Below are 57,671 nucleotides of genomic sequence, written 5' to 3'. Positions count from 1 at the left end.
TGGGCTTCAGCGCTCTGGAAACCTGGGGAGGAGCCACCATTGATTCCGGGCTGAGATTCCTGGGTGAATTTCCCTTCGACCGATTGGATGCTCTGAAAAAAGCAGCCCCCAAAACGCCGCATATGATGCTGTTGCGCGGCCAGAACATAGTCGGCTACACCAACTATGCCGACGACGTCGTCGAAGCCTTCATCAAAATGAGTGCCAAACACGGCATGAATATCTTCCGTATTTTCGACTGCGTGAACGACCCGCGCAACATGGAAACCTCCATCCGCACCGCCAAGGCTTGCGGCTGCCAGGCACACGGCACAATCTGCTACACAACATCCCCGGTCCATACGACGGAAAGCTTCGTCAAAATGGGGTGCGAACTTGCAGAAATGGGAGCCGACGCAATTGTCCTGAAAGACATGGCAGGGCTAGTCCCCCCCCACGTCACGGCGGAAATCGTCTCCTCCCTGAAGAAGAACATCTCCATCCCCGTCTGGTTCCATACGCACGATACGGCCGGATTGGGAGCTTCCTCTATCCTCAGTGCCATCGACGCCGGGCTGGATGCTGCCGACGTTTCCATCTCTCCGTTCGCTAACGGAACCGGTCAGCCGGACTGCCTCCGCATGCTTGCCTTGCTGGAAGGCAATCCCAGGAAACCCGAATTCGATCTGGAAAAACTCCACGAAATCCAGGAACTCCTCAAACCCATCTACGCCAGCCTGTCCAAGTACACCTCGCACAAAAACGAAATCGTCGATTCCGATACCCTGCGTTACCAAGTACCCGGAGGCATGCTCTCCAACTTCCGTACCCAGTTGAAGGAACAAGGCATGAGCGACAAATTCGACGAAGTTTTTGCCGAAATTCCCGTTGTTCGCAAGGCTCTCGGCTGGATTCCCTTGGTGACACCTACTTCCCAAATCGTCGGTGTTCAGGCCATGCTCAACGTCAAATTCGGACGTTGGAAAAACATCACGCCGCAAGCAGCCGATATTTCTCTCGGCTACTATGGCAGAACAACGGCTCCCGTCGATCCGGAAGTCCAGAAACTCTGCGCCGAAAAAATGGGCAAGGATCCGATCACCTGCCGACCTGCCGACTTGATCAAGCCCGGCATGGAAGACCTCCGCAAAAAACTCGCTGAAAAAGGCATGCCTACCACGGACGAGTACTGCGTCATCTACGCTATGTTCCCACAGCAGCTTGAAGAATACCACAAGAATCCCGGTCCCAAACCGGAACCTGCCGCCGCTCCGGCCCCCGCGGCGACAACGGGAGCAGCTACTCTAAACCTCAACCTCCAAGGAAGGACTTATTCCGTCCAGATTGAAGAACTGTAAGCAATTACAGATTCTTCTCCCCCCCCTGCGTTTGCACGGCACATATGCTCAAGCACATCCGCCACATCATCCTGATTGCAGCTCTATTGCTCGCCTTTGCGGGTAATGTGGCCAGGCTTGGCGTATGTCCGTGCAGCGAGGGTTTCCTGGGTTTATTTGTTGGCGACTGCCCCTGCAATACATGCAGTGCCGTCAGTCCGGAATGCCATGGATGCCAGCATGCATCCCCCTGCCTCTCCTCTATTCATGGAGCAGTCGATGCAGCAAACACCAAGGGGCACCATGCCATCGGAGAAACTCCCTGCCCCAACAAGATGCTTGAAGGATCAGGCCCTCTCCTTCAAGTGTCAGAAATTTCCATTCCTAAATTTCTTCTGACGCCCGTTATTGTGCCGGAATGGCAAAATTGGTCGTCCATTATCCTTTTTCCTTCGCAGGAATTCGTTTTTGAGATTCCTCTGCCGCCTCTTATTGAACAGGGAATTTCTCCCTATACAGGCTACAGTCGCCCTGTTTTGGCATAGGAATACGGGCATTTGCCCGGCAGAATAGCTTCTCCCGTTGATCAAAAGATCGGAGGAAGCTTTGTGCCGCATTGCAGAATCCCTCCGGGTGCAGGGTTTCCCCCACTGATCCGGAAAAGCCATGTCTCTTTTCGTTTTATTTCTTTCTTCTACAACTATCTTCATCATATCATGAACACAGCTCTATTATGCCTAGGCGCAGGAGCCATGACCCTGCTGGGATCATGCGTCTCCTACAAAGACTCCCCCATTGATCTGGTCCGGGAGGAACAAACCTGGAAGCAACAGTCGCTTGCCGTCCAGGGAACCAAACCGCTCAATCTTGGGAAAATTCAGAAAATCGGTCTCGTGTTGAATGCCGATCTCAATCAGGCAAGACTGAAACTGGCTCACAGCAGCAATGTCGCCCAACAATCCGGGTGGTGGAACGATCCCTCCATATCCTTTGACGCCAAACAATCGCTGGAGGACGTTTCCGTGATCAATCTGGATGCCGGATTGGCTTTCACCATTCCCGTCACCGGCATCCCCTCCTTGGAAAAGAAAACAGCCGAACAATACAAGGAATCCGATTACTGGGCCCTCCGTCAGGCAGAACTTACCTACCTCTCCACCATAGAGCAGGAATGGAAACAGCTCGGCATAGTTCGCAAGCGAAAAGAATTGATTGCACAACGAGTCCGCGAAATGAAGGATGAGGACGCCCGGTTTTCTCAACTTTACAAACTCGGGGAAATCGATGCGGCTACCCGGCAGCTTACCACGAAAAACTACAACACAGCCGTCAGAGACCTTCAAACGGCCGAACAGGATGAACTCGCCCAACGCATGTCCCTGATCAAGCAGGCGGGATTTCATCCTGCCGCCGCCTCAGTTTTCCGCCTGGATACTTCCTGCCCAATGAACGTTCCGAAAGCCGTAACCGTACCGAGTCCGGGAGAACTTGTCTCTTCCCCGCAAATCAAGAGCGGAATGGCGGCCTATGCAGCTGACGAAATCCAGCTCAAGACGGAAATCCGCAGGCAATTCCCCGAGCTGGAGTTAGGCCCGGCCTTCACTCGTGATGACGGAGAAAAAGAACTGGGTGGCAGCATCGGTTTCAACATTCCACTTTGGAACCACAATCGCAAGGCAATCGCCGAAGCGGAAGGCACGCGCAATTCCTCCCGCCAAGCTACCATCGCCCTCTGGAGGGAACTGTTGCAAAACTCCCGGGAACTCGCCCAGGAACAACAACTTGTCCGCAGCCATTGCCAGGATGAATTGAATCGTCTGAACCTCTTCTCCTCCAATCTGGTCAAACTGGAACAACTCTACAAGATCGGAGAAACAAGCCTGGCCGACCTCGCCGAAGCCCGTCAACAGGTCTATGAAAGCCGGATTTCTTTTCTCGACTCACTTTCCAAACTCACCCGTACACAGACATCCCTTCGTTATCTAATACCCCCGTCTTCCCTTGCCCGTTAACATCAACCTTTCCCATTTCAATCCATGAACATTTCAAGATTAATCTTCAATTCCTGCCTGGGGATGGCAAGCATCCTCAGCCTCTCCACCATGGTCCAGGCACAAAACAACCATCCAACCGAACCGCTTCCCGCCAAGGAACAACCGCACAAGCATATCGATGGAGAAGACCACGACCACGACCACGACCACGACCACGACCACGATCATGAAGCCGACTCTAAGGATGACGACCACGACCATGAGGCCAGCAAGGGATTAGCCGACATCGTCCCCGTTCACATAGATGCCAAAGCCATCCATGCCCTCGACATGAAAATTGAAAAAGTCGTTGCGCAGCCTCATGCAGCCACTAAAAGCTACTACGGACAATTGGAAATTCCTCCCTCCGCCGTACAAACATTTTCCCTGCCTTCATCCGGCCGTGTAATCCCACATGTCCAATCCGCACAAAAGGTAAAAAAAGGAGATGTCCTCTACACTCTGGAATCACCCGACATTGTTGACTTAGCCGGTAAAGTCCGCGATGCGGAAGCCTCACTGAAACGGGCGGAAGCGGAACTCCTCACCCTGAGCGCTCGCCGCGACCAGCTCGAAAAAATCGGTACCCGCAACAGCGAACTGGATACCAGCATCCGTTTCAAGGAAGCGGAAATCCCCGGACTTCGTTCCACTCTGGAAACCGCCCGCAACCAATTCCAGATCGCCACCTCCGGCGGTACCATGGAAGGAAACCTTCTCGTTGTCCGGGCCCCCATTGACGGAAGTGTCCAATCCGTCGATACCAATCACAACGCCTGGGAGGAACAAGGTGTCCCCATCCTCGTCATGACGGAACCCGGCAAACTGGAATTCAAAGCAACAGCATATGCTTCCGACTCTCTCCGCCACTCGGCGGCACACCTGGTCCTAACTTCTCCCGACGGCAAAAAATCCATCATCCTCAATGGCACTACACGTATATCCGCCCAGATCAATCCGGAGAATCAGACCCGCACGATCTACTTCGTACCGGATAAAGTACCGACGGAAGCTTATGCAGGACAAGTTGCCCGTCTGGAACTGAATGAACCGGCAGACGCCCGGGAAGGGTTCATATCTGTCCCCAACAGCGCCATTGTCAAAGTCGGAATCAACGATGTCGTTTTTCTCCGTGACAAGGACGATGACGATCTCTTCCTCATGGTAAAGGTAGAAACGCTTCCTTCCCGCCGCGGCATGACTCCCGTCAAAGGCATCAAGGAAGGCCAGCTGCTCGTCACCCAAGGAGGATATGAACTCAAGTACGTCCTTCCGGAAGGCAACGGTCCCAAAAAGGCGGCCGGCCACTTCCATGCGGACGGAAAGTTCCATGAAGGCGAACACTAAACGCACGCGCTCATGAATACTCTGGTTGCTTTTTGCCTTAACAACAGAATCACCGTCCTGATCCTGACGGCAGCCCTGGCTGCCATCTCCCTGTTCGTGGCCAAGAATATCCCTGTAGATGTCTTCCCCGAATTGAAAGTTCCCCGTGTCACCATCCAAACCGAAGCCGGCGGCCTTTCTGCCGAAGAAGTGGAACAATACGTCACGATCCCCATCGAATCCGCCATGAATGGCACCGCCGGAGTCAAGAGCGTCCGCTCGTCCTCCGGTGCCGGGCTCTCTTTCGTCTGGGTTGACTTTGACTGGAACATGGACATCTACCTCGCCCGGCAGATCATCGCCGAACGCCTGGCGGCCATCCGCTCATCACTCCCCGAAGGATGCGATCCGGAGATGGCCCCCATTGTTTCCGTCACAGGGGAAATCATGCTCATTGCCCTGTGGGGAGACAAAGACGTCTCCCAACTGGATCTACGCCAGATAGCCGAATACAAGCTCCGCAACCGCCTGCTGGCCATCCCGGGAGTAGGGCAGGTTACTGTCCTTGGCGGACGCCTGCCCGAATACCAGGTCGTGTACAAGCCGGATCGTCTGAAACAGGCAGGAGTCACCGTCAACGATCTCAAAGAAGCCGTTGCCCAATCCCAGTCATCCATCCCGGCCGGATATCTGGAAGATGTAGCCGGGCAGGAAGTCCCCATCCAGCAACAGACGCGCATTGCCGATCCGGAACAGATTCGACGCACGCTCATCCCTTCCCACCCATCGGGAGTTCTCAAAGTTGAAGACGTAGCCGATGTCACCATCGACGGTGCTCCACGCCGGGGCAATGCCGGCTTCATGGGGAAGGATGCCGTTGTCCTCTCCGTTCAAAAAGTCCCCGGAGCCAACACCCTAAAATTGACGGCAGCCCTCGACAAGGCAGTTCAGGAATTCTCTAAAAGCCAGCTTCCTCCGGGAATGCACATCACGGAAGAAGCCTACCGCCAGGCAGACTTCATCGATATGTCTCTGAAAAACGGAACGGAAACGCTTTTTTCCGTCGGTCTCGTCGTAGTCATCGTCATCCTGCTTACCTTGTTAAACATTAGGACAGCCTTGATTACGCTCATAACCATGCCGTTGTCCGTCCTCTTTGCCCTGCTCTTCTTCCCGGTGTGCGGCCTGGCCATCAACATCATGACCCTGGGCGGCCTGGCCGTAGCAGTCGGAGATGTTGTTGACAACGCCATCATCTTTGTGGAAATCGCCTGGCGTTACCTGGAACGCAATGCTGCTCTGCCCGAAACCGAACGCAAGAGCAGATTCGAAGTTGTCATGCAAGCCAAACAGGAAATCCTCGGCTCCATCAACTACTCCACGCTCATCATCCTGCTGGTGTTCGCTCCGGTATTGTTCCTCTCCGGCTTGGAAGGTCAGTTCTTCCAGCCTCTGGGCATCGCCTATCTTCTGGCTCTCATCGCCTCTCTCGTCGTAGCAATCACCCTCGTTCCCACCTTGTGCCTCATGTTCTTCAAACCCCGCAAGAACCGGAAGGAAGGATCCGGAAACGAGGACACCATCAGCGTCAAACTTATCAAGAGGATCTACCAGCCTGTTCTGGCCTTCTCCCTGAAACGCTCCAAAATCGTCTGTTCCATCATGGCGATCATCACTATACTGTCCCTGTGGCTGGCCAGTACGTTCGGTACCAGTTTCCTCCCCCCATTCAACGAAGACTGCTACACCGTCTTCGTCAACACCGTACCGGGCACCTCGCTGGCTGAAACGGAACGCATCTCGGGGAAAGTCATGGATGATATCAAAGAGATTCCCGGAGTCATTACCGTCACTCAGCGGACGGGCCGAGCCGAAAACGATGAGCACGCCGAACCCGTCAGCGCATCGGAACTTCTCGTCCGTGTCGATCTCGGCTTCGACCAGAAGGAACTCTACAAGAACATCAAAAAGACTATTGACGGCATCCCCGGCACCAGTGCCATGATCGGCTACCCGCTGGCACACCGCATTAGTGCCGCCTTGTCTGGCTCCAACTCGGACATCGCTATCAACATCTACGGACAAGACCTCCCCCAGATACGACAGGCAGCCAAAAAGGCCAAGGAAATCCTCGATTCATTGCCGGAAGTCGCCGATGCCCGCTCGAACCGCGAAGTCATGGTAGATACCGCCCGCATCGACTACAACCAGGAAGCCCTGTCACACTACGGTTTGACGGTTGCCGATGCCGCCGAACAAGTCTCCACGGCACTCAACGGTCAAAAAATCGGCGAAGTCATCAAAAACCAGGACCACTGGAACATCGTCATGCGTCTTGATCCATCCATCAAAACAACCATGGAGGATATCAAGAATCTGGAACTCCTCGCCCCCAACGGTAAGAGTGTCCGTCTACGCAACGTTGCCCAAGTATACCGGGAAGAAGTCACCAATCTCATTCTACGCGATAATACCATGCGGAAGGCCATGATCTCCTGCAACCCCGCCAAGGACTCCAACCTCGGAGACTTGGCCAAGGCTTGCCGGGCCAAGCTGGATCCCGCCATGAACGCCTTGGGCTGTACGGTCGATTATGACGGTACGATCAAGGCAAGGGAATCCGCCTCGGAGCGCCTTCTGATCCTCGGCATCGTCGTTATGGTGCTAATTGTCCTCCTGCTCTCCACCGCACTGGGCAGCGTCCGCCGCGCCATGTTGACACTGGTAAATGTTCCGTTGTGCCTCGTCGGCGGCATCATTGCTGTTTTCGTCGTTTCACCGGGAACAATCACCTCGGTCTTCCACGGCACCTACATTCCTCCGATCCTCTCGGTCGCATCCATCGTGGGCTTTGTGACGGTCATTGGTTTCGCCATTCGAAGCGGTCTGATCCTGTTGAACCGTTACCGTGACCTGGAGCATGCAGGATATACCATCGATCAAGCCATCTTCAAGGGATCCCTCGAACGTGTCGTTCCGATCATCATGACCTCCCTGACAACGATTCTTGCCTTGCTTCCTTTGATCTGGGCCATTGACAAACCCGGAGGCGAATTGCTCGGCCCCCTGGCCATCGTCCAGTTCGGCGGATTGACGACAGCCACCCTGCTCAACCTGATCATCATTCCGGCCACAGCCAAAATCTTCTCCCGCTGGATCCGGCAGCGCCGTGAAGACCTGGAAGAAAAATAACAAAATAGGATAGCGACGTTTGTCTATCTCTCCCCAACCGCCTCCGGTCCTTCTCCATGAAAACCGGAGGCGGTTTGTTCTTTGTTTTTACAAAACCGTTTTTCCTGTTATAGGATGGAGAAAAATAAAGAATTTCGTTCCATGGCCTTCCAAACAAACTCTCCTTCATGATTACCTCCGAAGACATCCAGGAACTTCAGGACAAAGGGTTAATCACCCCTGAACAGGCCCGGAACATTGCCCTAGCTTACGGTTTCGTTTCCGCACAACCGACAATTGATCAAGAAAAGGATACTGAGACAGAACAGGCAGATCCCATCCTTTCCTCCGACCTCCAAACCACCCGGAGAGACGATACACAGTCGCTCCTGAAAAAAACAACGGCAGAGTCCCCTTCCTCCCCTCAGGTTCCTCTCGCCAAGCCCGAATCCATGCCTCGGAAGCAGGTCAATTACCTGGCAATCCTTTTCGCCACGCTGGGAGGATTACTCACTCTGGGAGGCATCTCAACTCTTGCCGTCACGTATTGGTGGGATATCCCGGCATGGATCAAGCTCCTGGGAGCTATCCTCGTGATGTATGCTTTCTGGGGAGTGGGATTCTACTTCCGTGAATTCAGGAAAACGGCAGTTAAAACCGGGTATGCCTGCTGCATGGTCGGAGCCTGTATGTGGGGTGTCTGCAACAAATTGTTTGCTTATCTGTACCACGTATCCACTCTGCCATCCAATGGGGTTTTGACCTTCCTGATAGGCATTCTTCCCTTTCCCTGGATCATCCGTCTCCGAGGATTATTCCTACTGTTCGTCGCCTCATGTTTTCTGTGGGCAGGGCTCATTATTTACGAAAACCCCGGGACACCGTCGACCTATTTCCTCATTCCGGGGATGTCCATAGCCTATTCCGGACTGGGCTATCTGTTCAAGCAACCACGCCTGGCCGGAGGAGCCTACCGGCTTTACGCCCCCCTGGCAAATATCTGCGGTACGTGGTTTTTCGCAGCAGGCTATCCACTAAGCGTATTTTATGTCCCGGCATGGACACCGTGGAGCATTGCCTGCATGCTGGTTCCCTGCATTCTGTTCATCCGGGCATCCATACGCAAAAACATATCGACCCAGGCAGCATCCCTATTGTCGCTGCTGATATTCCTCATCCTGTCTTTCAAGAATAATCTTCCGGAACAATCCGGAGTTCCCATCCTCCTGCATTTGCTGTTCTTGAGCCTGCCGCTCGCCATGGGCCTTTTCATCAAACTCCTGCAAACGGCACAAGACAAGGACTTGCGAAGAATCACGAACGCAGGCATCTGGCTGGGCGTGGTCACAGCCATGGCAATAGCTTCCTTCCAGTACCAATGGCACCATGATCCCGGCGCCTTATTCATCTCCACAGGAATCAGACTTCCATCGTTCCACCTGGAACATGCCATCACCTTCCCCCAAATACTCCAATATCTCATCCTGTGGATATTCCCGGCCATCATCCTGAAAATAGGAAGCAAACAAAAATCCTTCCCCAACTATGCCCTGGCTCTTTCCTTCATATTTATCTTGCTGACTCTGCTGGCTCCTTCACTGGAATCGGGAGTCATGCCGACTGGTAGTTTCGGAATTCTGGCACTGTTGCTTTTCGTCTGTCTTGTCATAGGATGGAGGCACAAATTTCCACTTTCAATCCAGTCCATCGCTCTTACGGCCTACATTCTGAGCTCCCGGGCGCTGGAAGGATCCGCACTGTCCCTCCAGCACATGCTGCTCCTGATCCTGCCCGCGTTCTCCATGGGGGTTGCAAGCCTATGGCATACGGACGAACTGACCATTGGCAAACGCCTTCTCATCCAAAGGATCCAGAGCATCGCACTAGCCTTGATTTCCCTGGATTGCCTCCTTCTCACCAATAGCAGAAGCTCATGCATCATCGAATCATTCCACCCGCTGTGCCTCCTGTTCGCGGCAATCCCCCTCCTCCCCTTTATTGTCAAACCCATCTATGAAGCGAATAAGAATCCCCGGGGAAACCAGGCAAGCATCTCCGCATGGCTGGGAGAATGGAGTTTCTCCCTCGTTTTCGCGGCGCTTTACCTCTGCCTCCTCTTCGTCGAACAAACAGCATCCCCGATTCTCATCCTCGTTTGCTGGGCCATAATGGCTGTACGGTACCGCCTCCTCGACAACTCAAGGCATGCGAGCCTCCTACCGCCCTCCGTATTTTTCAAGGGACACATGATACGCCCCCTCACCAGCAAACAGGAGATCGGCTGGCCGCTGGCCATGATGGGAATCACATCGTCAGGCATTATCTTTTCCGGAATCAAGGGGAATCCGGCGGCAGCAATCTTTCTATTCATCCTGACGCTTCTTCCTCTGACCATGTGCATCGGCATGGCCTTCCGCAGATCCCCTGTACACTCTCTCACGGAGAAAACCATCCCCGGCATCGTGACAACCATCCTTGTCTCAGTTGCCATCTGCTCGCAATTATACGCCCCGCAAACCATCTCATCCATTGTCGTCCACCGTCCCGAGATCCTCATCTGCCTTTGGGGTATCGCCCTGGCGCTCTCCTGGTTCTTCCGCAACCGCTCCGTATGGAACTGGTGCCTAGTCGGACTGACAGTACAAATCTGCCTCATCGCGCTGCCTGTTACAGTGATCATCGGCCTATTCCTGACACTCTGTATCCCGGTCGTATGCGGATTTCGCCCCGTTGCCAAGTACGCCCATCTGCCCGTTATTTTCCTTATCATCGTAACTCTTGGGCAAATGAATGAAAGTCCCCTCGTCCTGCTCTTTACCCTGATTCCGATAACCGCCCTATATCTATCGACCCGACCCGCATCCTACAGTAAAAAATATCTTCCGATCGTCCTTTTTGCCCTTTTTCTCATCGGCAACCTCACCATCCTCGGGATGTCTCATCAGCCCACAGCCAAACTCCCCCACCTCGCCTTCATGACATCATGCAGCATCCCCCTTCTGTGGGTGCTACGCATGGGCTCCAATATCATCTCTCGCCGCGAACCCAGGCCGGACCTAGCCACGACCATCCAATATGCGGCATTCGTTGCAGGATTCATCTTTCTCCTTTATCCCATGAGAGGAAGTTTCCTGTTCACATCTATAATATTCATCTTGTCTTCCGCATATAGAATATTAATAATCAACAAGCTACAATCACAAACCATTCTTCTTCCCATTACGACAGGAATCCTTGCATTCGCCCTGTTTGATTTCACCGGAGAGCTCAACAAGTATACTTTCGGCCTGCCTGCACTCATCTGTTTTCTAGGCTTTCTAAGTTATTCCCAGCTTAGCAGGCAAAAAGTTATTTTCACATTTTCCCTGTTCTTCATTCAGCTCTCCCTGATACAATTGTGGTCGAATTCCGAAACTATTACCACCGCCCATCTTGGAATCGCCGCCGTACCACTTCTCGTTCCCTGCATCCTGTTCACCTCGCATGCCATACAGCAAGGCACCGGGTCCATTCGGTCCTGGGGAAGCATGGCCTACCTTCTGGTCATTCCTCTTGCCTTCCTTATCATGCAGCCTTCATCCCCCCAAAACAATCTGGAGATCATCCAAGAAATCGCCTTGGGGCTCTGGTTCACAGGCATCATACTCGTCACCTTTCGGGACGGTAGCCACAGAAATTTATTCAACGCTCTCTTTGCTTGCCTCCTGATGCTGCCCCTTATGGGAAGCAACTTCATGTCCATGGTCATCGGCGCTTCCCAACTCATGGTTTCTTTCTGTATCGCAAAAAACAGGAACCTGTCGCGCAGCGCCATCGTCTGGTTGGGGATCGGCCTCTTTCTGGCACAGCTTTGCTGTTACAAAAACATTGTTAGAGACAGAGACATCGAGCTATCCAGCATTGCAGTCTGCTGTCTGCCCGGGATTATTCTATTCGTTCAGCTCAAAAAATGGGTGCCGAAACTGGAGTATTCGAGAACACTTCTCTTCAGCCTTGCCATGATCGCCACAGCATCCGCTGCTCCCGTCCTGCCACCTTTTGGCGTCATGCTCATCCTGGTCTTCAGCGGAGCGTCATCCATCATCAGCGGACTTCACCTGGCAAGGGCATCCATCATCAATTGCGGAGTTATTCTCATTGCCCTGGTTGCAGCCTCTCTCGCCATCAACCTGCTGGACTCATTGAACCAGAAAGGGCTAGGACTCCTCATCTGCGGCCTAACCCTGCTAGGACTCGCCTACATCACCGAACGGACACGGCGTTCACTCATCAACCGTATCCACCCCTCCTCCCCCCAATAACCGCTATGAGCAAAACAACCAAAATATCCCTGATCTGCCTGATCCTGGTGCTTCTTCTGCAGGGAATAGCTCTACTCAACTTCGCATTCCGCAAGGAAAAAGAAATCCCCGGAAAGGACGAATCACCTTTCTCCCGGAACGAATCTCCGGGAAGGCTTTGACACTTCCCCGGGCTTTCGCTACAAACGCAATTCGCCCCCCTTCAACAACAACCGCCTTTTAATCGCTTTTATGTGGAGCTGGTCCAAACTATCCGCCGCCAAATGGGAAGATGCCTGGAACGAACGCATCTCTGGAAATCCCAATGCTGTCATCGAATCGTTCAAAGGAGGCAAGAGTATCCGTATCACCGTTTATTGCGAGACGGAAGACGATGCTATTACCTTGAAAAACTATTTCGGAGGCAGCATCAGGGAAATCAAAACGACCGACTGGGTCGCCAGTCAGGCAAGGGCCAAACGTCCTGACCTCAAAATTCGGGATAACCTCGTTATCACGGAACAGGTCGAAGCAAAAGAGCTCGCTAAACTCGTCCGACAATATCCCAAGCGGGCTATCCTCTCCATTCCGGCTGAAATGGCTTTCGGTACAGGGGACCACGCCACAACCTCCACTTGCCTTCGAGCCATCAGCGACTTTGCCAAAGAACACAAGACATCCCCTTGGACAATAACCGATATTGGCTGCGGCACTGCCGTTCTCGCCATAGCAGCCATTGCACTGGGGGCGGAACACGCCACGGCATTCGACTTTGATCCCATCGCCGTAGACGTTTCCCGTACCAACGCCGAACGCAACCACATCAGTGAACAAAAGCTGGAAATTTTCCAGGCCGATGTCTTTGAATGGGTACCCACTCCCTCCCAGCAGGGAGATATCGTAGTCGCAAATCTTTTCTCCACCATCCTTCAAAAAGCATTTCCCAGGATCATTTGTGCCATGAAACCGGGATCGTCCCTTGTTATTTCCGGTATTTTAACCAGTCAATGGGATGAAACCTGCGAAACGGCCAACAAAAACGGTCTTGTTTTCGATAAGGTTATCACCAAGGGTAAATGGACTACGGCCCAAGGAAGACTGGTATAGTTTTTTTGGTAAAATGAAAAAAAAGCATTGCCTCGTCCGGGAAAAGAGTGTAAACATTCCTCCGCCTTACGGCACCTACATCAAAGCGCGGTTAGCTCAGTGGTAGAGCACTACCTTGACACGGTAGGGGTCAGCAGTTCGAACCTGCTATCGCGTACCATCTATAAAACCCCTATTCTTAACGGATTAGGGGTTTTTCTTATACCTCATGTCCCCCGTACCCCTGAGAAGCTTCTAAAAGCGGGAACCGTTATTCTTGAGGGTGCAGCCCAAGCATTTAACGAGAACTCGGAGACGCTAGTTCGCAAGGTTTCGGTATCCATAGGCTCTTCATTGAATCAGTTTCATTTTCCGATGGAAACCTTTCGTTATTCCATTATTTTTTGTATATCTCCACATGCGTATGATCGACAGGTACCAATCACTTAAGGTATCAGCCAATTTCACAAAATTCTGGCTCTTCGTCAAAATCACCCATTATGAGTATAAAGCAAATTACCCAGAGCGGGGCTCCGGGTCTACGGTCAGATGTCTCGGATACTACTCCCCGACTACTTGGAACATGCGGCCAGGTTAATCCTCGGTGGAATCGCGCCTTGCCCCTATGGTGCCGACCGGATTTTTATACTATCACCTCTCCCTAAAACATCAACGGAAAATAAGAACAAAAGAATCAGCATCGTGTTGCCTCATAAGTCAGGATACCAAGGAAAAAGGGAGAAAGAAGAAAACTGAATCGGGTTCATTTCCCTGTCATCCAAGGATTTTCCTACTGATTTACAGTACTTTAGAGAAAAACTCTTTCAACCGTGGATTAACCGGATGATCGATTACTTGTGAAGGCGAGCCGGATTCTACAATCCTCCCCCTGTCCATAAACAGGACACGGGTAGCGACTTCGCGGGCAAAACCTATTTCATGCGTTACAACTATCATCGTCAATCCATTGACGGCCAGTTCTTTCATGAGAGAAAGAACTTCGCCTACCATTTCCGGATCAAGAGCAGAAGTCGGTTCATCAAAAAGGATGGCATCGGGGTTCATCACCAGTGAGCGAATGATTGCAATACGCTGTTTCTGGCCTCCCGAAAGCTGAAGAGGATAGGCATGCCTTTTCTCGAAAAGGCCGATACGGTGCAGGAGATCCTCTGCATGAGCTATGGCTTCCTGCCTGGTGGCACGTCCCGTTTTAACCGGGGCAATGGTAATGTTATCCAGAATGGACAAGTGGGGAAAGAGATTGAAATGCTGGAAGACCATGCCAACATGCTCTCGGAATTTGTTGACATTGACATGCTGCCCGGTCACGGATTCTCCCTTGAAGAGAATATCCCCGGATGTCGGCATCTCCAGAAGATTCAGGCACCGCAAAAACGTGCTTTTACCGGAACCGGAAGGGCCGACAATGAAGACGACCTCTCCTTGGGCAATGTCTACGGACACTTCGTCCACGGCACGGTTGTTCCCGAATTCTTTTACCAGGTTTCTCACCTGGAACATGGGGACATCGACGGAGAGAGGATTATTCATGTTGTTTCAATTTCCTTTCCAGTTTTCCCAGCATGGAGCTGAAGAGCATAACGATCGCCAGATAAATCAACGCCACGGCCACCAAAGGCATGAAGGCCGTATAGGTCTGGCTGCGGATAATATCTCCTCCCTTGGTGAGGTCCTGCAAGGCGATGTAGCCTGAAACACTCGTCTCTTTGAGGAGGACGATAAACTCATTTCCCAAAGAGGGAAGAACGTTTTTGAAAGCCTGAGGAAGAATAATATACGCCATGGTCTGGTTGTAGCTCAGGCCCAGGCTCCGCCCGGCTTCAAGCTGTCCCTTGTCGATCGACATGATACCTCCGCGGATGATTTCTGCCACATAGGCGCCGGAATTGAAGCCGAAAGCAACGATGGCAACCAGAACCTTACTCACATCTACCGCACCGAAAATCACGAAATAAATAATCAGCAATTGAACGACTACAGGGGTGCCCCGGACCACCGTAAGGTACGTTTTGCAGAGAAAATTGAAGAAGCGCCATTGACCGGTTTTATCATGGGTCGAACGAATAACAGCGATCACAAACCCCATCAAAATACCGAGCAGTACGGAACAAAAGGAAATCTCCAACGTTACCAGCAAGCCATTCGTCAGGTACTTCCACCGGGCATCCTGAATGAAATTGGTATGGACCGAATCCTTGAAGTCTTCCCAACGGATCCGGAGCCATCCCTGTCCACCATCACCGATCTGGGAAACGGCAGCTCTCTCATGCTGCCTGGCTGCGTATTCCTCGCGGATCCGGGCCATCGTTCCGGAGTTCTTCATCTCCGAGATGACATTGTTAATTTGTTCCAGAAGCACTCGATTCCCTTTCCTTACGGCGATGGCATAGGATTCCGATGTCAACGGTTCCGACAGGATATGAAGGCCGGGATGTTGTTTCAAGTACATCCGTGCAGGATCCTGGTCGATGACAACGACATCTACCTTCCCCGCCGCCAAAGCGGCAACGGCCAGAGCGCCGTTCGGAAACCGCTCCGGTTGCTGGATATTGCGGGTCACAAAAATATCGCCCGTCGCACCGTGCTGAACACCAATCCTCCGCCCCTTGATCTGATCCTTGCCGATGACAGGCGAATCCTTCGGTACGATGATCACTTGGGAGGCTTCCACATAAGGGATGGAAAAATCTACCTGCTGCATCCGCTCGGGCGTTACCGTAATACCGGAAGCAGCCACATCCGCTTTACCTGTCACAACCGCCGTAATAACAGAATCGAAGCTCATGTCCTCAATGATCAGCTCCCGTCCCGTTGCCCGGGAAACTTCCCGCATGATAGACGGATCAATGCCGACGATTTCATCTCCTTCCCGGAATTCGTACGGAGGAAATGTCGCTTCGGTCACCATGACGATCCTGCCGTTGTCAAGAGCGCTCGCCTCGGAACAACACAAAAGCCATCCCGCAAACAGGAATCGCAGCAACAGGCAAAAACGAAACGGAGACATGGAAAATAATGGGTAGGGAATCGGTATGGAAACTACGGTTGAATCAACGAAGGCCGGGATATAAGGCCTTCACCACCGGAACTCAATACCTATTTGTCACAGTACCTGGAAAATACGACGAACCCAGGTGAATGATGACCGGAAGTTTCAGATACGGCAATTCAAATGAAGGCCGCATCCCAAATCAAATCCGGAATGCGGCCAGCCTATCTAAAAGGTATGGAACAAGGCGTTCAGTAGTCGATCTTCTTCTTCAACTTGATATCGTCCGACGCAGAACCAACCTGGATTTCGAAGGTACCGGGTTCCACCACATACTTCATTTCCTGATTCCAAAGACCGAATTCCTTGAAGGGGATCTCAATAGTGACCGTCCGCACTTCTCCGGGGTTAAGCCAGACTTTGCTGAATCCCTTCAAACGACGGATAGGCGTTACAACACTGGAGACTTCATCACGAACGAAGACCATTACCGTTTCATATCCGGCGCGATCTCCCGTATTTTTGACAGTCACGCTAACGGAGAGGGGCTTGTCTTTTTCCAGGCGGGAGGAAGACAGCTTCATGTCTTCGTACTTGAAAGTAGTGTAGCTCAACCCGTGACCAAAGGCAAAAGCGGGTTTATCATCCTCGCGGGAAGAACCAAGACCGTAGCCTGTGCGCGTGCGGGAGAAGGTCTGGTAGTAATACGCCGGAATGTGCCCGGCCGTCTGGGGAATACTGATAGGCAATTTGCCGGAGGGATTTACCTTGCCTACGAGGATTTCCGCCAAAGCCTGAGCTCCGAACTGGCCGGGTTCCCACACATCTACAATGGTGGGTATATTCTTCGTAATCCAAGGATTGTTCAGAGGCTTGCCATTGACGATCACAACGATAACCGGCTTACCTGTCGCCTGGAGCTTCTGCACGAGTTCTACCTGCTTGCCGTAGAAATCGATCGACGGACGGTCAGCGGATTCTCCATACGTACGGAGCCCCCAGTCGGAACGAAGGCCATAGCCTCCGATAACTGCTACCACCAAATCGCAATCCTTCGCCTTGCCGACGGCATCCTGAATGGCAAAGTCATTCAGCTCTCCACCTTCTTTAAGCTGGCGGGACTGCGTCACGGGATCCGTTGTCTCGACAGTTACATCAGACTTTTTACCCTTGATGCGACCACTGTCGCTAAAGACGACTTCACATGCGCCTTTCCACTCGTTTTTGAGTCCCTGCAGGATGGAAATCACATGCTCCTTGGGCTGGGGATTCGCCCAGTCTCCCATGATCGCCTGGTTATCGGCATTGGGACCGGTCACGAGAATTTTTTTATATTTGGAAACATCCAGAGGAAGCAGACCTTCGGAATTTTTCAGCAGGACAATACTCTGGCGGGCAGCTTCAAGAGCAGCATCACGGGCTTCCTTGCTTCCGTAGGAATCCTTCTTTTTGTCCGCGTCAATGTAGCGGTTTTCGAAAAGCCCCAGTTTAAATTTGACTGTCAGGATACGCTTGACAGCATCGTTGATGCGGGCTTCGTCGACTTTGCCTTCCTTGACGAGTTCCTGAAGATTATCGATGAACATCTTGCGGTCCCACGAATACATGTGCATGTCGATCCCGGCATTAATCCCTTGCCGGACAGCATCCTTCTGATCAGTCGCTATACCGTGGAGACGTTCCGGCATCAGATTTTCAATATCTCCCATATCCGTGATGTAGAACCCCTTGAATCCATATTCATCCTTAACGATATCCGTCAGAAGCCACTTATTGGCATGCATGGGTACGCCATTCACATTATTGTGCCCCGGCATAATCGTCAACACTCCCGCATCAATCGCCGCTTGAAACGGAGGTAGAAAATCACTGCGCAGCATGCGTTCCGAAATTTCCGCATTGCCATGGTTCACCCCGCCAATGGAAGCACCACCGCCCACGAAATGCTTCACGCAGGCAGCAATGTTCTTGTCGGGGTCCAGATTGCCCTGCATACCCGTCACCGATGCTTCGACGAGGCGGGAGGCCAGAAAGGGATCTTCACCATAGGTTTCTCCGGTACGCCCCCAGCGGGCATCGTGGACGATATCGACGCTCGGAGCAAATGTCCAATGGTTGCCGCTGTTGCGAACCTCTTCGGCAGCCAGCCGGGCACATTCATGCACTAAATCGGGATTAAAGGAGGCAGCCATGGTAATCGATGTCGGGAATACTGTCCTGTTCGGCAAAATAGCGTGACCATGAGCAGCATCCACTCCTACCAGGAAGGGAATCTTCAACCGGGACAATTCCGATTTCTTTTGAACTTCATTGTAACGTTCAGGCGTTACTTCACCGATCCAGGCGCCAACCCCGCATGATTTTTCCAACCCCTCGGTAGTGAATTCCTTTTCTTTCCAGAAACTGAACATGTCCATCTGCGCAACCTTTTCTTCCAGAGTCATCTGGTCCATAAGGGACTTAACCCGCTCTTCGACAGGAGCATTTTTGTCCTTGTACACTTCGGAAGGTTCCGCCGCAAACGCCGTTTGCATCACGAGTGCAGCAGACAAGCCGCACCACCCAACTCTGCCCGCAGAAAGGCAACATGTTTTCAAGAGAAATGACATATTGTTTACTACGAATCATGACAGAGAGATCTTTCAGAGCATTTACTAATTGATACAGACGGGATTTACTCTTTTGGGCAGGGACAGGAGAAGCCAGTATGCTATCGTATGAAATGGAACGGCTTCATTTTCGATTTCAACGGAACCCTTTTCTGGGATACTCCCTATCACAACGAATCCTGGGACATTATTTTGGGTCGCTACGGTCTGACCCTGACGGCAGAGGAACTTTTCCGCAATATCCATGGACGAACAAATGAAGATATTTATGCCTATCTGTTCCCCGAGTCCCCGTCATTAGAACAGGCCAATGCCTTCGCCGAAGAAAAGGAAGCTATCTACCGGGACATCTGCCTGAAGCACGGCATGCATCTGGCACCGGGGGCGGAGCGCCTGCTCAATGAACTGAAAGAACACGGCATTCCACGCAATATCGCTACGGCCTCCGGCAAAACCAATGTCGATTTTTTCATCGAACAATTCCGGTTGGAACGCTGGTTCGATCTCCGGGCCATCAGTTATGACGATGGTACCGTCCCGGGGAAACCCGCTCCGGATATTTTTCTACGGGGGATCGAACGCATCGGAATGAAACCGGAAGAAGTCGTTATTTTCGAGGACTCCCATGCCGGTATCCGCGCAGCCAAAGCATCTGGAGCAAAGCAGGTTATCATCGTTAATTCCAATCATGACAGTTATTCCGGCTGGCATTTTCCGGTGATTCGGAGTTATGATGATGTAAAGAGGGAGTTTTTTCTCTAACGATCTCCTTTCTTCAATCATCACCCCTTACCTAGAAACGATACGATTATGCACATGGCAGATGCCCTTGTCTCTCCATCCGTAGGAGGAACCATGTGGGCCGTATCCGCAGTTGTTGCGGCCTACAGCGTCCACCGTTTGAATCGGGAAGATAATACCGCCAAAATCCCGCTGATGGGAGTCATGGGGGCTTTTGTTTTCGCAGCCCAGATGATCAACTTTTCCATTCCTGGAACCGGATCGAGCGGACATTTGGGAGGGGGATTGATCCTCGCCTCTATACTGGGGCCCTATGCGGCCTTCCTCGTAATGGCCTCCGTCCTGCTGGTACAATGCCTGTTTTTTGCCGATGGAGGGCTCCTGGCCTATGGATGCAATCTCTTCAACATGGGGTTCCTGTCGTGCATGGTTGCCTACCCCTTCTTGTTCAAACCCCTGGCCGGAGGAAATCCCGCGACATGGACAAAGGGCAGAATCACCCTGGCTTCCATCGTCGCTGCCGTCATCGGCTTGCAGCTGGGAGCTTTCGGCGTTGTCGTAGAAACGGAAGCATCCGGAGTGACCGCCCTTCCCTTTGGGCAATTCGCCTTGCTGATGCAACCGATCCACCTGGCTATCGGCGTCGTGGAAGGTCTGGCAACAGCAGCCGTTATTCTCTTTGTTCGCAACATGCAGCCGGGCGTGTTCCAACCCTCCCTGAAAACCAGATCGTCCCGTCCTGGTAAATTGGTCATCGTCCTGGCTCTCATCGCCGCCCTCATCGGAGGCGTATTCTCCTGGTATGCAGCCTCCGATCCCGATGGGCTTGAATGGGCCATGGCTAAAACATCCATGATGGAAGAATTGCCTGCTCCGGAAACGGATACCCACCATCGCATGGCCGTCATCCAGGAAGAAACGGCTTTTCTCCCCGATTACTCCTTTGCTTCGGGAAGTACCGAGTCGACGCCAGCCATGGAACGGGCAGGAACAAGTCTTTCCGGTCTTCTTGGAGCAGGCATCGTCTTCGTCCTGATCGTTCTGGGAGGTTGGGCTACATCCCGTTTCCGCCACGGAAAATCCTCCGTCTGACACATCCTGCTACCATGCAACGGACGGAACAAGCCTGGTTCGACATGGATACCGTTGAAAGGTATGCCCGAAGGAGCAGTTTTGTTCACGGCATTGATGCACGGGTAAAATGCCTCGTTACAGCCGTGTATCTCGTATGCCTCCTCTCCGTCGATCTTCTGAATGTTCCGGCTCTCGTTCCCTTCCTGGCATACCCGGTAGTCGTCTGCCGCATGGGGAACATTCCTATCATGCCATTAGTGCGCCGCTCTCTCGTCGCCCTTCCTTTCTGCGTGATGATCGGGCTATTCAATCCAATTCTGGACCATCAACCCGCATTCACCATCGGCGGAACCGTCATCACCTGCGGCTGGGTTTCTTTTGCGTCAATCCTGCTCCGGGGAGAGTTCACAGTGCTGGCAAGCCTGGTTCTCATTGCCACAACGGGATTTCCGGCCATATGCTCCGCCATGAGAAGAATGGGGGTTCCAACTCTTCTGACAACGCAATGCCTATTGCTTTACCGCTATATTTTCCTGTTGATGGAAGATGCGACGGGTCTCTCGACGGCACGGGATCTACGAAGCTACGGTACGAACAGAACACCCTTGCGCTTTTGGGGGGCCATGGTCGGCTCCCTTCTGATTCGCAGCATGGCCAGGGCGGAACGCATTCACAAGGCTATGGAAGCCCGCGGCTTCACCGGGGCTTTGCATACACTCCACGAGCATTCACTAAGAAGAGCCGACTTGATCTATGGAGGAGTATGGTGCATCATACTTGTCCTCCTGAGATGGAGCGATGCTGTCTTTTATATCGGAGCCCAAACCCACCGTCTTCTATCATGAGCCACCATATTGTCCGAGCAACCCACGTTTCCTATACCTATCCGGACAAGACCCAAGCGCTTCGCGACGTCAGTTTCGAGGCACGCCATGGAGAAGCCATTGCCTTGGTCGGAGGCAACGGCGCAGGAAAATCCACCCTGCTCCTTGCCTTGTGCGGAGCTTTGATGCCGGATTCCGGAGAAATCCGGATCGGTGACATTCCCGTTGTTAAAAGTACCCTGCCTTCCATTCGGAAATCAGTCGGGATGGTATTTCAGAATCCTGACGACCAACTCTTTATGCCGACAATCATGGAAGATGTCTGCTTTGGTCCTCTCAATATGGGAATGCCCGGCAAGGACGCAGAGGAACATGCACGCCAGGCTCTGGACACAGTCGGGCTCTGGGATATCCGGGACAAGGCCTCCCACCGCCTTTCCGGCGGAGAAAAACGAGGAGCGGCCATCGCCTCCGTTCTTGCCATGGAACCGGATATCCTCATCATGGATGAACCGAGCACCCATCTGGACCCTTATTCCCGCCGCCAGATGATCAACTTCCTGCAAGGCTTCATTCACACACGGATTATTGCAACGCATGACCTCCCTCTAGTTCTCGACTTGTGCCCCCGCGTGATCCTGATGCACGGAGGTCAAATCATTGCCGACGGGGTGACTGAAGAGATTTTCCGGGACAGGGAACTTTTGGAATCCTGCCGTCTGGAACAACCGGAGTGTTTCCGTCAATAACACACTTACGGAGACTGCTTCAATGCATCTGCAACAAGTCAGTTCTCAGGAATGAAAAAGGCCCGGAGAATCCCATGAAAGAATCCTCCGGGTCCGGTTATTGGAAATGACAAAGAAATGATCGAAATCAGACGTAAGCGGATTCCACACGCTTGGCTACATCGCGGTAGCCATAGTTGGAATCGTAAATCGTCTTGAAGCAATCCAGAGCTTCCTGCTTCTTGCCAAGCTTTTCGTTCAATGTTCCCATGAGGTAGAGGATTTCGAGCTTGGTTGCGTCCATGGTGGTGACTTCGGCATTGGCTTCCGCAAGCTGGTGGAGAGCCATGTCGTTCATATTCTTGGACTCATAGCACTTACCCAGCATGAGCATAGCCTTAATGCGCAGATAGGGGTTGTTACGAGCGCGCTGAAGTTCCGGGATGGCATCCGTAAAGTTACCGGCATTGAACAGAGCCTGACCAAGGTCGAAACGGAGCTGGGGATCGGTCGGGTTGCCTTCCACGCGGGAACGGCATTCCGCCACAATCTCTTCGGAGAGCTGCTGAGTCATCTGGGCAAGCTGATCCTGAAGTTCCTGATTGTCGGGTTCGGCGGCCGCACGCTTCTTGAGCTCGTCAAGCTGGGCATTGCGAGCCTTTTCGCTCATTTCGGATGCCTTGGCACTGAGGGAAACATCATTGTGACTCAAAGAGAAGGCATAGCTGAAGAAGGAACAGGCGTTAGCCCAGTCTTCCATCTGTTCGTACACGCTGGCAATGGCGCGCACCGTAGCCAAGTCCGTCTGGTTGGCAGCATAGCGTTCGGACAACTGGGCAAGACGGGCTTCCATTTCCTGACGAGTCATCCCCTGCTTGTCGAGTTTTTCCAGAGAAGCGGATTCGTTGGTGCTCTTCATGACGTCCTTCATGGAAGAAGCATTTTCCCAGTTTTGCTTCTGCATGGAGGCCTGGGCCGTGCAGTCCTTTTCTCCCTTCACGGCAATGGAGTCGGAGGGATCCACCTTGACGATGTCGTGGTAGACGGAGGCGGCTTCGGCAGGCATCTTGCGGGCAATATAGTGATTAGCCAGCATGTGAAGAAGTTTCTTGTTCTCCGGATGGCCTTCACGGACGGTTTCCAAGGCGAATGCGGCAACGTCGGGCAGGCCTGCATCTTCGGCCGCATGGAAGAGGATTTCGTTGGAAGCTTCGTTGAAAGGATCGTTTTCCAATTCGTCTTCAACCGATGAGAGAGAGGAGGAAGGATCACGCTTGACAGTCGTCATGCGCATGCCGCCGAAAAGGCCCTTCTTCTTGGGTTCGGGATGCAGTTTGATTTCGCTGGCACGCAAGACTCTACGCCCTTCGAGGAATCCGGGCAATTGCTTGACCAAGGCCTTCAACAGGCTAATGGCATACTGGTAGTTGTTCATGTCCACGGCCTGGCGGGCCTTCTTCCACAAATCCTGTTGCTGCGGTGTAAGCTGAGCTTCTGTAATGAGTTCCATAGAGATAAGAATAGCTGAAATTGCAACGCCACCTGAATTATGATTTCAGGCGACGCTATTAACTTTTCTCCTTTATCATGCCATGCCTTGTATTTCAACCTTGTTTTTCCCCGCAGACAGGAAAATGATGGCGTTCATGCGAATTGACGCCCTCCTCTCCAGATATGGCTATTGTTCCCGTAGTGAAGCGCCTCGATGGGTAAAAAAAGGCCGGGTTACCATCCAGGGGAATCCGGTCGCGTCTCCATCCCAGAAAGCGGAGCCGGAAGATGTTCTGGTTGATGGAACACCAGTCGAATTTCCCCGCGGCATTTATGTGGCGTTCTACAAGCCTTTGGATGTCACTTGCAGCCACGACGACCGCGACGGTACGCCAATTTACGACCTTCTCCCCCCCGAATGGTCGGAAAGGAACCCCGCCGTCACCTCGGTAGGCCGTTTGGACAAAGACACGGAAGGCCTGCTTCTGGTCACGGACGACGGCAAGTTCGTTCACCGCCTTACTTCTCCCAAGCATCATATAGACAAGGTGTACGAACTCACGACAGAAGCCGACATCCCGGAACATGCCGTGGAGGACTTCGCCTCCGGAACCTTCACGTTGGAAGGAGAAAAATCCCCCTGCCACCCCGCCCGGCTGGAAATTCTAGAGGCGAGGCATGCCAGATTGACTCTGACGGAAGGCCGCTACCACCAGGTACGCCGCATGCTTGCCGCAGTCGGAACTCCCGTATCGACCTTGAAACGCCTCTCCATCGGCCCTCTTCATTTGGACGACTTGCAATTGGAAGCCGGCCACTGGACGCCCATCGATCCGACCCTGTTCGAAAAATAAATTTTTTCATGAATCAGGACGGTCCCATTGCCTGCGTTCCCTGGTTCCGAGTCGTTGCGGAATCTCCGGAGTGGATCGTCGTCTCCAAAGCAGCCCCCCTGATTGTCCATCCGTCCAATGGAAAGTCGGAACCCAATCTCCTGCAAGGAATTGAGACTCTGCTTTGCTACGAGGTTGCCAACGGCATGAAAGCAGCCCTGATCAACAGATTGGACCGGGAAACGAGCGGATTGACGCTCATTGCCAAAACTCCTACCGCTACACGCCAATTGGGCCGAGCCATGCAAAGGAGGCAGATGCACAAAGAATACACGGCTATCGTGTACGGCCACCCCGCATGGGAACAGACTGTCTGCGAACTGCCGATCCTGCGGCAGGGAGAAGTCACGGAAACACGCATCTGGCTCAAGCAATGCATCCATCCCCAAGGAAAGAAATGCAGGACGGAGTTCCGTGTCCTACGCCGGTTCACAAGGAATGGAGAGCCATTCTCCATCATCCGGTGCATCCCGCTCACAGGACGCACGCACCAAATACGCGTCCATTTAGCGACACTGGGATCCCCCATCGTCGGAGACAAGATCTATGGACCGTCCGAGGATTGCTATCTGGAATTCATCCACAAAGGGTGGACTTCCGAGCTGGAAACACGGCTACTCCTGCCCCGCCACGCACTCCACGCCTGCGTACTCGACTTCCCCTTCGATGAAGAACTCATCCACACACAGGACGAATTATCCCCCGATCTGGAAGAATTCATTGCAGGCGCAGATCGGGAATAAGCGGCCGTCCTGCCGCACAGCCCTAAAAATCAAAGAGTCAACTATAATTCAGAAATAGACAAATGGGGGCTACTCGCCCCCAATCCCCCCGGCAGCGTGCGACGCTGCATCCGGGGGAATTATTTTTTTCGTTAAGCTATTGAGATAAATGATTAGAGAATGACAGCAGGCAATAAGTGCACACTTTCGTGTTTTTCCCACAGAGAGAAAATGTTTGTACTTCGCCTGCAAGATTTCATTGCACCTCAAGGCACTAACCGTTGCCAAATAGAGAAGATGGCGCAGTTCCTTTCTGCCCCCATGTATTTTGCGTGTTCCTTTCATCGTTCCGCTTTCCCAGGAATAAGGCACTACTCCGAGTAGGGCTGACGCCTGCTTTCTATTAATGCTTCCCAATTCGGGCATGAGGCTAATCAACGCCATGGCATTGCGTTTCCCTATTCCTTTAACATTCAAATAGGTTTCATACTTTTCTTTTAGCTCTTGATGAGTATTGATGAGTTTTTCCATTTGAACCTGCAACGCCTCTATGCGTTTTTCTTCCTGCTTCAGGGCTTGATCCAATTGCTGTTTCAGAAACGGCTGATTGGTTGCTTTTTGCTCGTTTTTCAACTGTGCCCGTCTTTTGACATAAAAAGTAAGGACACTTTCGTATTCTTTGAGCTGAAGAATTTCTCGGGTAAGTGGATAGTCTTGCTCAAGTTGTTTGTCTTTTCCCAATTGGCAGAGCACCTGAGCGTCCAAACGGTCGGTCTTGGCCTGTAGTCCTTCACTTCTGGCATAGTTTCTTACTCGTACCGGATTAAGGCATGTTTGGGAGATATTGGCGTCCATGAAAACGGGGATAAGCCGACGGCTTAAATAGCCGGTGGACTCATACACGACATGAACTGGTTGTTCCTGTTTTTCAAAAAGACGGAACATGTTCTTATGTCCTGTCTTGTTGTTGGTGAATCGGTAGGTTTTATGCTGAAGGCAGATATCCAAATAGTCTTTGGATATATCTACTCCGGCATAGTTCTTTTGAGGTATGTTTTCTCCTACTTCACGATTGATTTTTGTTTTGTTGGGCTTCATTCTGATCTCCTCCTCAAATGCGGACTCATCTCGGGGAGACGGTCCTTTCAACTATTCGAGATTTGGAATGATCGGATCCCCGGATGGGGCTTGTATCGGCACTGACTCTTTGACATTCTCCGCCCTAGGGCGGGAATCTGGCTGTCTCTCGTGCTCAATACAAGCCAGGGCTTCGTGGTTGCGATCCTCGAAGCCCTGCTCCGATTCCACGAAGCATTTTACCCTCCGTGGTAATCAAATATTAGCTCTTTTTATTATTTGAGGCTGTCTCACGAAGGATTGAAAAATACGGAAGAGACAGTCTCTTGTTTGAATTCATCAACATAGTCCCCTCCGTTTACACGGAGGAGGGGTGAAGATCCTTACTGGACCTTCACCTTGACGACAATTTTGCGGATTTCTCCGGAACCGATGCAACCGGCGTGGGCGTCATTCGGGAAGACGATCACGAATTCGCCAGGCTGGACATCGACGTAAGTCGTCGGAGCATCTTCAAAATGCTGGGCATCGTTTTCATGGTCGAAGGGTTCGGATTCCGTTTCCAGGGTACTTCTGTGCTTCCAGGCAAAGCGTTCCACGGTGGAAATGGGAACGTGGATGTCGATGAAAGCATTGTGAACTTCCATCCTGGCCTTGTCGGGGGATTTCAGCCCGGTGCTGTTGACCATAACAATGAGTTCGTCATCCACCAAAACGGTTTTCCCCAATTCTACAGTCGCGAGATCAAGAGACTTGATGTAGTCAAAAGCCTGTTTGAAAAGCGGATTAATACCTTCGTACAAGGCGGAATCATTTAAGTTATCCAGAATCATAAAAGAAATATATTGAGTGTTATAAGAAAAAGATCAAAGCGTTTCCATCACGTCATCCACATCAAAGCGCACTTTGGGAATGGATGCATAACGATCTTCGGCGCTGCGATAACCGAATGCCAAGGCGCACAAAGTCCTGTACGGGGTACTTTCAAGTCCCAGGATCGCATCGTACTGGAGGGGATCAATGCCTTCCAAGGCACAGGTGTCCACACGAAGCTGGGCAGCAACGGTCATAGCTACACCAAGAGCAATGTATACCTGGCGTTCGATCCATGCTTTGAGATCTCCAGGCGTTTTGCTGAAGATAAGACCGTTCATCATCTGCTTGTACCCTTCCAGAGATTCGAGCGTAACGCCGCGGATTTCAACGATACGGGCAAGATAGCGGTCAATATCGTTCATCGTCACTTCCCGCCGGGCACAAAAGACAATCAGGCGGGAGGCGTCCGTCACCTGGGTCTGATCCCAGGAAACGGCACGGAGTTTCCGCCTCAATTCGGGGTTGTCTACCTGGATGAACTTCCAAGGCTGCAGTCCTACCGAGGACGGACTCAGGACAATCATTTGGCGGATGGCATCCCAGTCTTCCTCACGGATTTGAAGAAGAGGATCAAATTTCTTGCACGCGTAGCGCCATTGCATATTGCCGAGGCATTCTTGAGCAGTCATGGGTATTTTCGATGGGTATGATTTAATGATTAATTGAAAGTAAATGGCATATAATTGCCAGTTTCCTTCAGCGTGAAGCTAAAGCCTATGCCCAGTTCATCCTTGCCGCCGTTGACACGCATGAACAAGCCGCACCCGAAGTACCAGGAACCCATATTTTTGTAGATATTGTATTCCTGAATTTCCAGCCTCTTATCTTTGCGCTTCATTTCCCAGCGCCAGGAACCACCCAAGGCCAGTTCTTCAGAAATACGGTAAATGACGCGCAGGTTGAGCTGATTGCTGTCTTCGAGCAGGGGATGCTTTGTCAGATAACGGTGACTGCAGAGGATTTCCGTCGAACGGAAGGGCTGAAACCAAAGAGAGTTGTTATATTCCTGGTAATTCTCTCGTTTTTCATCTCCCAATACGGGGAACTGAACAACGGATGCATAGGAAAACCAAGGCAGGGGCGACCACCTGGTCATGGAATACAAGTTCGAGAATTTTTTATCGCTGGATGCATTGTGGAGATAAGCGTCCATAAAAGCATCCCAGGAAAACCACTGCTTGGCCGAATTATCCTGTTCCGTCATTAGGAAGTTCCTGACGCCGTAACGCAAAACAGAGCATGTGGACAGAGAGTCGATTTCCGTCATCCTGCCTACACTCAGAGCCATAGGGTTGGTTGTGGAAGCACTGCCGTCAATACGGGGATAGGGAGAATCCAGCTCGTTAACCCCCATGTACATCAGGGTGGTATACGGCTGGATGATATGATTCATCGTATTGAGTCCCAGCGCATCCCACCGAACAGAATTGTATTTGCGGGAAATCTTGAAAGACGTATCAAGACCGGCATAGAAGATTCCCTGGTTGAAGGAGCCCAGATCCCCTGTCGGATCCATGTAAGCCGTGTAACCGCCTCCTAAGCGGGGGGTAATATTGAGGAATCCGGCAGTTTTGTAGGAACGCGACAATTCGTGGTAGGTATGGAAACGGAGGAAGCCGTCCGTTTGAAGCATGTGTTCCCAGAATTCACGGTTGGGATCGTTCTGCGGGAGTTGCTCCAGTCTGTCGCGTACGGTCATTCGCATCTCGGCCGGAACAACTTGGCGCATCAGGGCAAAGCTGGTTTGGCTTTCGTAGATGAAACGGCTGTTCATCAGGGAGCCGCGAATCCTGTCATAACTGATTTCCGAACGCTGATCCGTAATGTAAAAATCATTGATCGGCATACGTTGAAGCAACGTCAGCACGGATTGCTTGTCCGTCCTCTCCAGAGTCAGCGTATTGTCGGGTTCCGAATTGGCTTCGAATAAATCCTGATAGAAATCTCTGAGCATGTATTGATCGCTCAGGACATTGATATTGGCCTTGGCCCTCCAGCGGGCGCCGGGATATTCTTCCAGAGACAGTTTCCACATCTGCTGGAGGGCAATGCGCCAGCGATTGTTGTCGACTCCCTTGCGCGGTTCGTCAGTCGGGCTGATCGAAGGATCCTGGTCGTATGCATAATAAACAGACAGTCCCTTCATATTCGAGGCTTCCTGTTCCAGCTTCAAGTCAACGATATCTTCCCCGATGGCCACCCCCCTGCGCGACCTGTAATCCAAATGAGACTGGAAGAGGTAATCGGCTGTCGGCCTCCCCTTCTCCACCCGCCGGTTCCCGGACAAAATACCGTAACGGTTCAGCATAAAAGCCCCCCAATAGGAACGAGCGCCCAATGAAGGCATGTAGCCCTCTCGGGGATTCAGGGAATGGGAAAAATAAGGGAAATAGAAAAAAGGAACGTTTTTGTAATTGAATGTCAGATGAGAAAAATTCAACCGGTCCTGGGGATAAATCCGAATGCGTTTGGCCGAAATCCATGTATCGGGATCCTGATCGTCTTCGGATGAAACGGAGGCGTCGAATCCTTCCAGATAATCCTCTCCTTTGTCGTTTTTGGCGTAACTGAATGTACCGCTGCGAAGAAGCATGCCGTTACTCTTGGCTTTGATGCCATCGGTCGTCAGCTCTTTTGTTTCATAGTTATACACCGCTTTTTCCGCGCGGGTCAAACTGCCGTCACGGTAAATAGACAAATCTCCCGTGAGGGTAACAGTCTTTTCAGTCGAATTCACAACAGCCTGATGCGCGTAGATTTCAATCTTATTGTCCGACGCCATATACACTGTCGGATTACCGACGAACGTGAGGGTATTGGCATCCCTATCTACGGTCGCGGTACCGTCGCACTGGATATCAACGTTTTCTGGAATATCAGGAGACATTCCGTCTCCATCGGCAAATTGCCCCATCAGCTGTTCGGACATCCCGGACACGGGATTTTCTTCCTTGGGACGGTCAAGGGACTTGTCTCCCAACAGAAGGGACGCGGCAGCCCCGACACGGTCGGACGATCCATTCTCGACAGCCCAGGTAGCAGCGATAAACGCCGCTATGCCGGATCCCATCAATAGAACTCCGATGTTTCGTTGAATCCCTCTCATGTACGACCTCTAGAAACACTTATTCCTCACTCGTTGACAAGACAATTTAACGAATACAGACGCGGAATGAAAACAAACGCCCGGCGGAAAATACCGCCGGGCGCCGGTCACAAAAGCGCGTTATTCCAGCAACTATCGGGACAATTCAGGAGAAACGATCAATCCCCAATCGCTCCGATTGCCGTCGCCGGCATCGTTCAGTTTGATTTCGAGGACTTTCACGTCCTTGACCGAAACCTTAACCGGAACGCTTTCCCCTTCCTTAAGGGTTTTACTCGTCAACAACGGCTTGCCGTCTCCGACAATTTCAAACACGACACTGCCGTCCTTGCTGCAAGGAACGCCAACGGTAGCGGAAAATTCATCCCACTTGCCATCCAAATGATAGACTAGGTCGCCAACGGCATGATTCATGATATAGTTTTTCACCGGACCACTCGAGAAGAAGGCATCCAGGCCGGATGTGCTGGGAGCCAGACGGTTCCAGAACGGGCCATGCCATCCGGACTTCGAAGAAGACGGTTTGTAATCCAGCAGGCTTACCTTCTTTTCAGAATCCGGGACACTGGAAAGATCTCCCTTAAAGGTGGGCTGCTTATTGGTAAGAACATCTTCCCACCTGGCAACCGACTTCATGACGGAGGTATCTCCGGCATACTGGGTTTTAATTTTTTCCAAGGCTTCGCGAGCCTTGTCGTTCTGCATGCGATCCCAGTAGGAAATCACTTCATTGAAAAGGACGAAGTCACGCAGGGAATCCGTCGCCAAGCCATCCTTATTCATCGTGGAAGGTATGGCAATCTGGGAGCGAGATCCATCGGCGTACTGAATGTAAATCGTTACATCGACATACCCCGTATGTCCGGGATAGTCGATATCCAAAGAAAACGAACCGTCTTCATCAGGGACATCCGCTACGGAATACGTGTCGTAATCATTATTGCCGGGAGGATTGAGACGCACGATCACGGCATAGGGAGGATTTTTGGGGTTCTCTTTGACGACACCTGAAAGCCGCATTCCGAAAGGAATGGGAGAAGCGTCCAGTTTGATGAAATCCCCGTTGGAATACCTGCGGCTCACGCCGAGGTCTCCTCCCGCATAACGGAAGGAAAGTCCGGTCTCATAACCGCGAAACAATGGGATGGAAGCCAGCATCATGGCATCCGTCGGAGCCAGGAACGTACCATTGCCTTCCTTGCGGAGTTCGTTGCCGTACACATGGTTACCGGACCCCATCAGAGACGTACCGTTCTCCTTTTTGGGATAGGAAGAATTTTCGCGAGTATGGGGAAGTCCGAACGAATGTCCCAATTCATGAGCCGTTCCTCCAATATAGATCGTAGCATTCCGGCCATAACTGGCCTTGTACCGTCCGCCGAAGTAATCCGTCCTCTTGAAATTCTTGGTATCCAGACCATCCTGGTCGCACGTCCACCCCGTACCGGAGGCGAATGAACCGCCTCCATAATACGGCCCAACTCCATCCGGGAGCTGGCAAACGACAAGAATATGGTTCTTATCTGCATCAATACCATTTTCCGCGAGTACTTTTTTGGCAGCTTCACGGGCCAGAGGCCCAGAGGAACGAACCGTTACTTTTTCCATGGGGACATCCACATGGGCTTCATACATTTTCAGTTTGCCATGGTCATCCAGGTCAAGGGCAAAAGTCAGTCCGGGGAAACCGTTGGCACGCATCTGATCGTAATAATATGCCTGAATGTTCTTCAGAATGCGGTCATAACGATCCTTGTAATGAGCCAAGGCGGGCCTGTCTTTGAAGGTAACGTACACGGCATAGAGCTTGCGGTCCGTCTTTGCCAGTTTTTTGTTATAATCAGAGATGATCTTCCATGCCTTGCCCGCATTTTCCCGATCCTTGTCGGTCACTTTCCAGAGAACGCCGAGACGATCCACCGGTTCATTGTTGTCGGCCACCTTAGCCGCCTGGGCTTCGCCAAGAGTAGCGTACTCTTTGGCAGACACGGGGAAACAGGCAATGCCTATCCCCATGCATAGCACGAAGGGAAGAAACTTAGAATAAATCATATTGAGAATTGATTCACGGACTAATACGTGTGAAACGCATGTGTTTTATCAAACAATCATTGACATCGTGATTAATATTTTCATCTTCCTCGCCGTAAGTGAGTTCTACAGTATAGATACCCGCGGCCAGGGGGACATCCAGCCCCGGAGTATAGAAGAAGTTTCCCCAGTCACCCTGGGTGTTCATATGGGGAAATACCAGGGAGCCGACCCGTTTGCCATTCAAGACCAGGCTCCGGAGGGCACAGGTATTGCCATCCTTGTAGTCCCCCGACCCATTGGAGAAAAAGGCATCCACACGGTAAACCCCGGACTGCCCCAGAATGACATCGTAAAAGTATGCATGCCGGGAACCGTCCATGCGCGACACCCAAACATCGTCTCCACTCAAACCGCACGGGCGCGTTTCCACACGGGCATTACCGGGAATGTATTCCCGGGGCTCATTGAGAAAAGATTCGCGATCATCCTTGGACACGGCCATCACCTGGTACTGATTGACAGCCGCCATCGGGTGAGGAACAAAAACAGTCTGCTCCGTCTGGGCAATCGGTATGCCGTTCCTATACACGCGGTAGTACCATGCATCCGGCACGGGTTCCCAGCGAAGTTCATTGCCTTCGTGAATCCACTGAGGAGACGGCAGATCGTATGAAACAGGAGACCAATTGATGCCATTGACCGAAGGATCTCCAGGCAACAGTTCAATTTCCACGATAAAATGTCCTTCCGCAGATTTTTCAATGACAGGAACTCCGGTTTTACCGTTAACCATGCATTTGCCAACCTGGCTTCCATGCCCAAGGAGGATCACGTCGATCGTAGCTTTCCGGTACTTCACCCCCATGAGGACATGCCTGCCGGCCCATTCCTTGGGCACGCATGGGGACAACATGAGAGAATCGTTCTCGCACCAGATGCCGAACAGACCTTTCAGGAATACGCCAAGGGTGCCGGCTATGCTCCACAACTGACGATCCGAACTTTGAACAAGTCCTTCATCGGTACCGTGAATAAGACTGATGTTTTCCTTGTTCGTCCCATTGATCAAGGAGGAACGAACGAGGCATGCCAGAGAAGCAGACATGGCATCTTCGTTTCCCAGACTGGCTGCCGTCTGGGCATAAAATCCTTCTAGAAACGGCCACATCGTACCGTTATGGTAATCCATGGCAGTCATAGTCTTCTGCGGATGGAAGCAGGGGACGCCCATCAAACAATGAGGCAATTCATACAGGAAGGAGGCAGCCTCCTCACCATCCACAATCCCGAACAACAGGCACAATAACGAACCCAGCGTATCTATCCGTTCGGATAAAACGGGATACCCCCTGCCGTACAGAAACTGCCCGTAAGCCGGACGGTGCGGAATGCGGAACATCGTCTCAATCGCTTTCCGGACGCGTTCCGCTGCCTTTTTCCAGTATCCGGCCTTGGATTGATCGCCAAGTTCCGCGTACATTTCCCCCAGAATCGCACGGCACCTGGCATGGAGAGCCATCGTGGACAATGAGCATGATTCGCCAATGTCGGCAGGAGTCATCCAATCCGGGTAACTCTGGGATCTCCAATCCAGAAAGGAGCTCTCTCCCCTGACGAGGCCGGAAAGTTCATCCACGACCAAAATGTCATGCAAGCAGGTACGGTCCAGTACTTTCGCAGACCATTCCAACCACTCGCGATCACCAGTAATCAAGTAAAGATCCCAAGCGGCAATCCCCCATGCCACACGGTCTGTCGAGATCGGCCACGATCCGCCCGTCCCCGTATCCTGCATGACTTCTCCGTGACTCACTCGGACTTTAAGAGACGCCATGCAGATATCCGGATCCACCATTCCCAACCCCAAGGTAGTCGCAAAAGAAACATCCCGAGTCCAAACACTTTTCCCCCAGGCGGCCCCTGTCAGCAAGACACCTTCATCACCACGGCTCTCCAAAAACTCACGGACAGCCAAATCATATGCGGCATTCAGTACAGGAATAGGTCCTTCGTAGGAGGCCAACTCCTTAACACCACCGGACATTTTCCAACTAGGCCTTTCCCGGTTGCCATACGACCATACTGTCCCATCGTCGGCAACAACGGCTTCCCGCCCATTCCTCTGAACAACCCTGTTGGGAAAAACAAGGAATTCCTCACTTCTGAATATGGGAGTTTCACAACTGGACATAATGTTACCCTCTTTAGCTTATTTAGAAAATTACATGTTAACATCCCATCCGAGGGATGTCTGCACTTTTTTCATGATAGACAACAATCGAAGCTGTCGTGCAACAAAAAAACTCCGCCACTATGACAAGGGCGGAGCCAAAATTGACCACAAACGACAATGGAACAACGGAAGTTATTTCTGATCGTTCAGATAAGGAGATTTGTAGGGTTCCTCTCTTTTGGGCTCGGACGATTCGGGAACAGGGGGCGAAGCGGGTTCCGAGGCAGGAGGGACAACCGTTTTTTTGTCTTCGACAGATTTGGCGCTCTGTTCCGCATTGAACAGCTCGTCTTCAAATTCGCTCTTGGCTTTCTTGAACTCACCCAGACTCTTGCCAAGTCCGCGAGCCAGTTCCGGAAGCTTCTTGGCTCCGAATAACAGGAACACAATCACGAGAATGGCAATCAGTTCCGGTGTTCCTAATCCTCCCAGTAATGCTAACATAGTACCCATGTGTACGGATTCGATATCAGGATTCTTTCAGGAAGACAATCCTCAATTCTTCTTGTCCCCGTCATGCGATTGTTACAAAGAGTGAATCCAACTTGACTCCCTTTCCTGGCAGCCAGATAGGTAAGCAGAAAAATACACCCCTCACAATTGTGACAAAAACCAACAACGCGATAATGATTAGTAAAATACATATCATATTCTCGACATTCATGTTTTTCCCTATATTATATAAAAAACACAAAAATCACCTTAGTCAAACTCCTTCAATCCGGAGTTCTCTTAAGAAGAGTTCAGGAGCAAAACCGGATTCTCCAGGAATCGGGTATTGCAAGAAATGGGGCTTCCATGTAATCTCCCGCGCATGTCCGATCTGCCGAAAGCGTACGAACCGCAAAACGTTGAAGAAAAATGGCAATCCCGTTGGGTGTCGGAAGACTGTTTCCATGCCGACCCCTCCTCCGCCAAGCCAGCCTATTCCATCGTTATCCCTCCCCCTAACGTCACGGGAGTTCTTCACTTGGGCCACGTCCTGAACAACACGATCCAGGATATTCTCGCCCGCCGCGCACGTCAGCAAGGCAAGGAAGTCCTTTGGCTTCCCGGTACGGACCACGCCGGTATCGCCACCCAGGTGAGAGTGGAAAAGGAACTCCGCAAGACGGAGGGCAAAACCCGCCACGATCTCGGACGCAAAGCCTTTCTGGACAAAGTCTGGGAATGGAAACAAAAGCACGGAGGCATCATCATCAACCAGCTCAAGAAGCTGGGATGCTCTCTCGACTGGGAACGCGAACGCTTCACGATGGACGAAGACTATACCCGCGCCGTCGGCAAGGTATTCATTGATCTTTTCAAGGAAGGACTCATCTATCGCGGTCGCCGCATGGTCAACTGGTGCCCAGTGTCCCTGACGGCTCTTTCCGATGAAGAAGTCATCATGAAGGAGCAGAACAGCAAGCTCTACACTATTTCCTACAAACTCGAAGACGGTTCCGGAGCTCTCCAGGTTGCAACGACCCGCCCGGAAACTATCATGGCCGACGTCGCCGTGGCCGTCAATCCGAAGGACCCGCGTTTCGCCCACCTGATCGGCAAAAAGGTCATGCGACCACTCCATGCCGCCCCTATCCCGGTCATTGCCGACGAACATGTCGAAATCGACTTCGGCACCGGTGCTCTCAAGATCACTCCGGCCCACGATAAGACCGACTTCGAAGTCGGACTGCGCAACAATCTCGAAATCATCGACATCCTCACCCCCGACGGCTTCATCAACTGTCCGGAATTCCCGGAACTTCACGGAATGGAACGCTTTGCCGCCCGCGACAAGGCAGCCGAGCTTTTGAAAGAAGCCGGCCTCATGGTGAAAGAGGAAGCCTATCAGAACAAAGTAGGTTTCTCGGAACGTGCCGACGTACCAATCGAACCGCGCCTGTCGATGCAGTGGTTCCTCAAGTATCCCTGCGTGAAGGAATCTGCCGATGCCGTCGCCAACGGGGATATCACGTTCCGTCCCGCCCGCTGGGCCAAAACTTACGCCCACTGGCTGGAAAACATTCAGGACTGGTGTATTTCCCGCCAGCTCTGGTGGGGACACCGTATCCCAGTCTGGTACCGCAAGGACAAAGCGGAAGCCCTCCGCAAAGCAGCGGCACTGGACGTTTCATCCTTGGAAGACGGTAGTATTTACGTGGGTACGGAACCTCCCTCCGATCCTGAAAACTGGGTACAGGACGACGATGTCATGGATACGTGGTTCTCGTCCTGGCTATGGCCGTTTGCCACCATGGATGATGAAACCCGCACAAAATTCTATCCGACGACCGACTTGGTAACAGGGCCGGACATTATTTTCTTCTGGGTGGCCCGCATGATCATGGCCGGATTCCGTTTTCAAGGCGAAAAGCCATTCTCCAACGTGTTCTTTACGTCCATTATCCGCGATTCCCTCGGTCGCAAAATGAGCAAATCCCTCGGCAACTCGCCCGATCCACTCGATCTCATGGCCAAATATGGAGCCGACGGTCTCCGCTTCGGACTCATGCGTATTGCTCCGACCGGCACCGATGTCCGCTTTGATGAAGTTCAGATCGAAGAAGGCCGCAATTTTGCCAACAAGTTGTACAACGCCGTTCGTTTCCGCCTCATGCAAGGCGATGCAGACACAAGCATCGCTCCCAAGTTTACCCCCGTGCACATTGATATCATCGGTAAACTCCGCCAACTTCATGCCGATGTAGAAAAGGCATTGACTGACTACGAATTTAACGCTCTGACGCAGTCTCTCTACCAATTCTTCTGGAGTGAATACTGTTCCCTGTTCCTGGAAGCTGTAAAACTCGATCTCCGCGACGGAGCCGATCCTGCCCTCAAGGCTGCCACACTGGTGACAATGGATACCGTGCTGAAGCACTACCTCGCCCTCCTGCATCCGGTTATGCCGCACATCACGGAGGAACTCTGGCAGTCTCTCGGTTTTGACAAGGTTCACAACGGCATGCCCCTGATGCAGACGCCCCTGCCGGATGCCGCCAAGCTTCTTGCCGGACTCTCCGACGATGCGCGTTCCAAGGCATGTGCCACGGCAACAGCCCTTTACGAATCAGCCAATCGCGCCCGCAACCTGAAGGCGGAATACAATCTGGCTACCAACAAAAATGTCGAATTCATCCTGAAGCCGGCAGCGGAAGCCTTTTCCTGTCCCGACCTTTTGAACCGCCTGGCTTTGCTTTCCGGCAGCAAGGGAGTTTCCTCTCAGGAAAATTACCAGGCACCAAAGGGAACGCCCGTTTCCCTGACCCCGCTAGGCGAGTTGTTCCTTCCGCTGGAAGGACTGATCGATGTCGAAGCAGAACGCGACCGCCTCACCAAGGAAATCGACAAGGTTGAAAAGGAAATCGCCAAGAGCAAAGGCAAGCTTGGCAATACCGGATTCGTGGACCGGGCTCCCGCCGAAGTTGTCGAACAGGAACGCCAGAGATTAAACGACTGGACGACCAAACTCGACCAGCTCAAAGGCATGCTTTCCGCCTTGTCCTAATCCCAATTCAGTATTTTCCCGGGAGCCGGTTGCCGTGATGGCATCCGGCTCTTTCGTTATCCGACCTGTTTGCGGAAAGCGACCAGACTTGCCGCAATGGAAATGAAAGCAATCCCGAACACGACAAGGAACTGATCCCACAATTCGGCCAGCCCCGCCCCTTCTAGGAAGATACGCTGCATAATCGTCATCCCGTAGCGCATTGGGTTCAAGAGGGTCAAATCCTGGAAGAATTCCGGCATACTCTCAATGGGGGTTGCAAACCCGGAGAGCATCACCATGGGAACAACCAAAAGGAATGTGCCGACTATCGCCTGCTGGAGCGATTTGGAATAGGACGAAATGCACAGTCCTATAGCCGCCGAGGTCATGATGAAAAGGAACATGGCCAGAGCCAAAAGCCAGTAAGATCCCTGAAAGGGTATCTTGAACCAATACAGGATGATGAGCAGCACGCAGGTACTCTGCACGCAACTGATCGCCATCGTCGCCAACCCTTTACCTAGGATAATTTCAGACGGACGGTAGGGAGCCACAAGCAACTGGTCGAAGGTTCCCTCTTCTCGTTCTCGGGCAATGGAGAGCGAGGAAGAAAGAACGGTATCCAACAGAGCCAGGACGGCAAGAAGACAAGGAATCATGAAGACACGAGTAATCATGTTGGGATTAAACCAGGCACGCGATTCAATCCGTACATTGGGAACGGCATTCTCTGTTTGCGGAAGATGTCGATAATTGAAAGCGGAAGCGATTTCCCGGGCATAGCTCAAGGCAATGCCGGCCGTATTGGAATTTCTGCCGTCGGCTATCATCTGGATGCTTCCGGTACGACCCTGTTCTACTTCACGGGCAAAATTCCTGGGAATCGTTACGGCAAGCACGATTTCCTTCCGTGCCATCAGTTCATCAAGTTCCCTGTTGGATGAAACGGTAGCGACGCGGTGGAAAATCCCCGATCCATCCAAATCGGCCGCATACATGCGCGACCATTGGCTGTGGTCAAGATCCTGCAAGGCATAAGGAACGGTATTAACATCCAGCGTCGCAGCATATCCGAAGAGACAAATCTGGATCACGGGAGGCACAATGACGGCCACCCGACTCTTCCCATCCCGGAGGACGGCAAGCAGTTCCTTGACAATCAAGGCAAGCTGGCGAGTGATGAAGTCGATCATTATTCCAGAGACTTTGGAGATTTCAGACGTGCCGTCAACCAGAGGACAAGGGAAAATACGACCAAGGCAATGCAGCCGCGATACACCAGAATAGGAATATCGCCAGCCAGAAACAAACTAACCATCATGGTCATGTAATATTTCGCCGGAATCACCCACGTGATAGCCTGGACAGCAAGAGGCATGTTCAGGATGTCGTACACGAATCCGCTCAGCATCAAAGCCGGCAGGAAGGTTCCCAAGATGGCCAACTGGCAAGATAGGAACTGGTTCTTCGTCGTGGTGGAAATGACAAGCCCCAGTCCCAACGCTACCACCAGATACAAGGCGGACACCCCAATTAATACCGGAAGGGAACCCCGGATCGGGATATGGAACACGTAGGCGGCGAACAACATGGAAATGGCAAAGCTGACCATACCGAGCAGAAAATTCGTCAATCCTTTGGCAATCAGAATTTCCCAGCTATGAACAGGAGTTGAAAAGAGCCCTTCCAGAGTCCCCCTTTCATATTCGCGGGCCATAACGAGAGCCGTCAACAGGGAACCGATCATAGTCATGATAATAACAATAACGCCGGGAACGAGATAGTAGTGGCTATCCACCGCCTCGTTGTAGCGCATGCGTGGCTCAATTGCGATACTTCCGGGAGCAACGCCAAGTTCGGACACAGCCCAGGAAGAAACAACGGAACGCAGGTAGTTGTTCATCAACTTAGCCTGATTGGCATTGGACCCATTAACGATGATTTGCACCGAGGCCGTGTGGTTGTTGACCAGATCTGCCTGAGTATCGCTGCGCATAGACACGATAGCATCCACACGGTGAAGGCGGAGGGCTTCCTCGGCTTCCTGAGACGAAAAAGTCTTCGTCACATGGAAGTAAGGAGACAGGGTCATGCGAGATTCCAAAGTACGGGATAAATCCGAACTCACGGGAGCATACCACGCTACACGGATATTGTTGACGTCCATGCTCAATCCATAGCCGAACAAAATCAACAATACGGCAGGTAAGACGACAGCGATGGCAATATTACCCGGGTCACGTGCAATCTGATGGAGTTCCTTGACGACGAGCGCCACTATCCTGCGAAGGGATGCGATCATGCTTCACCTCCTTCCGGTACTGCACGAACCCTCTCCCTCGTGATGGCCAGGAAGGCATCTTCCAGAGAAGGAGTGCCTCCGTCCTCTGCCACGGGAGCATGGGAACGGATGTCTTCCGGGCTGCCCTGAGCCAGGCAAATGCCGTCCATCATGATCACCATCTTGTCACAGTATTCGGCCTCCCCCAAAAAGTGGGTCGTAATGATCACGGTAACACCCTTGTCTGCCAAAGAGTTTATACGCAACCAAAATTCCCGGCGCGCTACGGGATCAGCTCCCGAAGTGGCTTCATCCAGAAACAGTATTTCCGGTCTATGCAACAAAGCACAGGCCATGCTGAGACGCTGCTTGTATCCTCCTGGCAACAAAGAAGACGGTGTATCCAGAAAACGGGTAAGACCGAATTCATCAATCATGTCGTTTACGGCCCGTTTTTTCTCAGTACCGCGCATGCCGTACGCACCCGCGAAAAAGTTCAGGTTCTGCCGGACAGTAAGATTCCCGTATTGGGAAAATTTCTGGGCAACATAGCCGATTTTTCGACGGGCAACGGGAGCCGCCGTCCTGAGATCGACACCGGCAACATTCAACACACCGCTGCTAGCCGGCAACAAACCGCAGAGCATGCGGAACGTCGTACTTTTCCCAGCCCCGTTGGGCCCCAGCAAACCGAAAATCTCTCCTTGCGCCACGCTGAAATTCACATGATCGACAGCAACGAAACTGCCAAACCGACGGACAAGATCTTTGACGGAAATAACCGTATCTCCCGGATTACCAGAAACAACCCATCCTTCTTCCCCGGTTCCCCAGTCCATGTGCAACCCTTTTTTCCCAGATGCCAGATGGCTGAACAATAGCGTCATGAAGCCGTCGGAATAATCCGGGGAAGCCGGACGAAGGTCATAAGACTCCAAGCGGGCAAAATCCTCGGAAGAAGGATCCATCACCACACGGACACAATCACCAAGAGGAGTGGAGTTGATAACGGTAGGAATCATGGCCAGCTCACTCTGGATACGGCGCACTTTTTCTCCTTGGGGCACGGAAATAGAAAATGTTTTGCCAGCCGCCAAAGCCGTCACTTCGGATGGAGGACAATCGCAAAGCAACCGCCCCTCGTAGAGAATCATACTTCTCTTGCAGTAGGAGGCCTCGTCCATGTAGGATGTACTGACGAGCACACTAAGACCCTCGTCACGAGCAAGCTGCTTCAGAATTCCCCAGAGTTCCAGACGGGAAAGAGGATCGACACCGACGGTAGGCTCATCCAGCAGCAAAAGTTCCGGAGACGATATCAGGCAGCAACATAGTCCCAGTTTCTGCTTCATACCTCCTGACAATTTACCGGCAAGCCTCCCTGTAAAGCGTTGCAGGGAAGACATGTGGAGAAGACTCGAAAATTTTTCCTCCCGTTTCCGGGAATGAACTCCGTGCAGGCGAGCATAGAGCAACATATTCTCCATCACCGTCAAATCTTCATAGAGACCGAATTTTTGAGGCATGTAACCTATCTGTTTCTGGATCATGGAGGCCTGGGCCCCCGTATCGAACCCCAGGGTGGAAATACTCCCGGAAGAGGGTTTCATCAAGCCTGTCGCCAGACGAATCAACGTCGTCTTCCCGGCTCCGTCGGGGCCAAGCAATCCAATGATCTCCCCCTTTCCAACACGAAAGGAAACATCCTTAAGGGCATCGAAGTCCCTGCCGGCTGAATCCTTGAAGATTTTGCCGACCTGTCGACAGTCGATGCACCATTCTCCTATCATGTCCGTATCACGACACGCGGATGACAACCGTAGCCGGAGCCCCCAGACGGAAGCAATTATCCGGATCTTGTACGATAATACGTACTTCGTACACCAAAGCCGTCCTCAATTCCGGAGTTTCCACATTTTTCGGGGTAAACTCGGCTACGGAAGAAATAAAACCGATCGTCCCTTTGAATTCGCGTCCGGGGAAACTATCATTCGTCACCACGGCATTCATTCCCGGGCGGACTTGACCGAGTTGCTCTTCGGTCAGGTAAGCGCGGATCCATTTGACATCCATAATGGACAGATTAAAGACAGGCTTCTGGGGAGAGACCATATCACCGGGTTCCAGGATTCTGTTCCGTACGACGGCATCGCATGGTGCGTACAGCACGGCATCATCCAGCCGCTGCTGTCGGATAGCGCATTCGGCATCTGCCCGTTTCCATTCCGCTTCGGCCTGGAGGATGTCTTCTTCGCGGGAGCCGGCCAGGAGAAGATCCAGTTCCTTCTGCTTCACCTCTACATAGGCAGCGGATACAGACTCCATGGCAATCGCATCGTCAGCCTGCTGGACAGAGACCGATTGCTTCTTCGACAAAGGGATCATGCGGTCACGACGGATTCGGGCATTCTCCCAGGCAGCTTTGGCAGCCTCCACGGCAGCACGAGCACGGGCGACGTCCTCCTTGCGGGGGCCGTTTTTCACCTTTTGGTAATTTTGCCAGGCAGCAGCGGCAGCAAGGCGAGCAACATCCAGATCCTGCTTGAGACGGACCGTTTCCAACTCCGCCAATTTCCGGCCTTTTTCTACAATTTGCCCCTCATCGACATAAACAGCCGCCAAGCGTTCCGAAACCAGGAATGCGGAAGCCACCTGCCTCAAATCTACATTACCGTACAAGGTAACATCTTGCGAAGGAGGTTCCCTGCGATCTTTCCAAAAAACATACCCGCCTGCGACAAGCACGATAAGCAGGAACAAGGCAACAATCAGTTTTTTTAACATATTTCAATCAAAAAAGGCTATAGGTAAAGACAGTGCTGCCTGGAGATCGTTCAGGATGGGAAGCATTTCCAAGCATTTCCTTACACATACTCTTTTTATGATTGCGGGGAAATAGAAAAAGCCGTTTCGCGCAATTTGCGAAACGGCTCCGATAAACCGAGTAATCGGGAAACCCCGACAGACCCCATCAGTTGGCGGACTTAACCTGAACGGCGTCCTTACCGATGCGGCTGCGAAGATAGTTCAACTTGGCACGGCGTACCTTGCCACGGTTGACGACTTCGATCTTGGCGACCTTGGGGGTATGAAGAGGGAACACGCGTTCCACACCTTCTCCGTAGGAAATCTTGCGAACGGTATAGGCAGCGTTGATACCGGCTCCGTGCCGGGAAATCACGATACCCTGGAAAATCTGGATACGTTCCTTGCCGCCTTCGATCACGCGAGTGTGAACCTTAACGGTGTCGCCCACGTTAAACTGTGCCACGTCGGACTTGATTTGCTCTTGTTCGATCTTGTTGATAATGTTCATCTTGCGTTCTCCAAAGTTTGAGTTGATCCAATAGGAAATCTGTCGGGACGCAGAATATGCATCAACCATTCCGGAATTGCAACCCAAATTCGGCGAGCAGATCATTTTTTTCGTCATCAAGGTTCCAAGTACCACATAATAATCGATTTACCGGAAACATTCGCCAGATTTACAGGAAAATACCGAATGCCTATTCGCTCTTGAGCGAAAGCTCGTACACAATTTTTTTCTTTCCTGCTTCCCTTTTAGTGAAAAAACGTATTTACTTGCTTCGTACCAGAGGCGCATGCCCGCTGGGCTGGAGCCTTATAACCAAATATTCACCGATATGATTCAGCAAATCGACCACATCGGCATCGCAGTTAAGAGCCTTGATGCCACCATTCCGTACTATCGTGATGCCCTCGGCCTGGGAGAACCCCACATTGAAGAAGTCACAACCCAGAAAGTCCGCGTTGCCATGTTTGACGTAGCGGGCGTTCACATCGAACTGCTGGAACCCACCTCCCCCGAAAGCGCTATCGCCAAGGCCATTGAAAAGAAGGGTGAAGGTCTCCATCACATTGCATTCAAGACAAACGACGTCACCACCGACCTGCAAAAGGCGGCTGATGCCAGTATCCAACTCATCAATGCAACCCCCGTTCCCGGTGCACATAATACGCAGGTGGCTTTCCTGCATCCCAAGTCAACCTTCAGCGTGCTGACCGAACTCTGCCAGCACCCCGGCAACTGCTGCTGCGGAGAATAATCCGCCTCACAACCCCCAACTAGTAAAATCAACCAATGGCTATTGATCCCAAACTCCTTGCCGATCTGCAAGCCCGCCGCGAAAAAATCATTCTCAGCGGCGGCCAGGACAAGATCGACAAGAGACATGCTAATGGCGAAATGACGGCCCGCGACCGCATGGGCTACCTTTTTGAAGAAGGCACCTTTACGGAAATCGGCATGCATGCCCGCCACAACTGCCACAACTTCGGCATGGGCAAAAAGGAAATCCCCGGTGACGGCGTTGTTTCCGGTTTCGGCCTCGTCAACGGCCGTCCGGTGGCCTGCTCTGCCTCCGACTTCCTGGCTCAGGGCGGTTCCCTCGGGTACATGCACGCGATGAAGATTGTGGACGCGCAAAAGTATGCCCTCAAAGCCGGCATCCCGATGGTGACGGTCAATGACTCCGGAGGCGCCCGTCTTCAGGAAGGAGTTGCAGCCCTTTCCGGGTATGCCAACGTTTTCTACAACAACGTTCTTGCTTCCGGCGTCGTTCCCCAGGTTTCTCTGATCCTCGGACCATGCGCCGGCGGTGCGGCTTATTCCCCTGCTCTGACGGACTTCGTCATCATGCGCAATTCCGGAAATGCCGGTATGTACATCACCGGCCCCAAGGTCATTGAACAGGTCACGTATGAAAAATGCACGATGGACGATATCGGCTCCGCAGCCATCCACGCCTCCGTCTCCGGCAATGCCCACTTTGTCGCGGACAGCGATGCCCATGCCATCGACATCCTGAAGAGACTGCTCTCCTACCTGCCCTCCAACAATACGGAAGAACCGCCGCACAAGCTGGACACACCGCTCAACATGGCGGCTGATCCCGGCATGAACGAACTGATCCCCGAGGACAACAAGATTCCACTGGATGTGCTGCCTATCATTTCCCGTCTCGTTGACGACGGAGATTTCCTTGAAGTTCACAAGGATTTCGCCAAAAACGTCGTCGTGGGATTCGGCCGCATCTGTGGCGTCGTGGTCGGCATCATTGCCAACCAGCCCAACGTGAAAGCCGGATGCCTGGACATCGATTCGTCCGACAAGGCCGCCCGTTTCATCCGCTTCTGCAATGCTTTCAATACGCCGTTGGTCAACCTGGTGGACGTCCCCGGCTTCCTGCCCGGCAAGAATCAGGAACGCGGCGGCATCATCCGCCACGGAGCCAAAATGATCTTCGCCTACTCGCAGTCCACTGTGCCGAAGGTGACCCTCATCATGCGCAAGGCATACGGCGGCGCTTATATCGCCATGTGCTGCAAGGACCTCGGCGCTGACGTCGTCTTCGCCTGGCCGTCCGCTGAAATTGCTGTCATGGGAGCTGAAGGCGCCGTTCCCGTCCTGTACGGGCGCGAGCTCAAAGGCATTGAAGACCCTGCTGAAAAGGCCAAGCGTCAGGGAGAATTGCTCAACGAATACCGCGAAGCATTCTACAATCCCTATGCCGCTGCCGCCTTGGATCAAATCACGGAAGTCATCAATCCGGAAGAAACCCGTGCCAAAATCGCCTTTGCCCTGCGCACACTTCTCAACAAGAAAGAAGTGCGCCCGGCCAAGAAACACGGCAATATCCCCCTCTAATTCGCTGTCATGTTAAACGCCAATATCTTTCTTGCCTTGGTCCAGCGCCTTCAAATGGCTCTGGCAGAGCTGGAATATCAGATAGTGGGCATTATCGTCGTCATGTCCTGCCTGGGCTTCCTGGCTCTCGTTTTGGCTATTGTCTCCAAAGTGAACTCCAGTCAAAAGCCCCAGGAACAACCGGCACCGGCCGCAAGCGCCAAAACCGCCCCCGTTGCGGTTCAGCCTGCGGCACCTGCCGGAGACAGTCTGACGCCGGAAATGGTAGCGGTTATTTCCGCTGCGGTTGCAACTGCCCTTCAAGGCATGAGCCACCGTATCGTAGATATCAAGCAAACTTCCAATACTTATTCCCATACGGGACGTAACGAAATCTTTGCTTCACACCGCATTCGCCCCACCCGATAAACCAACCGTTTCTTCCCGTCCGGAAAGGCATCCCGCCAACCGGACGGGGAAAATACTCTAATTTTAATTACCAACCATTGCCGCGGCGCAAACCCAACCTCACCAACAATTATACGTGCCGCATCAACATCAACCTCACTCCAACACAATGAAAAAACTCCGTATTACCGTAGATGGTAAAGCATTTGACGTCAGCGTTGAAATTCTTGACGGCTCCTCCTGCTGCACCGCTCCTGTCTCCGCCCTCTCCTCTGCCGCTCCTGCCAAGGTTGCCGCTCCTGTTTCGGCCCCCGTTGCCGCTCCGGCACCTACTCCCGCCCCTGCAGCTGCTCCCGCCGCCGGAGCCGGCACCATCCCGAGTCCTCTGGCCGGACGTGTCGTCTCCCTCGACGTTGCCGTTGGAACAGCCGTCAAGGAAGGTGATCAGATCCTGACGCTGGAAGCTATGAAGATGAACACCAACATCTACGCCCCCTGCTCCGGAACACTGACTTCGTTCCAAGTCAGCGCCGGAGACACTGTTCAGGAAGGCCAGGCCCTTGCTATCATCGGCTAAGGACAACTGTTGTAACAACTGGCACGCGTAAAAAACGCTCGGAAAACCGGGGGCCAGTTCATCAAGTTATTCGACTTCACCTGTCATGATAGAATCAATCAACACTTTCCTCGAGGGGATGGGGATTTTCTCCCTGACCCTCCAGATGGTGGGCATGTGGGTCATCGCGGTAATCCTCCTCTATTTGGGGGTCGCAAAGCAGTACGAACCGTTATTGATGGTTCCAATCGCTTTCGGCGCGCTGATCGCCAACATTCCCGACAACGGGATGCTCATCACCAAGGTTAACAAGGAAATCGTGTCCGTCGAAGACGGCAAGATGACCCAGACAACCTACACCGATGTAGGCTTCCTCAGGCTTAATCTGGCTCCGTTGGATCAGCCTGTTTCCGAAAACAAACAAATCAGTTCTCAGGAAGAGGCAGCCAAGTACAAAGAAGCTATGACCACCCCCATGGTCGCCGCTCCCGTAGTCAAGGACGGACGGGAAGTTCCCGGTCAATACACCCTGACCGGTCAAAAAGGTCAGAACTACCTCGTTGCTTCCATCAGCGGCGGATTGTATGACTGGCTCGGCTTGGGGGTCAAAGCGGAAATCTTCCCGCCCATCATCTTCCTGGGCGTCGGAGCATTGACAGACTTCGGTCCCCTGCTGGCAGCGCCAAGAACACTCTTGCTCGGCGCCGCTGCCCAGGTAGGCGTGGCAGCCACCTTCTTTATGGCCTTGTTCATGGGCTTTTCCAAGCAGGAAGCGGCATCTATCGGCATCATCGGAGGAGCCGACGGTCCGACGTCCATCTTCCTGACCATGAAGCTTGCTCCGCACATCCTCGGTGCCGTGGCCGTGGCCGCCTATACATACATGTCCCTGGTGCCGCTGATCCAGCCACCGGTCATGAAGGCGCTCACTACAAAGGCCCAGCGCAAGATTCGCATGAAAAAGCTTCGAAACGTCAGCAAGTCGGAGAAGCTCTTCTTCGCCGTCATGGTGACCATTGTCACGATCCTGCTGATTCCGGACGCATCCCCGCTGATCGGCATGCTCATGCTCGGCAACTTTATGCGTGAATGCGGAGTGACGGAACGCCTGGTCAAGGCATCCCAGAATGAAATCATCAACATCATGACGATCTTCCTGGGCACCTCCGTCGGTCTGACCATGCAAGGAGAACGGTTCCTGCAGACGGAAACCATGCTCATCATCTGCCTCGGCATCGTCGCCTTCGTGGTTGCTACGGCCGGTGGCGTAATCGCCGCCCACATCATGAACCTGATCTGGCGCAAGAATCCGGTCAACCCTCTCATCGGCTCCGCCGGCGTTTCCGCCGTGCCGATGGCTGCCCGTGTCTCCCATAACGTCGGCCAGCAGGCGGATCCCTCCAATTACCTGCTGATGCACGCCATGGGCCCCAATGTCGCAGGCGTAATCGGAACCGCCGTCATCGCCGGTTACTACATCTCTACTCTCACCCGTTAACCTATTCCAGGTATCGGTGCTTTCTCAGCCTCGGCCCTGCCATGACCAACCCGTCCAACCGAACCGAACCAGCCCGTTCGACGCGCCGTTTCGGAATCTGGACAGTGCATGACTGGGCCGAGGCTTCTTCTACCAACGATTTGGCTCGCCACCTTCCACCGTGGCATATCGCCCGCTGCGAGTTCCAGCGTAACGGACGAGGACGTTTCAACCGGACTTGGTTCGGGTCTCCCGGCGGCCTGTGGGCCTCATTCAATCTTCCTTTGGAGCCCCAAGGCAGTATCCCTGTCCAATGGGGGCATCTTCCTCTTGTCGCCGGACTCGCCCTCTTGGATATTTTAGCCGGATACTCCATTCACGGAGCACGATTGCGCTGGCCCAACGACCTCCTGGTCGGTAAATCCAAATTAGCGGGTATCCTCGTCGAGAGGCCGGCTTCCGACATGGCTGTCGTCGGCATCGGCATCAACATATTCAATGATATCGCCGTGCTTAAGGGCAAAGTTCAGGATCCTCCCGCACGCCTTGCCGACCTCCTGGTCCCCTGCCCCGGCATCGACGACATCATGGAGTGCCTTGCCCATGCTCTCAAGGACGAATGGAACGTTTTTTCCACCACCGGACTATCAGGCCTGCTGCCCCGCCTCAATAAGGCATGGGGAGGCCGGACAGCCGTATCCGTCCTGACGGACGACGCCACGATCGAGGGTATTTTTGAAGGTATCACCGATGACGGATCCCCCGTTCTATTTCTTTCCGACGGCTCCCGAAAAACAATTCCGGCCATTTCCATTACACGCCTGACCGAAGTCTGAAAGACGCTAAAATCGTTTTTCTTTTTTTTTCGCTGGAACCCCACGTCTTTTATACTACAACCATTTTCACACACCAACATCATGACCTACAAAAAATTAACTCCTGAAGAAGCTGCTGCACTCATTGAACACGACGAAAACATCGGTTTGAGCGGATTTACCGCAGCCGGCGTTCCCAAGGCCACTACACGCGCCATCGCCGCCAAGGCAGAAGCTCTTCATGCCGAAGGGAAACCGTTCAAAGTAAACATCTTTTCCGGAGCTTCCACCAGCGGTTCCACCGACGGAGCCCTGGCCCGGGCCAATGCAATCGGACATAGAACACCCTACCAGTCCAGCCCCGACCTCCGCAAGCGTATCAACTCGGAAGACGTGCAGTACAACGACATGCATCTCTCCCACACCGCCATGTACATGCGTTACGGACACATCCCCGCCGTCAAAACCGCGATCATCGAAGTTGCAGACATCACGGAAGACGGTGAAGTCACCCTGACCACCGGCGTCGGCAACACGCCAACCTACTGCCTCCTGGCCGAGCGCATCATTGTGGAACGCAACGCCTACATGCCCAAGGAAATGATCGGCATGCACGACATCTACATGCCCGAAGAGCTGCCCAACCGCAAACCCATCCCCCTCACCAGTCCTTCCCATCGCATCGGTACAACCACTCTCAAGATTGATCCGGCCAAAGTCGTCGGTATCGTAGAAACGAATGAACCCAACGGTATCGCCCCCTTCAAACCCGGCGATCCCATCACCGATAAAATCGGAGAAAATGTTGCCGAATTCCTTTCCGCCGAATTCAAGGCTGGCCGCATTCCCTCCGGTTTCCTGCCCATTCAGTCCGGCGTCGGCAACATCGCCAATGCCGTCCTCGGCGCACTGGGACGCGATGAAAGCATCCCTCCTTTCCAGATGTATACGGAAGTCATTCAGGACTCCGTCATCAAGCTCATGGACGAAGGCCGCTGTTCTCTGGCAGCCGGTTGTTCCCTGACAGTCTCCGACGACCAGCTTGACCACATGCTCAAGAACCTCGACTTCTATAAGCAGCACGTCATCCTTCGCCCGCAGGAAATCTCCAACAATCCCGAAATTGTCCGCCGTCTCGGCCTGATCTGCATCAATACCGCCATCGAAGTCGACATTTTCGGCAACGTCAATTCCACCCACTTCTACGGCCGCCAGATGATGAATGGCATCGGAGGATCCGGAGATTTCGCCCGCAACGGATTCCTGACAATCTTCACCTGCCCGTCCGTCGCCAAAGGGGGAGCCATCTCCTCCATTGTCCCGATGGTCTCCCACCACGACCATACCGAACATGATGTCGACATCATCGTGACGGAACTCGGCGTAGCCGACCTCCGTGGCAAATGCCCCCGCGAACGTGCGGAAGAAATCATCGAAAAATGCGTCCATCCGGATTACAAGCAACTCCTGCGCGATTACATCGCCCTCACGCCCGGGTTCCACACTCCCTGTAACGTTGCCAAGGCTCTGGAAATGCACAGCAAGTTCCTCGAAACAGGTGACATGCGCAACGCCAGCTTCAAGGACTAATCCCGTACGGTAAAAACCGTCCCTCCGGAAGCCGTTTTCCTATCACAAGGAAGACGGCTTCCGCTTTTTTACCGCCCGAACGGTTCGGACAGCCGGCATGCATCTGTGGAACGCCAGTTATCCTGATACATACCGGCCTGGCACCGGGTTTCTTGACGGATGGCTGGCTCCAGGCTACAATCCGCCACCCCATGAGTAAACTAGCCTCCTATTTTCTCGCCACCCGACCCAAAACGCTCACGGCAGCCGTCATCCCCGTCTGGGCCGGCTGCATGGTCGTCTGGCGCATGACTGGAAGCTGGGATGTCCGGCTGGCTCTCTTCACGGTGCTCAGTACGCTCTGCCTCCAGATTGCCTGCAACCTGTTCAATGATGCCATTGATCACGACAAACAGGCCGATACCTCCCGCCGGACGGGACCAAAGCGCATGACGGCTTCCGGCAGCCTGACTCGGAACCAGGTTCTTGGAGGAGCCATCGCATTCCTTCTCATGGCCTGTCTGTTTGCCTTCCCTCTCATTGACTTGCGCGGGTGGCCCATCCTCGCTATCGGCATTCCTTCTCTCTTCTTCACCTACGGATACACGGGAGGTCCCTATCCTCTGGCCTACAACGGACTGGGGGAGATCTTCGTCATTCTCTTTTTCGGTTTCGTGGCCGTCATGGGAACCATCCTCGTCCAGATCGGCACCGGACTCATGGTGCCAGGAACGACAGAACTACTGACACTCAAGGTGTATCACGCCGGTTTTGTAATCGGCATCCAGTGCGGACTCCTGGCTGCCGTCATGATTTCCATCAACAATCTGCGTGACCGCAAGGAAGACGCAACCACTGGCAAGAAGACGCTGGCAGTACGTCTCGGTTCCGCCAGAGCCCGTGGAATGACGATTTCCTTCATCGTTGCCGCCTACATCACACTGCCGACTTCATTCCGTGCCTTGGGACTTTCCATCGGCGACCTTTGGTGGAAGTGGATTCCCGCCTTTCTCCTGGCCGGTTTATTAATTCTGAAAATAAGAAGAACACCGGAGAATGCCAAGCTCAACAAAGTTCTTGCCCTATCCTCGGCGCACCTTATCGTCTACCTCCTGACTTATACGCTAAGCTGACGACAAAGGAAGCAAGCCGATCCGGAGAATCTCCCTCTCCCCACAAAACCGGTTTTTTACGGAATCTCTGAAAGAATGCGCTCTTCGACGGCGTATCCTTGGTGTATTCCAATCATTTTTGTCCATGCTACGTTTGTTCTCCCTCTGCCTGTTATCCACCGTCCTTTTTTCATGTACTCAAAGCCATACAGGCGAAATCCCCGTTGGCAAAATCATGACCATTCAGGAAGGTACGGTTGTCAAGGTCAAGGAAATCATGCTGGATGTGGAAAACGAAGGTACCGGCGCTTTTGCCGGTATGGCAGCCAGCACGGCTGAAGCAATCTCCCCCGGCTTTCTCGCCCAGGGTACTACGAAAATAGCATCGGCCACAGGTTCCCTGATGGATAGTAATGTCGAAGTTGAGCGTTACGTCAAAGTCCGCATCCTCATGGACAACACCAACGAACTGGTGGAAATCATCCAGAAAGCACGACCGGGACTTCAATTCAGGGTTGGTCAGAAAGCCATCATCACCAAGGGCAGTACTCCGGGCAATGTCTGGCCCGATTAACCCCGTTCTTTTTTTATCTCGGACGCCTTTCATCACCATTCCCATTGTCCAGGTTCTTCCCGGGAAAAAGGCTATCCCTCTTCATCAGAGAAACAGCCTTCTTCTTAGTGGGAAGCGATAGGCCAACCCGCCGGCATCAATCCTTCTTGCCTGTCCGGGAGGCCTTCTGTTTTTGACGCATTTTGCGAAGTCCGTTCATGGCATCTTCAACGGATTCCAGAGAATAAAAACTCTTGGTCCTGACCCCGCGGCAAGTTCGGACCAAGGCTTTCCTTTCAACCAGAACTCCGCGAACGGTCAATCGGTACAAGACACTCCTTGTTACCCCGAGATACTGAGAAGCCTCCTTGGTCGTCAACCAGCCGCCGGGTATCTTTTTACAAATCGGAGGCCGGCGTTCAAAAAGCTTCAGGAAGCTCGGCTTGTCCCAATAGCAGGTTAAAGTACCCCTTTCGGACGGTATTACGACAAACGGGATTCCTTTGCGGCGCAGGAGTTGGCGAGTCCCCGACATGCTGCAGCGCAGCAGCAGGGCAGCATCGTGCGTCGTAATTCCTCCGCCTTGGATTTTCTTGTTCGACTTGCCGACAGAAGGTTTACCTCCGATCTGGGAATCAAGAATACTCTTCGGATAGGAAAGCCCGGGATGATCGATTAATGTAATAATACGGTTGTTTACAAATATGTGGATAGACATTATCTTTTTTCTTTCTTGTTCATTATTATCAATTTCATACTACTATTTGGTATGATTCTTGTTTACTTGTTATTTGCCTTTTTTAGGAGTTTATTATGTATTCTGATTTTTAGGTATTTGCGAATTTCTGTATATCGTTCGCAATGACTCAAATATGCACGAATTCGTGATCCCCGCAAGTTTTTTATTTGGATAATCTGTGTTTCACATTCTATTTTTTGGCCTAGAAGGGTAATACATGCCGCATGCAAGCAGACGAGAAAGAGTTCATCAAGCACTGGATCAAAACGACCCCGGGCATGTCTCGTAAATTACTGAGTAGCATATGTCAAGTGAGCAAGAGAACATTGGACAACTGGCTCACCGGAACCACCCCCATCCCTCCCGCCCGACTCGCCTTTTTGAAAACTGTCATACAGTTCCACGAGATCCAAAAAAAAAATACTTTTTCCTCTTGCCCACCTCTCTACACACTGGAAATCACGTTCTCCCAACACGATTATTACGCCATTATCAACAGAGCGGCTCGTCACCAGAGCACACCCAGTTCATGGATCCGCGAACAAATACGCATTATATTGAGAGTGAAAGACTAACACTTCAACACATCTTGTCCCGCGAGAAATATTCCAGGTGAACACGCCTCAGCGGCCCTCATGTCCATCCGTCACCCCTTCCGGCTCCATTTCTTCGCCAGGAAAGCACAGACCATCAGCTGCATCTGATGGAATACCATCAAAGGCAACACCAGCACGCCGATCTGCGAACCGGCAAAAATGACATTCATCATGGGAATACCCGTTGCCAGGCTTTTCTTGGAACCGCAAAAAATGATGGCAATGCGGTCTTCCCGGTTGAACCGCAATCGCCGGGCCAGCCAGGCCGTCAGCAGAAGAGTCAGGGTCAACACCGTTGCACAGGAAACGACAACTCCGCCCAGGGACATGAGCGGAACACTCTTCCACACGCCCTGCACCATCGCATGGCTGAAAGCGGAATAGACAACGAGCCAGATTGTACTCTGATCCGTCCACGAAGTCACATTGCGGTGCTCCCTCACCCAGGTACCAATCCACCTCTGGACGATTTGCCCGGCTACGAACGGAGCCAGAATAATCAGGCAAATATTCGCGAATGTATCCGCATTCAACCCTCCCGCCTGGCCGGAGACCGTCACAAACATCCCTACAAGCAACGGCGTAAGGAACACACCAAGAAGGCTTGATACCGACGCGGCACACACGGCGGCGGCCACATTCCCTCCCGCTATCGAGGTAAAGGCAATACTCGACTGCACCGTGGAAGGCAGCATGCACACGTAAAGCATCCCCATCACCAGCTCGGGCGTCATCCACAAGGAGAACAACGGACTCAGCATCAAACCCAGCGCGGGAATCATCACGAAAGTACTGAAGGCCACCAGTCCCTGCAGGCGCCAATGCATCAACCCGTCCCGGACAGCTCGCCGCGACAGTTTGGCTCCGTACAGGAAGAACAGCAGCATCACCGCCGCGTCACTCACGTGTTCCATAGCCACTGCCCATTCCCCCCGGCACGGAAGGACGACGGAAAGCAGCACACTCAGTAGAAGGCCCGTCGTAAAACGGTCCAGGGAAGTCAGCAAACGTTTCAACAAATTCATGGGCAACGGCGGCTAAATCACAGGAATTGACGGTCAGAAAGTTTTGGAACGGCAATTGTTCCCGTTCGACATCCGGCGGATTCACAGGGGCTGCGCCGCCGGGCCGGATAGTAACCGCCACGCTCCCCTTTGTCGACACGTTTACAGGCTAAAATAGGTCTTCTCTTCTTCCCGGCAGCCTGTTGCCCCGCATGAATGGGAGCACGTGTTCCACAGTATGCCTATAAGAGTGAATCATCCGGAGGGGAATCCATTTCATACTTGTTGCCATAATAACAATTATTGACTCATTCTAAGCGCACTGCAAACATTAATAATTTTGCGGCAACATCAAAAAATAGAAAGAAAAGTATGTCTCCTCATACAACCAATAATATGTCGGACGCCGGAACTCCGGGCAATTTCTCCAACGAAGAAATCACCCTCTCCGCCACCCCGGATTTCATTCAGTTCGACTCGGACGGCGGCGGCAAGCGCATCCAGGTCTCAACCAACGCCAGATACTTCAAAATCAATATGGAATCCGTGGAAACCTATCCATGGGCTACTCCCGACACTACTGACGGAGAAGGTCCCGGGGGAAGTATCTACGTCCTCTGCGGGCTGAACGAAGGGGATGACCGGTACGGTACCTGGACAATCCAGGCCTACAATAATCCATCCGATTTCGATACGGAGAAGTCCGTCAAGAAAACAATAAGCATTCTGCAAGACGGCTCCCCAAGCAGCGACTCAAGCACGTCCCGGAGCGAGGAATGGGAATTCGGCAGTGACTCGTCTTCCAGCAATGACGGCCTGCCGGAAGAAGACGTAGACAGCAGCTCATCCCATGAAGAGCCCACATCGTCTATCGAGAAACCGGGCTTTACATCATCTTCCGCGGTTTCATCTTCCTGCTATTTATCCGACTCATCCTCCTCGGAAGAATCCTCCAGCAGCTCATCCAGCGTTCCGGAGTCTTCGTCTGAGTCTTCGTCTGAGTCTTCGTCTGAGTCTTCGTCTGAGTCTTCGGAATCTTCCGGCAGCAGTTCCTCCGAAGAAAGTTCCTTCTCTTCCGATGTTCCGTCGGACGGAGAACCGGACTGCCGTTCCGAGCAATGCCAGTTCCCGTGTGATGAAGAATGCACGGAAGGCAACGCCGACGTCGCTCAGGCTATCCCCATCAGCGACCCGGAAGAATTCGGCATGTGCGGAAGCACCCTCGTCATTGGCAATCCGGTCACCGGCGACGCTCCGCAATCACGTGCCCGTTCTGCCGGAATGAGAGCTGCCGGCAGAAACGTCAATGTCTACTGCGACGCCCCCATGGAAGCCAAGGCATCCTTCGACAACGATGGCAATATCACTCTCATGAACCCTTCCGGCACCATCATTCCCTTCCCCAGCCAGAAGGGAGGTGACGGCTCTTCAGGAGCTTCCGGAGGCACTTCCAGCACCAATTTCTCCCTCGTCCAATACATCGGTCCAAACGGCACCCCCATTCCCGCCGGAGAAGCAAAGACGGCCAATGTCGTCTCCAAGGACGGCTCGTCGAGGCAATTCGACCGGACGACCGGAAACATCATCTCCATGCGAACCGCCAAAGGCGCCGTCATCACCGCCGAACAGTACCGCAGCAAAAACGCCATCACCCGAGACAATGCAGGAAACATTTCCAGCATCTGGAATGACAAAAGCGGCATGCTCACCCTGAGCCAGACAAACAACAAGCTCACCGTCAACAAGTATGCCCCAAACCAAATTTCCTCGGACGCTTCCGGCGCCAAAGTTCCCTCCGGCTCTCCCATCCGCGAATACTCCTACGAAACCTTCATCGAGGGCAACGCCTCCGTCATGAAGATCGTCAACAAGGTAGCCGGACAACAGGAACGCGAAATCGAACGCCGCATTGAGGGGAACACCACCACCATCATTGTCGGCAAGGGTACCGAACGCATCGTCACTACCTACGAACGCAAGTTCCCGGCCCCCAGGACGATGGAGGAAATCAAGACGGTCACCAAGGGCCTCTCCGCCATGCCGTACTCCAAAGTCATGACACGCAAATACTATTCGGAGCTCGGCTGGCAAACCCTCAGTAGGACGGAAGGCTACGGCACGGGCGATGAAAGGACAACCACATGGATCTACAACGACAAGTGCCTCGTCCAGCAGGAGAAGCGCCCCGACGGCAGTTCCACCCAATACTCCTACGATGACAAGGGACGCGTCACTACGGAAATCTCCCCATGGGGAGGCACCGCATGCAGTAAAATCATCCGTACGACCTACGCCGACCAGCGCTTCAACGACCGCCGTCCCGCCTCCATCCGGACAATCATCCGCGATCCCTACAACTACGAACGGGAAATCAAAGCCATAACCTACACCTACGAAGACTCCGACCAGGTCAACCGGGTCACCACCAGCGTTGCCTCCGCCGGAGAAGACGCCCCTCGCGTCAGCATCGTCGAAACCTGGGGAGAAAACGCCCCCTGTTCCTATGCCAGCGGACGCGTGAAGATGGAACAGGCCACCGACGGCACCCAGACGTTCTACACCTATGAAGCTTCTCCGGACGCGGCCTATGCATGGAAAGTAACGGAGGAAACGCGCGTCAACAATGCCGCCGTCCCCGGCCGCAGCGAACGCACCGTCAAATGGATCTCCGCTGCCGCCACGGTCGCACGCAAGGAGGAATACGTCCACACGGGCGAAGGATGGAGTCTCGTCTCCACCGAAGACTACGAGTACGATGCCGAGCAGCGCCTGACGAAGACCACCCGCGGCAATGGCCGCGTCAGCACGA

43 protein-coding genes, 1 tRNA gene and 2 pseudogenes (2 of these 46 only partly in view) are annotated in these 57,671 nt (G+C 52.7%); 26 read left to right on the top strand and 20 right to left on the bottom strand.

The window, feature by feature from the left end:
- From QET93_RS06185 to QET93_RS06145, 9 genes are all read left to right on the top strand, one after another.
- A protein-coding gene (locus QET93_RS06185) for a pyruvate carboxylase subunit B (protein WP_280131773.1) crosses the window boundary here: on the top strand, positions 1-1,337 show its 3' portion. 112 nt of this gene lie to the left of the window's left edge; the window shows 1,337 of its 1,449 coding nt (coding positions 113-1,449); the start codon falls outside the window, past its left edge; its stop codon occupies positions 1,335-1,337.
- Positions 1,338-1,381: 44 nt separating this feature from the next.
- Positions 1,382-1,861 (top strand): hypothetical protein, encoded by a 480-nt coding sequence (locus tag QET93_RS06180; RefSeq protein WP_280125497.1) that lies wholly within the window; start codon positions 1,382-1,384, stop codon positions 1,859-1,861.
- 171 nt (positions 1,862-2,032) lie between these two features.
- Positions 2,033-3,328: a TolC family protein gene (locus QET93_RS06175; RefSeq protein ID WP_280131772.1), complete on the top strand. Its 1,296-nt coding sequence runs from the start codon at positions 2,033-2,035 to the stop codon at positions 3,326-3,328.
- Positions 3,329-3,352: 24 nt separating this feature from the next.
- Entirely contained in the window at positions 3,353-4,696 is a 1,344-nt protein-coding gene (locus QET93_RS06170; RefSeq protein WP_280131771.1) for an efflux RND transporter periplasmic adaptor subunit, read from the top strand.
- A 12-nt stretch (positions 4,697-4,708) separates the two neighbouring features.
- Complete coding sequence (locus QET93_RS06165) at positions 4,709-7,867, top strand: efflux RND transporter permease subunit (protein WP_280131770.1); 3,159 nt, start codon at positions 4,709-4,711, stop codon at positions 7,865-7,867.
- Positions 7,868-8,034: 167 nt separating this feature from the next.
- Positions 8,035-12,147, top strand: a complete 4,113-nt coding sequence (locus QET93_RS06160) for a DUF2157 domain-containing protein (protein WP_280131769.1) — start codon at positions 8,035-8,037, stop codon at positions 12,145-12,147.
- A gap of 5 nt (positions 12,148-12,152) precedes the next feature.
- The gene (locus QET93_RS06155) at positions 12,153-12,308 is read left to right on the top strand and encodes a hypothetical protein (RefSeq protein WP_280131768.1); all 156 of its coding nucleotides are present in this window, start codon (positions 12,153-12,155) and stop codon (positions 12,306-12,308) included.
- A gap of 70 nt (positions 12,309-12,378) precedes the next feature.
- Positions 12,379-13,233, top strand: coding sequence for a 50S ribosomal protein L11 methyltransferase (locus QET93_RS06150; protein WP_280125505.1), 855 nt, complete (start codon positions 12,379-12,381; stop codon positions 13,231-13,233).
- Positions 13,234-13,318: 85 nt separating this feature from the next.
- Positions 13,319-13,393: transfer RNA gene (locus tag QET93_RS06145), tRNA-Val, on the top strand.
- 173 nt (positions 13,394-13,566) lie between these two features.
- Here QET93_RS06145 and QET93_RS06140 read toward each other — a convergent pair.
- The 5 genes and pseudogenes from QET93_RS06140 to QET93_RS06125 form a co-directional block, all read right to left on the bottom strand.
- Positions 13,567-13,707, bottom strand: a pseudogene (locus tag QET93_RS06140) (transposase); the annotation flags it as partial.
- Between the two features lie 303 nt (positions 13,708-14,010).
- Complete coding sequence (locus QET93_RS06135; RefSeq protein WP_345783040.1) at positions 14,011-14,733, bottom strand: amino acid ABC transporter ATP-binding protein; 723 nt, start codon at positions 14,731-14,733, stop codon at positions 14,011-14,013.
- Positions 14,734-14,755: 22 nt separating this feature from the next.
- A complete protein-coding gene (locus QET93_RS13245; protein ID WP_345783041.1) occupies positions 14,756-15,448 on the bottom strand; it encodes an amino acid ABC transporter permease in 693 nt (230 codons plus the stop codon).
- A 78-nt stretch (positions 15,449-15,526) separates the two neighbouring features.
- Positions 15,527-16,141, bottom strand: a pseudogene (locus QET93_RS13240) (transporter substrate-binding domain-containing protein); the annotation flags it as partial.
- Positions 16,142-16,473: 332 nt separating this feature from the next.
- Positions 16,474-18,774, bottom strand: coding sequence for a glycoside hydrolase family 3 N-terminal domain-containing protein (locus QET93_RS06125; RefSeq protein WP_280131766.1), 2,301 nt, complete (start codon positions 18,772-18,774; stop codon positions 16,474-16,476).
- Positions 18,775-18,939: 165 nt separating this feature from the next.
- On the opposite strand from QET93_RS06125, the gene QET93_RS06120 reads away from it, so the two are divergent.
- From QET93_RS06120 to QET93_RS06105, 4 genes are read left to right on the top strand one after another with little or no spacing between them, the layout of a single operon-like run.
- Positions 18,940-19,593, top strand: coding sequence for an HAD family phosphatase (locus QET93_RS06120; protein WP_280125510.1), 654 nt, complete (start codon positions 18,940-18,942; stop codon positions 19,591-19,593).
- A 54-nt stretch (positions 19,594-19,647) separates the two neighbouring features.
- Positions 19,648-20,664: an energy-coupling factor ABC transporter permease gene (locus tag QET93_RS06115; RefSeq protein WP_322190146.1), complete on the top strand. Its 1,017-nt coding sequence runs from the start codon at positions 19,648-19,650 to the stop codon at positions 20,662-20,664.
- 14 nt (positions 20,665-20,678) lie between these two features.
- Positions 20,679-21,491 (top strand): cobalt ECF transporter T component CbiQ, encoded by an 813-nt coding sequence (gene cbiQ, locus QET93_RS06110; RefSeq protein ID WP_280131764.1) that lies wholly within the window; start codon positions 20,679-20,681, stop codon positions 21,489-21,491.
- Complete coding sequence (locus QET93_RS06105) at positions 21,488-22,219, top strand: energy-coupling factor ABC transporter ATP-binding protein (RefSeq protein WP_280125513.1); 732 nt, start codon at positions 21,488-21,490, stop codon at positions 22,217-22,219. Before cbiQ ends, QET93_RS06105 begins: the two co-directional genes overlap by 4 nt.
- Positions 22,220-22,346: 127 nt before the next feature.
- On the opposite strand, the gene QET93_RS06100 is transcribed toward QET93_RS06105, so the two are convergent.
- Positions 22,347-23,708 (bottom strand): tetratricopeptide repeat protein, encoded by a 1,362-nt coding sequence (locus QET93_RS06100; RefSeq protein WP_280131763.1) that lies wholly within the window; start codon positions 23,706-23,708, stop codon positions 22,347-22,349.
- Between the two features lie 136 nt (positions 23,709-23,844).
- Between QET93_RS06100 and QET93_RS06095 the strand changes: the two genes are divergently transcribed.
- Positions 23,845-24,543, top strand: coding sequence for a pseudouridine synthase (locus QET93_RS06095; RefSeq protein WP_280131762.1), 699 nt, complete (start codon positions 23,845-23,847; stop codon positions 24,541-24,543).
- 8 nt (positions 24,544-24,551) lie between these two features.
- A complete protein-coding gene (locus tag QET93_RS06090) occupies positions 24,552-25,325 on the top strand; it encodes an RNA pseudouridine synthase (RefSeq protein ID WP_280131761.1) in 774 nt (257 codons plus the stop codon).
- A gap of 69 nt (positions 25,326-25,394) precedes the next feature.
- On the opposite strand, the gene QET93_RS06085 is transcribed toward QET93_RS06090, so the two are convergent.
- The 7 genes from QET93_RS06085 to QET93_RS06055 form a co-directional block, all read right to left on the bottom strand.
- Positions 25,395-26,402: an IS110 family transposase gene (locus tag QET93_RS06085; RefSeq protein WP_322189958.1), complete on the bottom strand. Its 1,008-nt coding sequence runs from the start codon at positions 26,400-26,402 to the stop codon at positions 25,395-25,397.
- Between the two features lie 362 nt (positions 26,403-26,764).
- A complete protein-coding gene (locus QET93_RS06080) occupies positions 26,765-27,214 on the bottom strand; it encodes a YhcH/YjgK/YiaL family protein (RefSeq protein WP_280131486.1) in 450 nt (149 codons plus the stop codon).
- 33 nt (positions 27,215-27,247) lie between these two features.
- Complete coding sequence (locus QET93_RS06075) at positions 27,248-27,886, bottom strand: NAD(P)H-dependent oxidoreductase (RefSeq protein ID WP_280131487.1); 639 nt, start codon at positions 27,884-27,886, stop codon at positions 27,248-27,250.
- 29 nt (positions 27,887-27,915) lie between these two features.
- Positions 27,916-30,363: a hypothetical protein gene (locus QET93_RS06070; RefSeq protein ID WP_280131488.1), complete on the bottom strand. Its 2,448-nt coding sequence runs from the start codon at positions 30,361-30,363 to the stop codon at positions 27,916-27,918.
- A gap of 132 nt (positions 30,364-30,495) precedes the next feature.
- The gene (locus QET93_RS06065; protein ID WP_280125341.1) at positions 30,496-32,415 is read right to left on the bottom strand and encodes an NPCBM/NEW2 domain-containing protein; all 1,920 of its coding nucleotides are present in this window, start codon (positions 32,413-32,415) and stop codon (positions 30,496-30,498) included.
- Positions 32,416-32,428: 13 nt separating this feature from the next.
- Positions 32,429-34,588, bottom strand: coding sequence for an amylo-alpha-1,6-glucosidase (locus QET93_RS06060; RefSeq protein ID WP_280131489.1), 2,160 nt, complete (start codon positions 34,586-34,588; stop codon positions 32,429-32,431).
- Positions 34,589-34,762: 174 nt separating this feature from the next.
- Positions 34,763-35,074, bottom strand: coding sequence for a twin-arginine translocase TatA/TatE family subunit (locus QET93_RS06055; RefSeq protein WP_280125339.1), 312 nt, complete (start codon positions 35,072-35,074; stop codon positions 34,763-34,765).
- 370 nt (positions 35,075-35,444) lie between these two features.
- Between QET93_RS06055 and QET93_RS06050 the strand changes: the two genes are divergently transcribed.
- Positions 35,445-38,123, top strand: a complete 2,679-nt coding sequence (locus tag QET93_RS06050; RefSeq protein ID WP_280131490.1) for a valine--tRNA ligase — start codon at positions 35,445-35,447, stop codon at positions 38,121-38,123.
- A 56-nt stretch (positions 38,124-38,179) separates the two neighbouring features.
- Here the strand turns inward: QET93_RS06050 and QET93_RS06045 are convergent, their stop codons facing one another.
- The 5 genes from QET93_RS06045 to rplS all read right to left on the bottom strand — a co-directional run bounded on the left by QET93_RS06045 (position 38,180) and on the right by rplS (position 43,702).
- Positions 38,180-39,298, bottom strand: coding sequence for an ABC transporter permease (locus QET93_RS06045; protein ID WP_280131491.1), 1,119 nt, complete (start codon positions 39,296-39,298; stop codon positions 38,180-38,182).
- Positions 39,298-40,407, bottom strand: a complete 1,110-nt coding sequence (locus tag QET93_RS06040) for an ABC transporter permease (protein WP_280125336.1) — start codon at positions 40,405-40,407, stop codon at positions 39,298-39,300. The genes QET93_RS06045 and QET93_RS06040 overlap by 1 nt, the downstream gene beginning before the upstream one ends.
- The gene (locus QET93_RS06035) at positions 40,404-42,176 is read right to left on the bottom strand and encodes an ATP-binding cassette domain-containing protein (RefSeq protein WP_280131492.1); all 1,773 of its coding nucleotides are present in this window, start codon (positions 42,174-42,176) and stop codon (positions 40,404-40,406) included. The genes QET93_RS06040 and QET93_RS06035 overlap by 4 nt, the downstream gene beginning before the upstream one ends.
- A gap of 7 nt (positions 42,177-42,183) precedes the next feature.
- Positions 42,184-43,170: an HlyD family efflux transporter periplasmic adaptor subunit gene (locus QET93_RS06030; RefSeq protein ID WP_280131493.1), complete on the bottom strand. Its 987-nt coding sequence runs from the start codon at positions 43,168-43,170 to the stop codon at positions 42,184-42,186.
- Positions 43,171-43,357: 187 nt separating this feature from the next.
- Entirely contained in the window at positions 43,358-43,702 is a 345-nt protein-coding gene (gene rplS / locus QET93_RS06025) for a 50S ribosomal protein L19 (protein WP_280125333.1), read from the bottom strand.
- Between the two features lie 328 nt (positions 43,703-44,030).
- Here rplS and mce point away from each other — a divergent pair, with 328 nt between their 5' ends.
- From mce to QET93_RS05980, 9 genes are all read left to right on the top strand, one after another.
- A complete protein-coding gene (gene mce, locus QET93_RS06020) occupies positions 44,031-44,453 on the top strand; it encodes a methylmalonyl-CoA epimerase (RefSeq protein WP_280131494.1) in 423 nt (140 codons plus the stop codon).
- A 35-nt stretch (positions 44,454-44,488) separates the two neighbouring features.
- Positions 44,489-46,054: an acyl-CoA carboxylase subunit beta gene (locus tag QET93_RS06015; protein WP_280125331.1), complete on the top strand. Its 1,566-nt coding sequence runs from the start codon at positions 44,489-44,491 to the stop codon at positions 46,052-46,054.
- 9 nt (positions 46,055-46,063) lie between these two features.
- Positions 46,064-46,462, top strand: coding sequence for an OadG family protein (locus tag QET93_RS06010; protein ID WP_280125330.1), 399 nt, complete (start codon positions 46,064-46,066; stop codon positions 46,460-46,462).
- A gap of 148 nt (positions 46,463-46,610) precedes the next feature.
- A complete protein-coding gene (locus QET93_RS06005; RefSeq protein WP_280125329.1) occupies positions 46,611-47,018 on the top strand; it encodes an acetyl-CoA carboxylase biotin carboxyl carrier protein subunit in 408 nt (135 codons plus the stop codon).
- An 88-nt stretch (positions 47,019-47,106) separates the two neighbouring features.
- Positions 47,107-48,495, top strand: a complete 1,389-nt coding sequence (locus tag QET93_RS06000; protein ID WP_345786074.1) for a sodium ion-translocating decarboxylase subunit beta — start codon at positions 47,107-47,109, stop codon at positions 48,493-48,495.
- 41 nt (positions 48,496-48,536) lie between these two features.
- On the top strand, positions 48,537-49,310 hold the full coding sequence (locus QET93_RS05995) for a biotin--[acetyl-CoA-carboxylase] ligase (protein ID WP_280131496.1): 774 nt from the start codon (positions 48,537-48,539) through the stop codon (positions 49,308-49,310).
- An 81-nt stretch (positions 49,311-49,391) separates the two neighbouring features.
- On the top strand, positions 49,392-50,879 hold the full coding sequence (locus tag QET93_RS05990; RefSeq protein WP_280125326.1) for a succinate CoA transferase: 1,488 nt from the start codon (positions 49,392-49,394) through the stop codon (positions 50,877-50,879).
- Between the two features lie 191 nt (positions 50,880-51,070).
- Positions 51,071-51,991 (top strand): 1,4-dihydroxy-2-naphthoate octaprenyltransferase, encoded by a 921-nt coding sequence (menA, locus tag QET93_RS05985; RefSeq protein ID WP_280131497.1) that lies wholly within the window; start codon positions 51,071-51,073, stop codon positions 51,989-51,991.
- 124 nt (positions 51,992-52,115) lie between these two features.
- Complete coding sequence (locus QET93_RS05980) at positions 52,116-52,544, top strand: hypothetical protein (RefSeq protein WP_280131498.1); 429 nt, start codon at positions 52,116-52,118, stop codon at positions 52,542-52,544.
- A 136-nt stretch (positions 52,545-52,680) separates the two neighbouring features.
- On the opposite strand, the gene QET93_RS05975 is transcribed toward QET93_RS05980, so the two are convergent.
- Positions 52,681-53,241 carry a helix-turn-helix domain-containing protein gene (locus QET93_RS05975; RefSeq protein ID WP_280131499.1) on the bottom strand — a complete coding sequence of 187 codons (561 nt, stop codon included), beginning with the start codon at positions 53,239-53,241 and terminating at the stop codon, positions 52,681-52,683.
- 667 nt (positions 53,242-53,908) lie between these two features.
- Complete coding sequence (locus QET93_RS05970; protein ID WP_280125322.1) at positions 53,909-54,883, bottom strand: bile acid:sodium symporter family protein; 975 nt, start codon at positions 54,881-54,883, stop codon at positions 53,909-53,911.
- A 351-nt stretch (positions 54,884-55,234) separates the two neighbouring features.
- Between QET93_RS05970 and QET93_RS05965 the strand changes: the two genes are divergently transcribed.
- On the top strand, positions 55,235-57,671 hold the start of the coding sequence (locus QET93_RS05965) for an RHS repeat-associated core domain-containing protein (RefSeq protein WP_322190145.1). The gene runs 3,578 nt beyond the window's last position; only the first 2,437 of its 6,015 coding nucleotides appear in the window; its start codon is at positions 55,235-55,237; the stop codon falls past the right edge of the window.

The sequence above is a fragment of the Akkermansia sp. N21116 genome, assembly GCF_029854705.2.
Lineage (GTDB): Bacteria > Verrucomicrobiota > Verrucomicrobiia > Verrucomicrobiales > Akkermansiaceae > Akkermansia.
This window is presented reverse-complemented; position numbering and strand designations above follow the sequence as displayed.

Excerpts from the sequence above, each read along its gene's own strand:
- QET93_RS06080 (WP_280131486.1), bottom strand. The coding sequence starts at position 27,214 with ATGATTCTGGATAACTTAAATGATTCCGCCTTGTACGAAGGTATTAAT.
- QET93_RS06040 (WP_280125336.1), bottom strand. The coding sequence starts at position 40,407 with ATGATCGCATCCCTTCGCAGGATAGTGGCGCTCGTCGTCAAGGAACTC.
- QET93_RS06135 (WP_345783040.1), bottom strand. The coding sequence starts at position 14,733 with ATGTTCCAGGTGAGAAACCTGGTAAAAGAATTCGGGAACAACCGTGCC.
- QET93_RS06100 (WP_280131763.1), bottom strand. The coding sequence starts at position 23,708 with ATGGAACTCATTACAGAAGCTCAGCTTACACCGCAGCAACAGGATTTG.
- QET93_RS05980 (WP_280131498.1), top strand. The coding sequence starts at position 52,116 with ATGCTACGTTTGTTCTCCCTCTGCCTGTTATCCACCGTCCTTTTTTCA.
- mce (WP_280131494.1), top strand. The coding sequence starts at position 44,031 with ATGATTCAGCAAATCGACCACATCGGCATCGCAGTTAAGAGCCTTGAT.
- QET93_RS06070 (WP_280131488.1), bottom strand. The coding sequence starts at position 30,363 with ATGAGAGGGATTCAACGAAACATCGGAGTTCTATTGATGGGATCCGGC.
- QET93_RS06035 (WP_280131492.1), bottom strand. The coding sequence starts at position 42,176 with ATGATAGGAGAATGGTGCATCGACTGTCGACAGGTCGGCAAAATCTTC.
- QET93_RS06010 (WP_280125330.1), top strand. The coding sequence starts at position 46,064 with ATGTTAAACGCCAATATCTTTCTTGCCTTGGTCCAGCGCCTTCAAATG.
- QET93_RS06015 (WP_280125331.1), top strand. The coding sequence starts at position 44,489 with ATGGCTATTGATCCCAAACTCCTTGCCGATCTGCAAGCCCGCCGCGAA.
- QET93_RS06150 (WP_280125505.1), top strand. The coding sequence starts at position 12,379 with ATGTGGAGCTGGTCCAAACTATCCGCCGCCAAATGGGAAGATGCCTGG.
- QET93_RS06060 (WP_280131489.1), bottom strand. The coding sequence starts at position 34,588 with ATGTCCAGTTGTGAAACTCCCATATTCAGAAGTGAGGAATTCCTTGTT.
- QET93_RS06095 (WP_280131762.1), top strand. The coding sequence starts at position 23,845 with ATGCGAATTGACGCCCTCCTCTCCAGATATGGCTATTGTTCCCGTAGT.
- QET93_RS06005 (WP_280125329.1), top strand. The coding sequence starts at position 46,611 with ATGAAAAAACTCCGTATTACCGTAGATGGTAAAGCATTTGACGTCAGC.
- QET93_RS06180 (WP_280125497.1), top strand. The coding sequence starts at position 1,382 with ATGCTCAAGCACATCCGCCACATCATCCTGATTGCAGCTCTATTGCTC.
- QET93_RS06055 (WP_280125339.1), bottom strand. The coding sequence starts at position 35,074 with ATGTTAGCATTACTGGGAGGATTAGGAACACCGGAACTGATTGCCATT.
- QET93_RS06115 (WP_322190146.1), top strand. The coding sequence starts at position 19,648 with ATGGCAGATGCCCTTGTCTCTCCATCCGTAGGAGGAACCATGTGGGCC.
- rplS (WP_280125333.1), bottom strand. The coding sequence starts at position 43,702 with ATGAACATTATCAACAAGATCGAACAAGAGCAAATCAAGTCCGACGTG.
- QET93_RS06090 (WP_280131761.1), top strand. The coding sequence starts at position 24,552 with ATGAATCAGGACGGTCCCATTGCCTGCGTTCCCTGGTTCCGAGTCGTT.
- QET93_RS05975 (WP_280131499.1), bottom strand. The coding sequence starts at position 53,241 with ATGTCTATCCACATATTTGTAAACAACCGTATTATTACATTAATCGAT.
- QET93_RS05990 (WP_280125326.1), top strand. The coding sequence starts at position 49,392 with ATGACCTACAAAAAATTAACTCCTGAAGAAGCTGCTGCACTCATTGAA.
- QET93_RS06175 (WP_280131772.1), top strand. The coding sequence starts at position 2,033 with ATGAACACAGCTCTATTATGCCTAGGCGCAGGAGCCATGACCCTGCTG.
- QET93_RS06160 (WP_280131769.1), top strand. The coding sequence starts at position 8,035 with ATGATTACCTCCGAAGACATCCAGGAACTTCAGGACAAAGGGTTAATC.
- QET93_RS05970 (WP_280125322.1), bottom strand. The coding sequence starts at position 54,883 with ATGAATTTGTTGAAACGTTTGCTGACTTCCCTGGACCGTTTTACGACG.
- QET93_RS06030 (WP_280131493.1), bottom strand. The coding sequence starts at position 43,170 with ATGTTAAAAAAACTGATTGTTGCCTTGTTCCTGCTTATCGTGCTTGTC.
- QET93_RS06155 (WP_280131768.1), top strand. The coding sequence starts at position 12,153 with ATGAGCAAAACAACCAAAATATCCCTGATCTGCCTGATCCTGGTGCTT.
- QET93_RS06120 (WP_280125510.1), top strand. The coding sequence starts at position 18,940 with ATGAAATGGAACGGCTTCATTTTCGATTTCAACGGAACCCTTTTCTGG.
- QET93_RS05995 (WP_280131496.1), top strand. The coding sequence starts at position 48,537 with ATGACCAACCCGTCCAACCGAACCGAACCAGCCCGTTCGACGCGCCGT.
- QET93_RS06085 (WP_322189958.1), bottom strand. The coding sequence starts at position 26,402 with ATGAAGCCCAACAAAACAAAAATCAATCGTGAAGTAGGAGAAAACATA.
- QET93_RS06045 (WP_280131491.1), bottom strand. The coding sequence starts at position 39,298 with ATGATCGACTTCATCACTCGCCAGCTTGCCTTGATTGTCAAGGAACTG.
- QET93_RS06050 (WP_280131490.1), top strand. The coding sequence starts at position 35,445 with ATGTCCGATCTGCCGAAAGCGTACGAACCGCAAAACGTTGAAGAAAAA.
- QET93_RS06170 (WP_280131771.1), top strand. The coding sequence starts at position 3,353 with ATGAACATTTCAAGATTAATCTTCAATTCCTGCCTGGGGATGGCAAGC.
- menA (WP_280131497.1), top strand. The coding sequence starts at position 51,071 with ATGAGTAAACTAGCCTCCTATTTTCTCGCCACCCGACCCAAAACGCTC.
- QET93_RS06105 (WP_280125513.1), top strand. The coding sequence starts at position 21,488 with ATGAGCCACCATATTGTCCGAGCAACCCACGTTTCCTATACCTATCCG.
- QET93_RS06065 (WP_280125341.1), bottom strand. The coding sequence starts at position 32,415 with ATGATTTATTCTAAGTTTCTTCCCTTCGTGCTATGCATGGGGATAGGC.
- QET93_RS06165 (WP_280131770.1), top strand. The coding sequence starts at position 4,709 with ATGAATACTCTGGTTGCTTTTTGCCTTAACAACAGAATCACCGTCCTG.
- QET93_RS06075 (WP_280131487.1), bottom strand. The coding sequence starts at position 27,886 with ATGACTGCTCAAGAATGCCTCGGCAATATGCAATGGCGCTACGCGTGC.
- cbiQ (WP_280131764.1), top strand. The coding sequence starts at position 20,679 with ATGCAACGGACGGAACAAGCCTGGTTCGACATGGATACCGTTGAAAGG.